Annotated in this window: 51 protein-coding genes; 24 read left to right on the top strand and 27 right to left on the bottom strand. The window is 72.2% G+C overall.

The features are described from left to right. The coding region (locus FHL79_RS13010; RefSeq protein ID WP_246080727.1) for a mannitol dehydrogenase family protein at positions 1-1,516 on the top strand (1,516 nt) is incomplete at its 5' end. A gap of 16 nt (positions 1,517-1,532) precedes the next feature. Here the strand turns inward: FHL79_RS13010 and FHL79_RS13005 are convergent. Then, positions 1,533-2,504, bottom strand: a complete 972-nt coding sequence (locus tag FHL79_RS13005; RefSeq protein WP_138759012.1) for a quinone oxidoreductase family protein — start codon at positions 2,502-2,504, stop codon at positions 1,533-1,535. Positions 2,505-2,856: 352 nt separating this feature from the next. On the opposite strand from FHL79_RS13005, the gene FHL79_RS13000 reads away from it, so the two are divergent. The 3 genes from FHL79_RS13000 (at position 2,857) to FHL79_RS12990 (ending at position 5,476) form a co-directional block, all read left to right on the top strand. Continuing rightward, the gene (locus FHL79_RS13000; protein ID WP_246080726.1) at positions 2,857-3,420 is read left to right on the top strand and encodes an alpha/beta hydrolase; all 564 of its coding nucleotides are present in this window, start codon (positions 2,857-2,859) and stop codon (positions 3,418-3,420) included. A gap of 197 nt (positions 3,421-3,617) precedes the next feature. After that, entirely contained in the window at positions 3,618-4,337 is a 720-nt protein-coding gene (locus FHL79_RS12995; protein WP_138759011.1) for a hypothetical protein, read from the top strand. Continuing rightward, complete coding sequence (locus tag FHL79_RS12990) at positions 4,334-5,476, top strand: helix-turn-helix domain-containing protein (RefSeq protein ID WP_138759010.1); 1,143 nt, start codon at positions 4,334-4,336, stop codon at positions 5,474-5,476. Before FHL79_RS12995 ends, FHL79_RS12990 begins: the two co-directional genes overlap by 4 nt. Before the next feature lie 46 nt (positions 5,477-5,522). On the opposite strand, the gene FHL79_RS12985 is transcribed toward FHL79_RS12990, so the two are convergent. Next, positions 5,523-5,672: a Zn-dependent oxidoreductase gene (locus FHL79_RS12985; RefSeq protein WP_138759009.1), complete on the bottom strand. Its 150-nt coding sequence runs from the start codon at positions 5,670-5,672 to the stop codon at positions 5,523-5,525. Positions 5,673-5,758: 86 nt separating this feature from the next. Between FHL79_RS12985 and FHL79_RS12980 the strand changes: the two genes are divergently transcribed. Together FHL79_RS12980 and FHL79_RS12975 are read left to right on the top strand one after the other, a co-directional pair. Next, entirely contained in the window at positions 5,759-6,997 is a 1,239-nt protein-coding gene (locus FHL79_RS12980; protein WP_138759008.1) for an FAD-dependent monooxygenase, read from the top strand. Between the two features lie 213 nt (positions 6,998-7,210). Next, the gene (locus FHL79_RS12975) at positions 7,211-8,530 is read left to right on the top strand and encodes an amidohydrolase family protein (protein ID WP_138759007.1); all 1,320 of its coding nucleotides are present in this window, start codon (positions 7,211-7,213) and stop codon (positions 8,528-8,530) included. 95 nt (positions 8,531-8,625) lie between these two features. Here FHL79_RS12975 and FHL79_RS12970 read toward each other — a convergent pair whose 3' ends face one another. Further along, entirely contained in the window at positions 8,626-8,775 is a 150-nt protein-coding gene (locus FHL79_RS12970; protein ID WP_138759006.1) for a Zn-dependent oxidoreductase, read from the bottom strand. A gap of 195 nt (positions 8,776-8,970) precedes the next feature. Here FHL79_RS12970 and FHL79_RS12965 point away from each other — a divergent pair, with 195 nt between their 5' ends. The 5 genes from FHL79_RS12965 (at position 8,971) to FHL79_RS12945 (ending at position 14,261) form a co-directional block, all read left to right on the top strand. Further along, positions 8,971-9,354, top strand: coding sequence for an ArsR/SmtB family transcription factor (locus tag FHL79_RS12965; protein WP_138732618.1), 384 nt, complete (start codon positions 8,971-8,973; stop codon positions 9,352-9,354). Beyond that, positions 9,351-10,124, top strand: coding sequence for a cation diffusion facilitator family transporter (locus FHL79_RS12960; protein ID WP_138759005.1), 774 nt, complete (start codon positions 9,351-9,353; stop codon positions 10,122-10,124). Before FHL79_RS12965 ends, FHL79_RS12960 begins: the two co-directional genes overlap by 4 nt. Before the next feature lie 217 nt (positions 10,125-10,341). After that, positions 10,342-10,956, top strand: a complete 615-nt coding sequence (locus FHL79_RS12955) for a TetR/AcrR family transcriptional regulator (RefSeq protein WP_138759004.1) — start codon at positions 10,342-10,344, stop codon at positions 10,954-10,956. 396 nt (positions 10,957-11,352) lie between these two features. Continuing rightward, the gene (locus tag FHL79_RS12950) at positions 11,353-12,921 is read left to right on the top strand and encodes a DHA2 family efflux MFS transporter permease subunit (protein ID WP_171058150.1); all 1,569 of its coding nucleotides are present in this window, start codon (positions 11,353-11,355) and stop codon (positions 12,919-12,921) included. Beyond that, positions 12,918-14,261: an NtaA/DmoA family FMN-dependent monooxygenase gene (locus tag FHL79_RS12945; protein WP_218938452.1), complete on the top strand. Its 1,344-nt coding sequence runs from the start codon at positions 12,918-12,920 to the stop codon at positions 14,259-14,261. The genes FHL79_RS12950 and FHL79_RS12945 overlap by 4 nt, the downstream gene beginning before the upstream one ends. A 235-nt stretch (positions 14,262-14,496) precedes the next feature. Here the strand turns inward: FHL79_RS12945 and FHL79_RS12940 are convergent, their stop codons facing one another. The 7 genes from FHL79_RS12940 to FHL79_RS12905 form a co-directional block, all read right to left on the bottom strand. Beyond that, positions 14,497-14,652, bottom strand: coding sequence for a Zn-dependent oxidoreductase (locus FHL79_RS12940; RefSeq protein WP_138759002.1), 156 nt, complete (start codon positions 14,650-14,652; stop codon positions 14,497-14,499). Between the two features lie 70 nt (positions 14,653-14,722). Beyond that, positions 14,723-14,962, bottom strand: a complete 240-nt coding sequence (locus FHL79_RS25535; protein WP_218938451.1) for a helix-turn-helix domain-containing protein — start codon at positions 14,960-14,962, stop codon at positions 14,723-14,725. Between the two features lie 805 nt (positions 14,963-15,767). Then, complete coding sequence (locus FHL79_RS12925) at positions 15,768-17,405, bottom strand: methyl-accepting chemotaxis protein (RefSeq protein ID WP_138759000.1); 1,638 nt, start codon at positions 17,403-17,405, stop codon at positions 15,768-15,770. A 293-nt stretch (positions 17,406-17,698) separates the two neighbouring features. Beyond that, positions 17,699-18,931 (bottom strand): multidrug effflux MFS transporter, encoded by a 1,233-nt coding sequence (locus FHL79_RS12920; protein WP_138758999.1) that lies wholly within the window; start codon positions 18,929-18,931, stop codon positions 17,699-17,701. Beyond that, on the bottom strand, positions 18,921-19,409 hold the full coding sequence (locus FHL79_RS12915; RefSeq protein WP_171058149.1) for a hypothetical protein: 489 nt from the start codon (positions 19,407-19,409) through the stop codon (positions 18,921-18,923). Before FHL79_RS12915 ends, FHL79_RS12920 begins: the two co-directional genes overlap by 11 nt. A 50-nt stretch (positions 19,410-19,459) precedes the next feature. Further along, entirely contained in the window at positions 19,460-21,691 is a 2,232-nt protein-coding gene (locus FHL79_RS12910; protein WP_171058148.1) for a diguanylate cyclase domain-containing protein, read from the bottom strand. Between the two features lie 221 nt (positions 21,692-21,912). Next, the gene (locus tag FHL79_RS12905) at positions 21,913-22,068 is read right to left on the bottom strand and encodes a Zn-dependent oxidoreductase (protein WP_138758996.1); all 156 of its coding nucleotides are present in this window, start codon (positions 22,066-22,068) and stop codon (positions 21,913-21,915) included. A 689-nt stretch (positions 22,069-22,757) separates the two neighbouring features. Between FHL79_RS12905 and FHL79_RS12900 the strand changes: the two genes are divergently transcribed. Next, a complete protein-coding gene (locus FHL79_RS12900; RefSeq protein ID WP_138758995.1) occupies positions 22,758-24,257 on the top strand; it encodes a gluconokinase in 1,500 nt (499 codons plus the stop codon). Between the two features lie 64 nt (positions 24,258-24,321). Here FHL79_RS12900 and FHL79_RS12895 read toward each other — a convergent pair whose 3' ends face one another. Both FHL79_RS12895 and FHL79_RS12890 read right to left on the bottom strand, forming a co-directional pair. Next, the gene (locus FHL79_RS12895) at positions 24,322-25,329 is read right to left on the bottom strand and encodes a mechanosensitive ion channel family protein (RefSeq protein ID WP_138758994.1); all 1,008 of its coding nucleotides are present in this window, start codon (positions 25,327-25,329) and stop codon (positions 24,322-24,324) included. A 398-nt stretch (positions 25,330-25,727) separates the two neighbouring features. Then, complete coding sequence (locus FHL79_RS12890; protein WP_246080724.1) at positions 25,728-25,952, bottom strand: hypothetical protein; 225 nt, start codon at positions 25,950-25,952, stop codon at positions 25,728-25,730. A gap of 604 nt (positions 25,953-26,556) precedes the next feature. Between FHL79_RS12890 and FHL79_RS26600 the strand changes: the two genes are divergently transcribed. Both FHL79_RS26600 and FHL79_RS12880 read left to right on the top strand, forming a co-directional pair. Then, positions 26,557-27,027 (top strand): alpha/beta hydrolase, encoded by a 471-nt coding sequence (locus FHL79_RS26600; RefSeq protein ID WP_439331130.1) that lies wholly within the window; start codon positions 26,557-26,559, stop codon positions 27,025-27,027. A gap of 161 nt (positions 27,028-27,188) precedes the next feature. Next, positions 27,189-27,929: an alpha/beta fold hydrolase gene (locus tag FHL79_RS12880; RefSeq protein ID WP_138758993.1), complete on the top strand. Its 741-nt coding sequence runs from the start codon at positions 27,189-27,191 to the stop codon at positions 27,927-27,929. A 127-nt stretch (positions 27,930-28,056) separates the two neighbouring features. Here the strand turns inward: FHL79_RS12880 and FHL79_RS12875 are convergent, their stop codons facing one another. Beyond that, positions 28,057-28,212 carry a Zn-dependent oxidoreductase gene (locus FHL79_RS12875; RefSeq protein WP_138758992.1) on the bottom strand — a complete coding sequence of 52 codons (156 nt, stop codon included), beginning with the start codon at positions 28,210-28,212 and terminating at the stop codon, positions 28,057-28,059. 431 nt (positions 28,213-28,643) lie between these two features. Between FHL79_RS12875 and FHL79_RS12870 the strand changes: the two genes are divergently transcribed. The 3 genes from FHL79_RS12870 (at position 28,644) to FHL79_RS12860 (ending at position 32,762) form a co-directional block, all read left to right on the top strand. Beyond that, on the top strand, positions 28,644-29,471 hold the full coding sequence (locus FHL79_RS12870; protein WP_138758991.1) for a PaaX family transcriptional regulator: 828 nt from the start codon (positions 28,644-28,646) through the stop codon (positions 29,469-29,471). Between the two features lie 107 nt (positions 29,472-29,578). Further along, positions 29,579-30,976 carry a hypothetical protein gene (locus tag FHL79_RS12865; protein ID WP_218938450.1) on the top strand — a complete coding sequence of 466 codons (1,398 nt, stop codon included), beginning with the start codon at positions 29,579-29,581 and terminating at the stop codon, positions 30,974-30,976. Positions 30,977-31,088: 112 nt separating this feature from the next. Continuing rightward, a complete protein-coding gene (locus tag FHL79_RS12860) occupies positions 31,089-32,762 on the top strand; it encodes a CocE/NonD family hydrolase (RefSeq protein ID WP_138758990.1) in 1,674 nt (557 codons plus the stop codon). Between the two features lie 93 nt (positions 32,763-32,855). On the opposite strand, the gene FHL79_RS25800 is transcribed toward FHL79_RS12860, so the two are convergent. Further along, positions 32,856-33,095 carry a hypothetical protein gene (locus FHL79_RS25800; protein WP_246080722.1) on the bottom strand — a complete coding sequence of 80 codons (240 nt, stop codon included), beginning with the start codon at positions 33,093-33,095 and terminating at the stop codon, positions 32,856-32,858. A 401-nt stretch (positions 33,096-33,496) separates the two neighbouring features. Then, on the bottom strand, positions 33,497-34,465 hold the full coding sequence (locus FHL79_RS12850) for a helix-turn-helix transcriptional regulator (RefSeq protein WP_138758989.1): 969 nt from the start codon (positions 34,463-34,465) through the stop codon (positions 33,497-33,499). A 61-nt stretch (positions 34,466-34,526) separates the two neighbouring features. Between FHL79_RS12850 and FHL79_RS12845 the strand changes: the two genes are divergently transcribed. Beyond that, the gene (locus FHL79_RS12845; RefSeq protein WP_171058147.1) at positions 34,527-35,696 is read left to right on the top strand and encodes an epoxide hydrolase family protein; all 1,170 of its coding nucleotides are present in this window, start codon (positions 34,527-34,529) and stop codon (positions 35,694-35,696) included. A 244-nt stretch (positions 35,697-35,940) separates the two neighbouring features. Here the strand turns inward: FHL79_RS12845 and FHL79_RS12840 are convergent, their stop codons facing one another. Together FHL79_RS12840 and FHL79_RS25115 are read right to left on the bottom strand one after the other, a co-directional pair. Continuing rightward, positions 35,941-37,002, bottom strand: a complete 1,062-nt coding sequence (locus FHL79_RS12840; protein WP_218938449.1) for an AI-2E family transporter — start codon at positions 37,000-37,002, stop codon at positions 35,941-35,943. 342 nt (positions 37,003-37,344) lie between these two features. After that, the gene (locus tag FHL79_RS25115; RefSeq protein ID WP_171058146.1) at positions 37,345-37,620 is read right to left on the bottom strand and encodes a hypothetical protein; all 276 of its coding nucleotides are present in this window, start codon (positions 37,618-37,620) and stop codon (positions 37,345-37,347) included. On the opposite strand from FHL79_RS25115, the gene FHL79_RS12835 reads away from it, so the two are divergent. Continuing rightward, the gene (locus tag FHL79_RS12835; protein WP_171058145.1) at positions 37,598-38,467 is read left to right on the top strand and encodes a S1C family serine protease; all 870 of its coding nucleotides are present in this window, start codon (positions 37,598-37,600) and stop codon (positions 38,465-38,467) included. The two genes, FHL79_RS25115 and FHL79_RS12835, sit on opposite strands and share 23 nt — an antisense overlap. Before the next feature lie 26 nt (positions 38,468-38,493). Here the strand turns inward: FHL79_RS12835 and FHL79_RS12830 are convergent, their stop codons facing one another. Together FHL79_RS12830 and FHL79_RS12825 are read right to left on the bottom strand one after the other, a co-directional pair. Continuing rightward, complete coding sequence (locus FHL79_RS12830) at positions 38,494-39,363, bottom strand: phosphatase PAP2 family protein (RefSeq protein ID WP_138758986.1); 870 nt, start codon at positions 39,361-39,363, stop codon at positions 38,494-38,496. Positions 39,364-39,405: 42 nt separating this feature from the next. Next, the gene (locus FHL79_RS12825; protein WP_138758985.1) at positions 39,406-41,205 is read right to left on the bottom strand and encodes a lipase family protein; all 1,800 of its coding nucleotides are present in this window, start codon (positions 41,203-41,205) and stop codon (positions 39,406-39,408) included. A 98-nt stretch (positions 41,206-41,303) separates the two neighbouring features. Here FHL79_RS12825 and FHL79_RS12820 point away from each other — a divergent pair, with 98 nt between their 5' ends. Beyond that, complete coding sequence (locus FHL79_RS12820) at positions 41,304-42,344, top strand: YdcF family protein (protein WP_138758984.1); 1,041 nt, start codon at positions 41,304-41,306, stop codon at positions 42,342-42,344. A 139-nt stretch (positions 42,345-42,483) separates the two neighbouring features. On the opposite strand, the gene FHL79_RS12815 is transcribed toward FHL79_RS12820, so the two are convergent. The 3 genes from FHL79_RS12815 to FHL79_RS12805 form a co-directional block, all read right to left on the bottom strand. Beyond that, positions 42,484-42,639, bottom strand: coding sequence for a Zn-dependent oxidoreductase (locus FHL79_RS12815; RefSeq protein ID WP_138758983.1), 156 nt, complete (start codon positions 42,637-42,639; stop codon positions 42,484-42,486). Between the two features lie 83 nt (positions 42,640-42,722). Next, entirely contained in the window at positions 42,723-43,700 is a 978-nt protein-coding gene (locus FHL79_RS12810; RefSeq protein WP_138758982.1) for a helix-turn-helix domain-containing protein, read from the bottom strand. Positions 43,701-43,740: 40 nt separating this feature from the next. Beyond that, a complete protein-coding gene (locus FHL79_RS12805) occupies positions 43,741-44,745 on the bottom strand; it encodes an alpha/beta hydrolase (RefSeq protein ID WP_246080720.1) in 1,005 nt (334 codons plus the stop codon). Positions 44,746-45,693: 948 nt separating this feature from the next. Between FHL79_RS12805 and FHL79_RS12800 the strand changes: the two genes are divergently transcribed. Further along, positions 45,694-46,116, top strand: coding sequence for a DUF2178 domain-containing protein (locus FHL79_RS12800; protein ID WP_138758980.1), 423 nt, complete (start codon positions 45,694-45,696; stop codon positions 46,114-46,116). Beyond that, positions 46,113-46,355, top strand: coding sequence for a helix-turn-helix transcriptional regulator (locus FHL79_RS12795; RefSeq protein ID WP_138758979.1), 243 nt, complete (start codon positions 46,113-46,115; stop codon positions 46,353-46,355). Before FHL79_RS12800 ends, FHL79_RS12795 begins: the two co-directional genes overlap by 4 nt. 181 nt (positions 46,356-46,536) lie before the next feature. Here FHL79_RS12795 and FHL79_RS12790 read toward each other — a convergent pair whose 3' ends face one another. Further along, complete coding sequence (locus tag FHL79_RS12790) at positions 46,537-46,683, bottom strand: Zn-dependent oxidoreductase (RefSeq protein ID WP_246080718.1); 147 nt, start codon at positions 46,681-46,683, stop codon at positions 46,537-46,539. A gap of 301 nt (positions 46,684-46,984) precedes the next feature. Then, on the bottom strand, positions 46,985-47,374 hold the full coding sequence (locus tag FHL79_RS12785) for an ATP-binding protein (RefSeq protein WP_138758978.1): 390 nt from the start codon (positions 47,372-47,374) through the stop codon (positions 46,985-46,987). 195 nt (positions 47,375-47,569) lie between these two features. Here FHL79_RS12785 and FHL79_RS12780 point away from each other — a divergent pair, with 195 nt between their 5' ends. Continuing rightward, on the top strand, positions 47,570-47,953 hold the full coding sequence (locus FHL79_RS12780; RefSeq protein WP_138758977.1) for a hypothetical protein: 384 nt from the start codon (positions 47,570-47,572) through the stop codon (positions 47,951-47,953). Positions 47,954-48,708: 755 nt separating this feature from the next. Here the strand turns inward: FHL79_RS12780 and FHL79_RS12775 are convergent. Continuing rightward, the gene (locus FHL79_RS12775) at positions 48,709-49,272 is read right to left on the bottom strand and encodes a dihydrofolate reductase family protein (RefSeq protein ID WP_138758976.1); all 564 of its coding nucleotides are present in this window, start codon (positions 49,270-49,272) and stop codon (positions 48,709-48,711) included. A 428-nt stretch (positions 49,273-49,700) separates the two neighbouring features. On the opposite strand from FHL79_RS12775, the gene FHL79_RS12770 reads away from it, so the two are divergent. Continuing rightward, positions 49,701-52,106 (top strand): ATP-binding SpoIIE family protein phosphatase, encoded by a 2,406-nt coding sequence (locus tag FHL79_RS12770; RefSeq protein WP_138758975.1) that lies wholly within the window; start codon positions 49,701-49,703, stop codon positions 52,104-52,106. 273 nt (positions 52,107-52,379) lie between these two features. Here the strand turns inward: FHL79_RS12770 and FHL79_RS12765 are convergent, their stop codons facing one another. Next, positions 52,380-53,297: a hypothetical protein gene (locus FHL79_RS12765; RefSeq protein WP_138758974.1), complete on the bottom strand. Its 918-nt coding sequence runs from the start codon at positions 53,295-53,297 to the stop codon at positions 52,380-52,382. Positions 53,298-53,491: 194 nt separating this feature from the next. Then, positions 53,492-54,007: a peptide-methionine (S)-S-oxide reductase MsrA gene (msrA, locus tag FHL79_RS12760; protein ID WP_138758973.1), complete on the bottom strand. Its 516-nt coding sequence runs from the start codon at positions 54,005-54,007 to the stop codon at positions 53,492-53,494. Positions 54,008-54,116 lie beyond the last annotated feature (109 nt).

Raw genomic sequence — 54,116 nt, 5'->3', positions numbered from 1 at the left:
CCCACCACCCGCCCCGCCCACCGGAGGAACCCTCGTCGTGACCATCGCGCTGAGCCAGTCGACCCTGACGACCCTGCCCGAGGCGGTGCCTCGTCCGACCTACGACCGCGGCGCGGTCCGCACCGGCGTCGTGCACCTCGGCGTCGGTGGCTTCCACCGGTCCCACCAGGCCGTGTACCTGGACCGGGTGCTCGCCCGCGGGCACACCGACTGGGGGATCTCCGGTGTCGGGGTGCTGCCGATCGACCGGGCGCTCAGTGACGCGCTGCGGGCCCAGGACGGCCTCTACACGCTCGTCGTCAAGCACCCGACCGGGAGGACGGAGCGGTCGGTCGTCGGCTCGCTGCTGGAGCACCGGCTCCTGGCCGGCGACCTGCAGGCGGTGCTGGCGACCATGGCCGCGCCGACGACGCGCATCGTCACCCTGACCATCACCGAGGGCGGGTACAGCACCGACAAGGGCACCGGCCGCTTCGAGCTGGACGACGCGCTGCGCGCCGACCTGGACTCCCCGGAGGTGGGCACCGCGTTCGGGCTGCTCACCGCCGCGCTGCGCCGCCGCCGCGCCGCCGGCACACCCCCGTTCACGGTGGTCTCCTGCGACAACGTCGAGGGCAACGGCCACCTGGCGCGGCAGACACTGGTGGCCTTCGCCCGCCTCCAGGACGAGCACACCGGTGACGACCTGGGCGACTGGGTCGCCGAGCACGTCGCCTTCCCCAACTCGATGGTCGACCGGATCACCCCGGCCACGACGGACGACGACCGGGCCCAGCTGACCGCCGGGACCGGCATCGTCGACCGGTGGCCGGTGGTGGCGGAGCCGTACCTGCAGTGGGTGCTCGAGGACTCGTTCTGCAACGGCCGGCCGCCGCTGGAGGAGGTGGGGGTCCAGCTCGTCGCCGACGTGCGGCCGTACGAGCTGATGAAACTGAGGCTGCTCAACGCCAGCCACCAGGTGATGTCCTACCTCGGGTACCTGGCCGGCCACCGGCGGGTGGACGAGGTGATGGCCGACCCGCTGTTCATCGAGCTGGTCGAGCGCTACATGCGCGACGAGGCCACGCCCACGCTCCCGCCGGTGCCGGACACCGACCTGGACGCGTACCGGCGCACGCTGCTCGAGCGCTTCGCCAACCCGGCGGTGAGCGACACGCTGGCCCGCAACTGCGCCCAGGGGTCCGAGCGGATCGCGACGTTCGTGCTGCCGGTCGTCCGTGACCAGCTCCGGGACGGCGGCCCGTTCGACCTCGCGGTGCTCGCCGTGGCGGCCTGGGCGCGGTACGCGACCGGGGTCGACGAGGACGGCGAGCCCATCGCCGTGGTGGACGCCCGCCTGGACCGGCTCACCCCGCTGCTCGACCGGCCCGAGGACGTGTCGGCGATCCTGGACGCGAGCGAGGTGTTCGGCGACCTGGCAGCCGACGAGCGCTTCCGCGCGTCCTACGTGGAGGCGGCGGAACTGCTCCGTCGGCTCGGCGCCCGCGGAGCGGTGGCCCACCTCCTCGGCCGGTGACCGCCGGCCGGCGGGGTCAGCGAGTGGGGTCCAGGGTGAGCTTGCCGCTGGTGCGGCGGGCGCGGAGGTCCTGGTGCGCCTCGCGGACGGCGGTCAGCGGGTAGCGGCCACCGGACACCGGCTGCAGGGCGCCGTCGGCGACCAGCGGCAGCAACTCACCCATCGCCTGGTCGAGCATCTCCGGGCGGCTGAAGCAGTGCGCCAGCCAGAACCCGATGACGGCGCGGCTGGTGCCCATCAGCGAGGGGACGTTGACCGGCCGCGGGGCCTCGCGACCGGCCATGCCGTAGGCGACGAGCCGGCCGAAGGGCGCCAGCGCGGACAGCGACCCGTCGAGCACGTGCCCGCCGGTCATCTCCAGGACGACGTCGACCCGCTTGCCGCCGTTGGCCTCGCGCAGGGCGGCGGTGAACGTCTTCGGGTCGTCGTCGGCGAGGGCGGGGTCGACGGTGGCGTCGGCGCCCAGGGACTCGGCGAGCTCGCGCTTCTCGGGGCTGGAGGCGGTCGCGATGACCCGGCCGGCGCCCCAGCGCTTGGCGAGCTGGACGGCGAGCGAGCCGACCCCGCCTGCGCCGGCGATGACCACCACGGACTCGCCCTCGGCCAGGTGGGCGGAGGTGCGCAGCAGGTGCCAGGCGGTGGCGCCCTGCAGGACGACGGCGAGCGCCTGCTCGTCGGTGACCGCGTCGGGCACCGGCCAGGTCAGCCGCGGGTTCGTGGCCACCTGCTGCGCGTAGCCGCCACCGGCGAGCAGCCCGACCACCCGCGGGCCGCCCCCGCTAGGTGTGCCGACGAACTCCGCGCCCGGGATCAGCGGGAGCTGCTGCGGGGCGAGGTAGCTGTCCTCGGTCTGGTGGGTGTCGGCGAAGTTGACGCCGGAGGAGGAGACGTCGAACAGCTGCTCGCCGTCCGCGGGGACCGGGTCGGGCAGGTCGACGACGTCCATGACCTCGGGGCCGCCGAAGCGGGTGATCTGCACAGCTCGCATGCCCGTCAGGCTAGGGCGCGGCCCTTGAGAGCCGGACGCGGGAGGCGGACACCGTCGCGGTCCCTCGACGAACCTTCGAGGGCATTCGCAGAAGGACTTCGTCAGGTCGGGGTAGGAGAGGCTTGTGCTGACGCGCCGACAGTTCCTCTTGGTGACTGGCGAGATCGCGGGCGCCGGCCTGCTCGCTGCTTGCGGCATCCGGCTGTCGGACGGACTCCGTGGTGGGGCCGGGCAGGCAGATGGCGCAATTCTGACGGCGCGCCCGGGAGCAGCGCCGACCGGGTCCTCGGATGGTCCACCGAGCACTCCGGGCACCCATCCGCTGGGTCTCGAGGCCGACCGGGACCCGCTCTTGTACGTCCCGCCGACCGTCGCTCCGGATACGGCGGCGCCGCTCGTCCTGACCCTGCACGGAGCGGGGGGCGACGCAGCCGCCGGACTGGCCCTGCTGCAGCCTCTGGCGGATGAACGTGGCCTGCTGCTGCTGGCGCCGGCGTCCCGCGAGACGACGTGGGACGCCATCCGCGGTGCCTACGGGCGGGACGCCGCAGTCATCGACCGGGCGCTGACGCGGGTGTTCTCCGGGTTCGCGGTCGATGCGGGTCGAGTGGCGGTGGCCGGGTTCTCCGACGGTGCCTCCTACGCACTCGGCCTGGGCATGGCCAACGGCGACCTGTTCCGGAGAATCGTCGCGTTCTCCCCGGGCTTCGTGCCGCCGGGGGCGGAGCGCCAGGGCACCCCGCTGGTGTTCGTCTCCCACGGCGACGCCGACGAAGTCCTGCCGATCGACCGGACCAGCAGGAGGATCGTGCCCGGACTGCGCGACGACGGGTACGACGTGACGTACCGCGAGTTCTCCGGGCCGCACACCGTGCCGCCTGACATCGCCCGCGAAGCCGCGGACTGGCTGCGTTGACTCTGGCAGGCCCGTGATCTCCGGCGGTCCGTGGGCTGACAGGGCACCGCTTTGACGTGCTGAGTCGGACCTCCGATGTACCTCGCGCGCCATAGCCGCTACCGGTCGATTCTGCGACCCGAATGCGCGCTCGCGGCTGCTCATCTCTACCGCATTCCGCGGATTCTGCTTAATCTTTCATCGTGCCCGATTGGGACGTGACCGCGCTGGCAGCTCTGCACGAGTGCAAGCAGGCCCTGGAAGAACGCGAAGTCCTGGCGTGGCTGCGCCAGGCGACGCGGATGATGTGGCGGCCCAACGCCGAGCGCTACGAGCCGTCCCACCTGTTCGACACGCCACGGGGGGTCGCAGGTCTGGCGTGGGAGAACCTGCGCGAGCGCATGTTGGCCGACTACCGCTCGCCTCGGGCCCCGTGGCGGGCGCGAGGCGTACGCCTGACCGTGCCGCACGGTTCGCTGCTGATCCACGTCGATGACCTGGCGGTGCATGTGATCAAGGCCCCGGGCCTGCGGCTCCGCGAACCGGAGTGGGCCCGCTTCGTCTGGGACACCAGCACCACGCGTCACGCCGCCGCCCGGAACGCTGGCGACGGCGTGCTCCCGCCCCCGCCGATGGAGGGGCAACTGGCGTTCGACTTCGACATCCCCTGGTCGGGGCGGTGCCCTGTGTGGCGGGACGTGTTCTTCGTCTGGGCCGGGGACACCACGGGACTCACCGCGGGCTGGCTGGGCCTGCCGCACCTGGGCCCACCACGATGGCTCGCCGTCACCCCGCTGTGGCGCGATGACATGACCGCCGCCGCCGAGGCCACGACGGACGACGTCCCACGGGGCCCGGCGGCGTCGGCGTTCTCCGAGCGCGACGTCCCCGAGGCACCCGTGTCCTTGAAGCGGAGGCCGGAGCAGGCCACGCGATGACCGAGCAACCTCCGCGGGTCGCCGCCGCGCGGCGGCGCCGCAGTTCGGGGTCCGTGGCGGATTTCGACGGCCGCCGCCTGGCGGTCGGCCGTCGCCTGGCCTGCATGACGCGGGCGGAGCTGGCTCGGCGCATCGAGGTCACCCCGGCCGCGGTGACCCAGTTCGAGCGCGGAGCGGCCCGCCCGACCACGACGGTGCTCACCCGTCTCGGCCTCACGCTCGGTATGCCGGAGGAGTTCTTCTCCCGCGGCCTCGACATCCCCGAGGTGCCTCCCTCGACCGCGCACTTCCGTTCCCTCCGGAGCACCCCGGCCAGACGGCGCGAGCAAGCCCTTGCCTTCGGGGAACTGGCGCTGGCGGTGCTGGATCTGGTCGAGCGGTACGTCGACCTGCCTCCGATGCGTCTCCGGCCGATCGGCCTGCCTCCGCAGCCGTCCGGAGCGGAGATCGCCGATGCCGCGCGCAGAGCGAGGCGGGAGCTGTCGGTCGGCACCGGACCCGTTCCGCACGTGGTCCGCCTGCTGGAAGCCCACGGCGTGCTCGTCGTCCGACTGCCGGCCGAGGGCTTCGATCCTCGGGTCGACGCCTTCTCCGCTTCCGAGACGGCGTCAGGCCGCCCTCTCGTGCTCATGTCCCCGCTCAAGGACGACAAGGCGCGCAGCCGCTTCGACGCCGCTCATGAACTCGGGCACCTGCTGATGCACGGAGGAAGTGAGGCCGGGTCCACGGTCGTCGAGTCCCAGGCCATGTCGTTCGCCGCCGAGTTCCTCATGCCGCAGGCCGAGATCGAGGACTGTCTGCCGACGCGTGTGGACTGGGAGACGTTCCATGCCCTGAAGCGCCACTGGGGTGTCAGTTTGAAGGCGCTGGTCTACCGGGCGCACGAGCTCGGGCGTCTGCCGGATCTGTCTTATCGCCGCGCCAACCGGCAACTCAAGACGTGGGGGCACCCCGAACCGGGACCGCTCGGACCACCGGAGAGCCCCAGCGTCCTGGGGGCCGCTGCCGAACTCCTGGAGCAGAGCGGGACCCGACTCAGCGCCTTGGCGGAGGCCGCCCGTATCCCGCTGGAGTCCCTGCACGCGGTCGTCGCGGCGGGGCGAAGTGACAGACCCAGGCTCACCATCGGGCCCCGGTGAGTCCCGCGGCGGTCGTCCCTCTGCCGGTGGGGCGTGGACCTGCCTCTCACGACAGGAGGTGGTGGGTGTCAGCGAAGTCGACGCCGCTGGAGCTGATGTCGAAGAGCTGCTCGCCGTCCCCGGGGACAGGGTCGGGCAGGTCGACGACGTCCATAACCTCGGGGCCGCCGAAGCGGGTGATCTGCACAGCACGCATGCTGGTGAGGCCATGACCTGCTGCGACAGGGCAGCGCACGGTGGCGGTCCCGGGTCGCCGACGACGACTGGTCGGGAGAGGCAGCGATGAGCGAACGGCGCACCGCGACCATCGTCGGTGGTGGCCTGGCGGGGCTGTCCGCAGCCAGCTCACTGGCCCAGGCCGGTTGGCGGGTCCTCGTGCTGGAGCGCGCGGCTGAGTTCGGGGAGGTCGGCGCAGGCCTGGCGATCACCGGCAACGGGATGGCGGCGCTGGACGCTCTCGGGGTCGCCGCACACGTCCGGTCAGCCGGGTACGAGACGTTCGCGGCTGGCACCCGGGACCGGCGGGGCCGCTGGCTGCTCCGGATCCCGCCGGTGGGAACGGACGGGGCGGCTGCGGTGAACCGCGTGTGCGGCGTTCACCGGCAGCGGCTGCACGCGGTGCTCCTGGCCGCCGCCGGCGAGTGTGACCTGCTCACCGGCGCACGCGTGATCGACGTGCAGGCGGGCGTCCCGTCGGGGATGCCGGCCTCCGTCACCTGGTCGGACGGCGCAGGACTGCACACCCGGACCTCGGACCTCCTGGTGGCAGCCGACGGTGCCCGCAGCACCGCGCGCGGGTTGCTCTTCCCACGAGCGGGTGTGGCCCTGCAGTACAGCGGGTGGACGAGCTGGCGGGCGGTGGTGGACGACGACCGCATCACCTCTGCGGGCTTCGCCGTCTGGTGGGGGCCGTCTGCGGAGTTCGGCGCCGTGCGGATCAGCGACAGCCAGGTGTACTGGTACGGCTACTTCCGCCATCCCGCCGGGCAGGCCTTCGCAGACGAGCTCGCCGCGGCGACCGAGCAGTTCGCCGGCTGGGCGCCGGAGGTCAGCGCGACGGTGGCCGCGACCAGTGCCACGAAGCTCCTCCGGCACGACGTCCACCACCTTCCTGGCGGACTCCCGACCTTCGTGTGCGGCCGCACCGTCCTCATCGGCGACGCAGCCCACGCCATGCTGCCCACGATGGGGCAGGGCGCCAACACCTCGCTCGAGGACGGCGTGTGTGTGGGGCGACTGATCGCGCAGCCGGTCGACGCCGGGATGCCGCTGCCTGACGCGCTGGCCGCGTTCGACAGCGCCCGACGTCCGCGGTGCCGGCAGATCGCCCGCCGCTCGCTCCTGACGGCTCGGTTCGGCGCGCACGTCCCGGGAGGCCTGCCACAGGTCCTGCGAAACGCGGCGATCAGGGCGATCCCGGCGGGTCCGGCCGTGGCTGCGGGTGCGGCCGTGCTGCGCTGGACCGCGCCCGCTCGGGGTCCGGACACTGACCGGCCGAGCTCGGGACGTCTGGTTCCGTAGGTGTCCGCGGCTGCGTACGGACCCGCCGAGGATCCGGATGGCCCGCCGAGGACCGACGCCCGGCGCGGCTCTGCCTCTTCCAGGTCTCTGGACGAGGCTCAGGGGCGGGGTGCTCCCACCGTCGACGCTCTGGCAGGAGCCGGATGGTCCTTCCGGCAGCTCCAGTCCCTCCGGTAGCGTCCCGCGCAACCTCCGACGGCGAGGAGTTCTCCCGTGCCGGAACCGTTCGCCTTGGCCGACGTCTCCATAGTCACCGGCGACGCCGACGGGACCGTCTTGGCTGCTCAGAGCGTCGTCGTAGGAGCAAGCGGCGCGATCGAGCGAGTCGGGCCGACTGCGGACACGCCCGCCCCACCCGGGTACCGGCTCATGGACATGCCCGGGCACCACCTCGTGCCCGGCTTGATCAACGCCCACGCCCACTTGTTCTCCAACGGCTTGCCGCTTCCGCCGTTCCTCGTCAAGGAGTCCACGGCGGCGCTCGTCACGAAGCTGGGCCGCAGCCCGATCGGGCGGCGTCTGTTCAAGAGGCGCGCAAAGACCAATGCCCTGATCCAGTTGCACTCGGGAGTGACGACAATCCGCACGGTTGGCGACACCGGCTATGAGGTTGTCCACGTTGCGGGCGAGATCGATCGGGGTGACTACCTCGGGCCGCGCGTGCTGGCCTCTGGGCCGCTGCTCGCGATCACCGGAGGACATGGAGCACCTCAGATCGCTCTCACCAGCGATTCACCGTGGGACGCGCGCCGCAACACCCGCAGGAACGTCCAACGTGGTGTCAAGGCGATCAAGATCTCTGCCACCGCGGGCGTCACGGACGCGCGCGCGGTCGGTTACGCCGGGCGGCCGGAGATGACCCAGGAGGAGATGACGGCGATCTGCGAAGAGGCTCACAACGCCGGCATCCGCGTCGCCGCGCACGCACAGAGCGCGGACGGCATCTACGCGGCCCTCCGCGCCGGGGTCGACACGATCGAGCACGGTGCGCGGATGACGTCGGAGATCATCGATCTCTTCCTCGACAACCCGCGGTCGCTCAACGGCTCTTCGGCGCTCGTCCCGACGTTGCTGGTGTGTCTTCCGCTGGTGGAGTTCGCCCAGGAGATCACGGGTGCCAGTGACATCGTCAGGGCCAACGCGACCATGGTCCTCGACGAGATGGTGCAAGGCATCCATGCCGCCCGTGAGAACGGGATTGCGATCGGCATGGGAACGGATTCGGCGCTGACCTACGTCACGCACTACGACGCATGGCGCGAGATGGACGTCCTCGTCCGTTACGGTGGCCTCACCGCGGCCCAGGCGCTGAACTCCGCGACTCAAACGAATGCAAGGATCCTCGGCCTCGACGATGTCACTGGATCGATCGAGCCCGGTAAGGCCGCTGACCTGGTCCTGCTCGACGGCAACCCACTCGACGGGTTCCGTGCCTTCGTGAACCCGCGGATGGTCGTCGCTCGAGGTGCCGTGATCGACAGCCCGTCGGTCACTCGATACCCGGACCTGGACACTCAGCTCGACTCCTTCTGAGCGGCTGACCGAGGTCGCTCCCCAAGCCGCCTCCGACCAACGGATGACCGCGAGGCTGCCGAACACAGCCCGCTGGCCGGACGCTGATCTACCTCTCACGACTCCCGGTGGTGGGTGTCGGCGAAGTTGACGCCGGAGGAGGAGATGTCGAACAGCTGCTCGCCGTCCCCGGGGACCGGGTCGGGCAGGTCGACGACGTCCATGACCTCGGGGCCGCCGAACTCGGTGATCTGGACAGCACGCATGGGCGTGAGGCTATGACTTGCTGCGGACGTGAGTGGTCCCACCCTGACGAGCCCGTCACCACTCACGGTCTACGGCCTCTCGGAGGGGCCGGAGCAGCTGGCGAGCGCCAAGCGGCGATGGTCGTGAAGGACGTCGAAGGCGTACGGGACGTCGACACCAGTGCTGGCCGTCACCGCTATCATCGACGGGTGACGATGATTCCGCCATCGCTCGTCGCCGCACTCCCGAAGCCGCCGGTCGGGGAGGTCCGCGCCTCGTCTGCGACGGCCTGCCTGTTCCGCAGCCTCGGCGACCCGAGCAGGCTGGCGATCGTGCACCACCTGGCGGTCGGCGGTGAGCACCGCGTGGTGGACCTGACGGTCCACCTCGGTCTGGCCCAGTCGACCGTGTCGGCTCACCTGGCGTGCCTGCGGGACTGCGGCCTGGCGACCTCGCGACCGCAGGGCCGGTCGTCGCTGTGGTCGTTGACCACCGCACCGGAGCTGCTCGAGGTCCTGGGCGCGGCCGAGCGGCTGCTGGCCGTCACCGGCGATGCGGTCGCGGCGTGCGCCACCTACGGCGAGGCGGCCAACTGGTGAGCCGCACGCACGCGCACGCCGCCCCGGAGCTCAGCACGGCGGACCGCGCCCGGCTCGGCCGCCGCGCGCAGTTGCTCGCCGGCGCGAGCGTCACCTACAACGTCGTCGAGGCGGTCGTCGCCGTCGCCGCAGGGGTGGCCGCCGGCTCGGTCGCCCTCGTGGGCTTCGGGTTGGACTCCGTCGTCGAGGTGTCCAGCGGTCTGATCGTCCTGTGGCAGTTTCGGCACCGGCTGCCGGAGTCCCGCGAGCAGCAGGCGCTGCGTCTCATGGCCTTGTCCTTCTTCGCCTTAGCTGCCTACGTGGGTGTTGAGTCCGCGCGTGCCCTGTTCTCCCAGGGCGATCCGGACAGCTCGCCGGTCGGGATCGGGTTGGCGGTCGCGTCGTTGGTGGTGATGCCACTTCTCTCCTGGGCGCAGCGGCGCACGGGTCGGGCGCTCGGGTCGAACGCGGTCGTGGCCGACTCCACGCAGACGCTGCTGTGCACCTGTCTGTCGGCGGTCCTCCTGGTCGGTCTGCTGCTGAACGCGACTCTGGGCTGGAGCTGGGCCGATCCGGTCGCCGGCCTGGTCATCGCGGTCGTCGCCGTCCGCGAGGGTGTGCAGGCCTGGCGGGGCGAGGGGTGTTGCGCGCCGGCCAGCCCCGGTGGGCACTCTCCTGCCGGCAGCGACGCCGACGGACGCGGACCTCGGTGCGGCTACGGATGCACCAGTGGGTGCTGCGCCCCGGTTGCACCGCAGACCCTGCAGCTGACGGTCCGCCCGCCGGACTGATCGCCGCCACCGCGGCGCAACTGGCGTCGAGACAACCGGCACCCATCGAACGGGACTGCCCATACGTCGGGTGAGCCCCTCCGCTGGGTCATCGGCCTGTCCTCCAGCGGAGGACCTCTCGGGGAGTCGAGTGGCGTCCCTGCCCGAGTCGGACGCAGCGTCCGCCGTCCTCCAGAGACGTGGACGTATCCTCCGGTTCTGACGTCGAGGAGGTCGGATGGTGGTCCAGGCGGACCCGAGCACGCGGAAGTCGCGTTCTGACGCGGAGCGCAACCGGCTGCACATCCTCGAGGTCGCGGAGGACTTCTTCGCCGAGCACGGTGTGAGCGGACCCATGCAGGACATCGCCAAGCGGGCCGGTCTCGGACCGGGCACGCTCTACCGGCACTTCCCCACCCGGGAGTCCCTCCTCGCGGCGCTCATCAAGGCGCGGTGGGAGGGGTTGGACGCCCGTCGGTCCGAGATCGAGGCCGAGCACGGCGACCCCCTCGCAGCCCTGGAACTGTGGTTGACCGCGTTGGGCGACTACGTGACCGTCTTCGACGGCCTGCCCGGCCCTCTCCGGGAGGCCCTGAGCGACACCACCTCGCCGCTGGCCATGACGTGCGAGTTGCTGGTCGAGGCGACCGGGCAGTTCCTCAGGGCGGCGCAGGCCGCCGGGAGCGCCCGCCCGTGGGTGCGCGACCGGGACCTCGTCCTCACGGTTCTGGCGACGGCGTGGGTGAGCGGTGCGCTGCTGGCCGACGAACGGTCGGGGGACGCCCTGCGCGCCATCGTGCGAGAGGGATGGCAGACCCCCTCCCCAGCCTGGGAGTCCTCGCCGCAGTCGTGATCTGACGCCCGCGAGCGCTCGGTGGCAGCGGGACCGTAGCCGCGTAGCGCAGGTCCGCGGCCGCCCCGCCGAGGCTCCGCACCCAGCGGCGGAGCAGCGCTGTCCGTGAGCCGCTTGGGGACGTCCTCGTCTCCTCCGTCACGTCGGTCGGACCCTCGTTGACAAGCCGGAGACAGTCTCCGTATCTTCGAGTTGCAAACGGAGACTGCCTCCGTTCCGGACCGGTCATCGAGACACCGAGTGCTCCTGCCGCATCGCCACCGGCCACCGTCGGTCGGGGGATCGCGCATGCCCGGTGCCGACCCGTCCGGTTCGGACCTGTCTCCCGTGCGCCGACGAGTCGCGCACGTCGCACCGACTGACTTCTCCAGACCTCACGAGACAGCGAGCACGCACATGACCGCCACATCGGCGTCCGACGCCGCAGCTCCGGCACCGGCGACCCACTCCGGAGACCGGCTCCCTCCGGGCGTCGCCCTGGTCATCGGCGTTCTGATCATCTCCACCTTCATCGTCTTCCTCAACGAGATGCTGCTGGGCGTCGCCCTGCCCACGCTGATCGCGGACTTCGGGGTCAGCCCGAGCACCGGGCAGTGGGTCACGACCGGCTTCCTGCTGACCATGGCCGTGCTGATCCCGGCCAGCAGCTTCGTGATGCGGCGCTTCCACCTGCGGACGATCTTCCTGGTCGCGCTGTCGCTGTTCATCGTCGGGACGACGCTCGCGGCGATCGCGCCGACGTTCGGCGTCCTGGTGGCCGGCCGGGTCGTCCAGGCATCCGGAACCGCCGTCTTCCTGCCCCTGCTGATGACCACGACGATGCGCCTGGTCCCGGCCGGTCGCCGCGGCCAGATGATGGCGATCACGACGGCCGTCCCGTCCGTGGCGCCGGCTCTCGGCCCGGCGTTGTCCGGTCTCGTGCTGTCGGCACTGAGCTGGCGCTGGCTGTTCATCCTGATGCTGCCGATCGCCCTCGTCGCCCTGGCGCTGGGGGCGTGGAAGCTGCGCAACGTCACCACCCCGGAGCCGGTGACCCTGGACCTGGCGTCGCTGCTGCTGTCCGCGGTCGGGTTCGGCGGCCTGGTCTACGGGCTCTCCCTGCCCGGCGAGGCGTCCTCCGGGCACGCCCCGATCTCGCCGTACCTGCCGATCGCAGTGGGCCTGGTCGGCCTGGTGGCCTTCGTCCTCCGGCAGATCCCGCTGCAGCGTCGCGGCAGCGCGTTCCTGGACATGCGGATCTTCGCCCGGCGGGGCTACGCCCTGCCGATCCTGGTGATGGTCTTCGTCGCCGGCAACGGCATCGGCCTGCTGGTCGTGGTCCCGCTGGTGCTGACCCTCGTCACCGGCCTGAGCACCCTCCAGCTCGGTCTCTTCCTGATCCCGGGCGGCGCGGCGATCTCGATCATGGCGACGCTCAGCGGCCGGGTGTACGACCGCGTCGGACCGCGCCCGCTGGTGATCCCGGCCTCCCTCGTCTGGCTGGCCGTCCTGTGGTTCCTCAGCCGGGTCGACGAGAGCACGAGCGTCGTGTCGCTGCTCATCGCCTGGGTGGTGTTCACCAGCGCGATGGCCACGATGTGGGCGCCGCTGACGACGGCTGCGATGGGCGGCCTGCGGGCCGACCTCTTCCCGCACGGCTCCGCGGCGTTCGCCACCGTCCAGCAGCTGGCCGGTGCCGCCTTCGGTGCGGTGTTCATCTCCGCGTACACCATCGGTTCCGGCGCCCGGGACGCCGGCGTGCTCACCACCGACCAGGCCACGTCCGCCGCGCACGCCGCCTTCCTGACCGCCTTCGTCATCGGCCTGGTCGTCCTGGTGGGCGTCCTCTTCGTCGGTCGGACCGCGAGTCCGGCCGACGGCGGGGCGGTCGTCGACGCGCCGGTCGCGGTCGCGCCGGTCACCGTCGAGACGGTGGCCGACGCGGCCGCCACCGACGGAGCGGTCGCGGCGAAGGTGGCCCCGTGACCACGAGGGACGAGAAGCTCGTCCTCGGGATGGGGATGATCGACGGATACGGTGGCCTGCACGGTGCCTGGCGTGCCCCGCACGTGGACCCCGGGACCTATGCCGACGTCGACGCCACGGTGCGTCATGCCAGGGCGGCCGAGCGCGGCAAGTTCACCTTCCTCTTCACCCCCGACTTCCCCGCGGTGCGCGGGGACGTCGAGCACTCGACGATCAGCAACCTCATGGACCCGCTGATCCAGCTGGCCGCCGTCGCCCGCGAGACGACGAACATCGGCTTCGTCGCGACCGGTTCGACGACCTTCCAGGAGCCGTTCAACACGGCGCGCCAGTTCAAGGCCCTCGACGTCCTGAGCCACGGCCGGGCGGGCTGGAACGCCGTCACGACGAGCGCCCCCGCCGTCGCCGCCAACTACGGACGGCCGGTTGCTGCTCGCGAGGAGCGGTACCAGCGCGCGCACGAGGCGATCCAGATCGTCCAGGCGCTCTGGGGCAGCTGGCAGGAGGACGCGTGGGTCAAGGACCAGGCGGCGGACCGCTTCATCGACCCGTCGAAGCTGCAGCCGGTCAACCTGCAGGGCCAGTACGTCGCCTCGCGCGGCCCCCTGGCGATCCCCCCGTCGGAGCAGGGCCAGCCCGTAGTCTTCACCTCCGGCGGCCCCAGCCCGCACCTGCTGTCGATCGCGGGCCGCTACGCCAGCGGCTTCATCGCCGAGGTGTGGACCATCGAGGAGGCACGCGCCCAGCGCGAACTGGTGCGCGACGCGGCACGTGAGGCCGGCCGCGACCCCGACGAGGTCAAGTACATCCCCGGGATCATGACCACCGTCGCACCGACCGTGCGCGAGGGCCTCGACCGTCGCCTGCGGTACGCGGGCGAGGTCATCGAGGCCCGGCTGCCCGCCCTCGGCGCGATGCTGGGGATCCAGATCCACCCGGATCGGTTCGACGAACCTCTCACGCCCGAGCAACTGGCCTCCGCGCATGCCTCACCACGGGACCCGCGCTCGTCGATCGCGCTCGCGGTGGCCCGCGAAGGATGGTCACCCCGCGACATCCTCGCCCACGGCGTGATCGACTTCCACCCCACGGTCGTGGGCCCGGGGGAGCTCCACGCCGACCACCTGCAGGAGTGGTTCGAGGCGGGAGCCGCCGACGGCTTCTGGGTGACGCCGGACATCTACGAGGACGGCATCGACGCGTTCGTCGACGAGGTCGTGCCGATCCTGCAGGCACGCGGCATCTACCCCACCGAATACCCGGGCACGACCCTGCGCGAGAACCTCGGCGTCCCGCGCCAGTACGGACTCGACCCACGCATCGCCGGCGCCGAGCAGTGACCAGACCCGGATCGGACACGAGTACGACGGCGCCGGACCCGGCTGCCACGTCCGACCGGAAGGAGTTGTGGGGAGCTGTCGTCTCCCTGGGCGTCGGCGGGTTTGCCTGATCGCTCGTCACCGCGGCACGACCGCCGCTCGGCGCCCGCACGAGACGGGTGGACGATGCTCGACTCCAGGACGAGCCGTGGCTCCGTGTTCGGGGGACTGTCAAGCAGGGTCCGAACCCGTCACCTCAGTTGGACGACGGGACGTGGTGGGTGTCGGCGAAGTTGACTCCTGAGGAGCTGACCTCGTAGAGCACTTCACCGTCGCCGGGGACCGGGTCGGGCAGGTCGACGACGTCCATGACCTCGGGGCCGCCGAAGCGGGTGATCTGCACAGCACGCATGTGCAGCAGGCTAGCGAGGCATCCGTGCCGGCTGGGACGGTCGAGCGGGTCAGTCGGAGGCCCTTGGAACTCAGCGCTGAGGGTGGGCTGCACGCCGCGGCACCAGGGCCAGTTGCAGGCGCAGTCGACCGGCTGGGTCACGGACACCGCAGCCCAGCGCGGTCTCGGCGTGCAGCAGCCGGTCCTGGAGGGTGGAGTGGTGGACGTGCAGCGCTCGGGCGGCGTCGCGCAGGCTCGTCGCGGTGGCGATGGCGTCCAGCGTGGCCAGGGCCCACGGCCCGTTGGTCGCGGCATGTTCGAGCGCGGACAAGGGAGGCCGGGCACTGACCTGGCTCGCCGAGGGCCCCCCGGCACCACCTGGACGTCGGGTGAGTACTACGAGAAGAAGATCGCGAAGACGAACGACCTGGCCCACGACACAGCGCGGGCGACCGAGCTCTGGGACACCAGCGCTCGGCTCGTCACGTCCTGATCTGCCAGCGGGGGACGGGGCGCCGGGAGCTCGGTCGGAGAACGACCGACCGCTGGGTCCAGAGCAGCGCAGACGGTCCGCCCAGCTTGGTGCGGGCCTGCGATGTGAGCAGAACGATGCCCAGTTCAACCTGGCTGCGACCAGGATCATGAAGGGTGGGCCTTCACCTCCATCGGAGGGATCGCGCGCGTGACAAGAGTCGAGATCGACGGTTCAGGTCGAGCGGGCCGTACTCGTCCTGTGGGCGGAGCTCCACCCATTCGCCGTGTTCTGGTCGAGTTCACAAGTACAGCGCGTGGGCCATGACGACCTCGTGAATCCGGACCCGGCCTTCTGGTCAGCGCTTGATGCGCTGCCGAGCGGGCGCGGGCGGGCCGCGCGCGGCGGTACGCCCGGGAGTGACGCAGCCCGCCGTCCAGGGTGCGCTGACGAAGTTGCGCCGTCACTCCGGCGGTCTACGTACCACCTGTGCTGATGGGCGATGGGGTGCGGTTCTCGACCTCCGGCCTGGGAAGGACGGATCTGGACCCGGTCGGGGTCGCGCAGTCCGGACCGGTCGCGATGCTCCGCTTCCAGGTGCGAGACGGAGACCGCCTGCAACGGGTTGCCCCTGCCGCTGACATGGGCGAGGACGGCGCCCGCCTCAGACGATGAACTGCCGGACGGCGGCCTGGAGCTCGTCGCTCATCCGGGCCAGCTCGGCCGCCGAGCGCTGTGCCTCGGCGACGCCCTCGTTCGTCTGCTGCGTGCCCGCGGCCAGGCCGGAGATCGCGGTGGCGATGCTGCGCGAGCTGCCCGCGGCCTCGGCGACGTTGCGGTTCATCTCGTTGGTCGTGGCGGTCTGCTCCTCCACGGCCGCGGCGATGGTCGCCTGGTAGTCGTTGATCTGACCGATCACGGTGCTGATCTCACCGATCGCCTCGACCGCACCGGCGGTGTCGGCCTGGATCGCCTCGACCCGCCGGGAGATGTCCTCGGTCGCCCGCGCCGTCTCCTGGGCCAGCTCCTTCACCTCGCTGGCGACGACGGCGAAGCCCTTGCCGGCCTCCCCGGCGCGCGCCGCCTCGATCGTGGCGTTGAGCGCCAGCAGGTTCGTCTGCTCGGCGATGCCGTTGATCAGCTTCACGACGGTGGCGATCTCCTGCGAGGAGTCACCGAGCTTGCCGACGGTGCGGGTCGTGTTCTCCGCGACGTTGACGGCCTGCCCGGCCACCCGGGAGGCGTCGCTGGCGTTCTGCGAGATCTCCCGGATCGCGGCCTCCATCTGCTGGGAGCCGGTGGCGACGGTGTCCACGCTGGAGGCGACGTCGCTGGCGGAGGCGACGACGACGTCGGCCTGGCCGGCGGCGGTGCGCGCGCTGGCGGCCATCGTTGCGGCCCCGGCGTTCAGAGCCTGTGAGGCACCGGCGAGCCGGCCGGCTGAGTCGCCGACCAACCGCAGCACGGCACTGAGCGAATCCAGGGTGGAGTCCAGGGAGTGCGCGACCTCGCCCAGCTCCGCGCCGCCGGTCTCGCCGGCCCGCACGCTGAGGTCACCGCCGGCGACCTGGTCGAGCACGTCGCGGATCCGCTGAACCGGCCGCATGATCGACCGGACGATCAGCATCGCCAGGACGACGGAGATCGCCAGGCCGACCACGATGATCGCGATGGTGATCGTGCGGGCCGAGGTGTAGGCGCTCTCCGCCCGGGCCGCTGCCTGCTCGGCCGACTGTCGGGCCGCCTCCACACCCGCTGCCAGAGCCTCGTCCATGGTGGCCTGATCCGCGTCGAGCTGCTTGACCGAGGTACCTGCCGCGGCCAGGTCGCCGGTCTGCTGCGCCCGCTGCAGCTGCTGCAGCTGCGTCAGGTAGTCGCTGGACGCGGCGACGATCTGCTCGTACGCCGCTCGGGCATCCGGCGACAGGGGCATGGTGCTCACCGCGGCCAGTTGGTCGTTGAACTGCGGGACCAGCGCGGCAGTGGCCTGCGCCGCCATGGCGATCGTCTCCGGGGGGAGGGTGGTGAGCTGCTGCCGGGCCTGCCAGGTGTTGAACTGCCACCACAGGGACTCGACGCCGCGCAGCCCGTCCACCGGGACCTCGCCCTCGGCGTACACCCGCTGGGCCTCTTCCCTGATGCTCGCCATCCGCGAGATGCCGACTGCGCCGACGGCCAGGGTCGTGAGGGCCACGAGCAGGACGGCGGCCACCAGGCGGCCCCGCAGTCCCAGCCGACCGGCGATGGTGGTGAGTGAGCGGTTGCCCGACTCGAGGGCGTTCTCAGCGACCGCGGTGTCCATGTCTGCCTCTCCGGATGCTGGCCTCCTGCGCAGACCACTGTCCGATGACATCGGCAGTGTCCAAACCCGGATCGACCCCAACTGCCCAGGACCTGTATGACCGTGGGCTCGGGGGCGGTGCGCCGGATACCGCTCTGCCGCGGTGGACGGTCCGGGGCGGGGACCGCAGCCTGCAGCTCGTCACTCGGGACCAGCGCACGCCCTGGTGACGTCGCGAGCTCTCGTGCCGGCGAGGCGTCCGTCTCCTCGGAGCAGGTGAGTCCGGTGACCTGCTCCACCGACGGGACGCGACCTCACGCCGAAGCGGGCGACCGCCCTGCAGGTGCGGCAGCTGCGGCGGCGGTGCCGAGGGCAGCGAAGGCGGACACGACCACCGCCACCGGCAGCAGTGTGCCGGCGGTGCCCAGACCGATGAGCGGGGCACCGATGCCGGCCACGGTGAACTGGGTGACCCCGAGCAGGGCGGCGGCGCTGCCGGCCATCCGGTCGGAGTCGGCCATGGCCAGCGCTGTCGCGTTGGGCAGGACCAGTCCGTTGGCCGACACGAGCACGAAGAGAGCGGTCAGCACGACGGCGACACCTGCGCCGGTCACCGCGGCGGCGAGCAGCGACGCGCCGGCCACCACCTGCAGCGTCAGACCGGCGAGCAGCAACCGACGAGGGCCGGCCCGCTGCACCAGGAGGCGGGACGCCTGGGCGGCCACCACCATCCCGGCCCCGTTGACGGCGAAGAGCAGACTGAACTGCTGGGCCGACAGCCCGTACCCGGTCTGCAGCGCGAACGGCGATCCGGAGATGTAGGTGAACAGGGCCCCGTAGCCGCAGGCCTGAGCCAGCACGGCGGCGACGAACGCGCGTCGGCGGATCAGCGTCCGGCCGTTGACCAGGGTCGTCCGCAACCCGCCGGTGACCCGGCGCTCGGGGGGCAGCGTCTCCGGAAGCGTCCGGTAGGTGACGAGCAGCAGGACCAGCCCGGTGCCGGCCAGGAAGACGAACAGTCCCCGCCAGTCCGTCACCCGCAGCAACTGCCCGCCGATGACAGGCGCCAGGACAGGTGCCCCACCGAGGATCGAGGCGAGCACCGCGAAGACGCGGGCCGCCTCCATGCCTCCGGTGCGGTCGCGGACGATGGCCCTGGCGAGCACGATGCCCGCCGATCCACCCATGCCCTGCACCAGCCGGATGGCGATCAGCGTCCAGATGGTGGGGGAGAGGGCACACAGCAGGGAGGCCAGCGCCCAGGTGCCGATGCCGACCAGCAACGGCCCACGACGGCCGAACCGGTCCGACAGCGGGCCGGCGATCAGCTGCCCGACCGCGAGACCCAGCGCGACCGCCGACAGGGTCAGCTGGACGGGCGACTGACCAGTGGCCAGTCCGGTCTGTATCCGGGGCAGTGCCGGTAGGTAGAGGTCCATCGACAGCGGCCCGAAGGCTGACAGGAAGCCCAGCAGGGCGACCAGGCCGGTCTGCCGTTCAGGTCGAGCAGTGACCGCGTGTCCCGTGGCGCCGCGGTCACGCCCCATGCGCGTGCGCCGGACGTCCAGCCCGACCGGCCAGCCGGTTCCGCAGTCCGGCGAGGAGCTCCGCCGCATAAGCAGCCGACGAAGCGGTTCCGTAGACGTAGTGGTCCGGCCGGGCGACGACGATGCGCTGTCCCGTCGCCCGCAACCACGAGCTCAGCACGCCCTCGTCCTCGACCGCGTCCACGGCGCCTCCTTCCGGCCCGGCAGGACCACCGATCACCACCAGCACCCCACCGAGGGGTGCCAACGCATCGAGGAGCAGCGCTCGGTCACCAGGGGTCAGCGGTTCGACGGCGATGGCCCGGACGACACCGCCGGTCAGGTCGTCGAGGCGTCCCGCGAAACCATCCGCTCGCACGAACGGCTGCGGCAGGATCGAGCCCGCCCCCGGGCTGCCCACCTCGATCAACCCGCTGGTCAATCCCGGGATCAGGTCCTGCCCCCACCGTCGACGATGCGGACAGGTGTCTCCGCGCATGTCCATGCGGTCGACCGGGGCGGCGCCTTGCAGCCGACGCAGTGTGGTGCTCAGCCGCCGGTCTTGTGGCGATACATGGCGGCGTCGGCGTGTGCGATCAACTCGGCGACGTCGGCGGCGTCGCGGGGGAACAAGGCGGCTCCGGAACTCGCGCTGAGACGGACGGTGGTGTCGGCGAGAGCGAGGGGGCCGTCGAGGGCAGCGTGCAGATGCTCCTGCACCCGGCGGAGTGTGTCGTCGACCGACGTCCCCCGTCCCGGGTCGTCCGGCGATCCTCCCGTCGGCGGGAGTCCGGCGAGCACCAGGAGGAACTCGTCCCCGCCGAGACGTCCGAGCAGGTCACCAGCGCGGACCGCCGAACGCAGGCGGTGGGCAGCCCAGCTCAGGGCTCGGTCGCCGGCAGCATGGCCGAACCGGTCGTTGATCCCCTTGAACTCGTCCAGGTCCAGCATGAGGACCGCCACGCTCCCGCCGCTCCTGCGCGCGCGTCGCAGCTCCAGCCGGAGATGGTCGAGGATGTGCGCCCGGTTCGGGAGCGCGGTGAGCTCGTCGTGATGAGCCAGGTAGGTCGTCCTCTGCTCGCGTTCCACGCGGCTCGTGACGTCGAGCTGGTTGCCGATGTAGTGCGTGATGTTCCCGCCGGCGTCGGTGACCGGGCTTATGTGCACCTCGTTCCAGAAGGCCGACCCGTCGCGCCGGTAGTTGAGCAGGACGGTGTGGACGTCACGCCCGGCGAGGAGCCGGCGGCTGATGGGCTGCACCTGCGTCGGGTCGGTGCCCGAGCCCTGCAGGAAGCGGCAGTTGCGGCCGAGCACCTCGTCGGCGGAGTACCCAGTCAAACGCAGGAACGCCGTGTTGACGTAGACCAGTGGGAGGCCGGGCAGCGAGGCGTCCGCGATGACGATGCCGTTGCTGGCCGTCGCGATGGCCCGCAGCAGGAGGTCCGGGAGGACGTCCTGGGGGACCGCCTCGGCGCGATGGGTCGGCACGCTGCTCGCGGCGGGCGACGGTCGAGGAACAGCCCGGGGCATCGCGCGCACCTTCTCCAGGAGCATTCCCGCGACGTCGAGGACGCGTTGCCGGTCGTAGGTCAGGACGTAGTCCAGCCGGCGCTCGGGACGGGTTCCTGGACCGAGTGGCCGGCCGAGGGCGTCGCCGTCCCCCGCCGCCGCGTCACGTGCGACCAGCGCGGCGGCGAAGTGCGGGCCGACCACTGTGGCCACCCACTGCTCGGTGAGGGGGTCGTCGGAGTCGAGGGCCGTGCCGTGCACGCCGGGGGCGGGCTCGTCGGGCATGCCGGCCCCGGTGACGGCGGTCAATGCGGACAGGCTGGCCAGTGACTCGTACCGTCGGCGGGTCGCCGGGGTCATCGCCTCCGCGTTCTGGAAGTTCGCCAGGACCACCGTCTGGTCGTCGAGCAGCAGCGCCTGCCGCTCCAGTTGCCTGGTCATCGATGCGACCAGCGGCACAGTGGCACGTTGTGCGGGCGTGGAGGCGGTGAGGAGGTCGTACGGCGTACGGGGGCCCGTGCCGGGATGGTCACCACGGGCAGGTGAGGGCGGTCGGACCGGCAGGGCGGACAGGCCGGCAGTCGCCAGTGGGCCGGGCCGACCGAACATCCAGCCCTGACCCAGTCGGGCGCCCATCGCCAGTGCGCGTTCCAGATGCGCCTCGCTCTCGATGCCCTCGGCCAGGAGGATCGCGCCGGAGCGCTCGGCCTCGGCGCGCACGGCGTTGACCACCGCGGCGGTCTGCAGGGTCGTGTGCCCACTGACCAGGGCGAGGGCGAGTTTGATGACGTCAGGCCGGAGGAACGGCATGAGCGCCAGGCCCTTGGGTTCGGCGCCGGCATCGTCCAGGGCCACGCTCCACCCCAGGTCCCGCAGGGCATGGACGCCGCGGACGAGCTCGGCAGCTCTGTCCAGGAGGTCGCGTTCGGTGACCTCGACGACAACACGCACGTGCTCGGCGGCCAGATCCGCCAACTCCGCCAGTCGCTGCCGGTCGAGAGCGGACACCGTGACCGCTTCCATGTTGACGAAGAGGGTGACGGCCCCCGTGCTCTCCCCGGCGCCCACCAGCGCGGCGCGCAGGCACGCCTCGTCGAGCTCGACCAGCGCCCCGGTCGCCCGGGCGGAGGCGAAGAGCGACTGCGCCGACTCCCGTGGCCCCGGCTCCCCCCGCGACAGCGCCTCCACGGCGACGAGCGTGCCGTCCCGGAGGTCGACGATCGGCTGGTACAGCGTCCGGATCGTCCACCGGTGAGAGTCGGACGACGCCACGATCAGCACCCTTGCACGGAGTCAGCGGTCCCGCGTCTTCCCGACCCGACGCGGATGTGGCGACGGACCGGGCGCCGCATGCGTGCACCACTCGGGGAGCGGCGGACGATCCGAGGAGGAGCGATGTGGGGCGATGCTCGGCGCCGCCCGTCCTGACGGGACGGCGCAGGACAGAGCGCCGCCGGGCCGCGTGTGCGAGCGGCTGGTCCGGCCGGCTCAGGTCAGTGGGACGACAGCCAGTGGTGGGTGTCGGCGAAGTTGACGCCGGAGGAGGAGACGTCGAAGAGCTGCTCGCCGTCGCCGGGGACCGGGTCGGGCAGGTCGACGACGTCCATGACCTCGGGGCCGCCAAAGCGGGTGATCTGCACAGCACGCATGCCCCGGACGCCAGGGCGTCGTCCGGCACGCGGCGAAGGGAGGTGAGCCCGAGCCCGAGGTGCCATCGGCGGTTCAGCAGCGAATCCCCGTCCGTGCGGTTCCAACTCGCCCCACGAGGTCGCTGGCTGGGCGGTGCTCTCGCAGCGGGTGCGGATCGTGCAGGCCGCGCCTGCCTGCGTGCCGACCTCGTCGACCGGTAGGGCGAGAACAGCACGCTCGCCGCGCCGGCGGTGCTCCAGCAGTCGACCTCGATCTGCCGGCCGGACGGCGTGCTGGACGGTGGGCGACCATGCGCGCTCGATCCGCCGACGCCGTCGCTGCCGTGCAGCAGGTCTGAGCATCGGGTCTTCCACCGCCGAACTGGTCGGGCCGCGCGGCGCGAACGCGCCCGACGGACTGTCCAGCCACGACGGAGGCTCGACGCCACGATCGACGATCGCTACAGCTCCGCCACCTCTGCCGAGGTCGCCGAGCAGTGCCCGCCCCCCTGCACCCGCGCGGTGGTGCACCTGCGTGCGCGTCGGGGGAGCGCACGAGGGAGGTCGGTGGCGTGTCACCAGGGTCGTGAGGTCGTCGCCACGCCCATCGCGGGCGTGCGCATCGGCCCCATGCGGCCGACGTACCTCTCGCGACGCCCGGTGCGCGGTAGCGTCGGCTCTCCTGGCAGGCTCGGCGGAGCGGGGAGCGGATGACCGGGAAGGGCCGCGTCGCGCTGGAGGATGCGCTGGAACCCCTCGTCGTAGCGCTCGACGTCGGCTCGACCGCGAGCCGGGGTGACGTGTACGACGCCGCTGGCCGGCCGGTGGAGGGAGGTCGCCGGAAGGTCGCCCACCAGTTCCGGTCCGGTGCTGACGGCACCAGCGAGATCGACCCGGACCAGGTGGCCGACGAGATCGGGACGCTCCTCACGGACCTCGTCGATCGGCCGTTGGGTGGTCGGGTGGCCGGCGTGGCGATGGACACGTTCGCGTCCTCCCTGGTGGGGGTCGGCGCCGACGGCCGGGCCGTCAGCCCCTGCTACACCTACGCTGACTCCCGGTGCGGCCGGCAGGTCACGGCCCTGCGGAGCGAGCTCGACGAGGCCCAGGTGCAGCAGCGCACCGGCTGCCGCCTGCACAGCAGCTACCTCCCGGCCCGGCTGCGGTGGCTGCGCGAGACCGACCAGGACCGGTTCGCCGCGGCGGAGCGGTGGATGTCCCTGGGGGAGTACGTCCACCTCCGGCTGCTGGGGACGACGGCAGCGGGCACGTCCACCGCCGCGTGGACCGGCCTCCTCGACCGGCGGACCGGGCGCTGGGACCCCGAGCTGCTCCACGCCGCTGGAGTCGGTGCCCACCAGTTGTCGGAGGTGCGCGACCCGGACCACCCGCTGTCCGATGTCGATCCGCAGGTCGGAACGCGCTGGCCGGAGCTCGCCGGCGCCCGCTGGTTCGCACCGATCGCCGACGGCTTCGCGAGCAACCTGGGCGCAGGTGCCGACGACGGGAGGACAGCCGCGCTGTCCGCGGCCACCAGCGGGGCCATCCGGGTGCTGGTGCACGACATCCCCGAGCGCATCCCGCCGGGCCTGTGGTGTTACCGCGTCGACTCCCACCGCTCCCTGCTCGGCGGTGCGCTCAACGACGTCGGCCGGGTCGTCAGCTGGCTGGAGAACACGGTGCAGCTGGACGGGGCGGACCCCGACCGGCTGCTGGGTGCGGCTCCCGGATCGGGGACCCCGCTCGTCCTGCCCTACCTGTCCGGTGAGCGCTCCACGGGATGGGCGGCGTCCGCCCGGGCGGTGATCTCCGGCGTGTCCACCGCCACCGACGGCCCTGCGCTCCTGCGAGGAGCGATGGAGGGCGTCGCCCTGTCCTATGCGCGCATCGCCGACCAACTGCGGACGGTCGTCGGCGATCCGGAGCGGATCGTGGCCAGCGGCCGGGTCACGCAGGACTTGCCCGGCTGGTTGCAGATGCTGGCCGACGCGCTGGGAGCCCCGGTGGAACCGGTCACGATCAAGCGGGCGACCCTGCACGGCACCGCCCTGCACGCGCTGGAGGTGCTGGCGCCGGACACCGCGCGGGCGCCGGTCGAGACCGCGCCGACGCTGCACCCGGTGCCCGGCCACCGGGACCACTACCGGGGCCGGGCCGAGCAGTACGACCAGCTCTACCGGGCCGTGGCGGTGCAGGACCCCCCGAGCTGACGGCTCCCGGGGCAGCGGCCACCGTCCCGGGACGAGCACCTGGTCGTGCGGCTGCCCCGTCGGGTCACGACCCGCTCCGGTCGGCCCCGCCGCCGTCGTGATCGGCGTCGGCCGTCTCCCCGGTGTCGAGGTGGACGACCGCTGCGCCGATGATCTCGTAGGTGGCGGAGGCGATGCCGATGCCGGCGGCGTCCAGGGCGGTGAGGAGGTCGCGGCTGATGGCGTCCTTGATCTCGCGGACCCCGCGGTGGGGGACGAGGAAGCGCAACGTCAGCTCGAGCCAGTTGCCGGTGATCCGCCAGTAGACGGCCGGGTCCAGGGAGGCGTCGGCCATGGCATAGCGGGACTGCATGTGCGCCAGCGCGTCCCGGGCGGCGGCGTCGTCGGTGACGGCGTGAGTCCTGGCGGCGGTGAGCAGGATGGTCTCGGCGGTGGTCCGGTCGGCGTCGTAGCTGATCGGGAGCGCGATCTCCTCCCACAGATAGGGGAAGTCGCGGGTGTAGTTGTAGACCGGCTCGGTGAAGATCGCGCCGTTGGTGACGGTGACGAGTCGGCCGGTGTACTGGCGGGAGTGCACCCACACCGCAGGGTCGGTGGACGCCACCGACGGGGGCTGGCCCATCTCCATGATCGTGGTCTTGAGGAAGCCCAGGCGGACGACGTCGCCGCGGACCCCGCCCAGGGTGATGCGGTCCCCGACGCCGAAGGTGTCCCCGCGGAGGATGACGAAGTAGGCGGCCAGGGACAGGATCACCTGCTGCAGGGCGAAGGCCAGACCCGCGGAGATCAGGCCGACGCCGGTGGTGATGTCGGTGTCGGGGGTGACCCAGATGGAGATCAGGCCCAGGACGAGGATGACGGCGACGATGACCTGGATGCCTTGACGGACCCAGAACCGGCGCGGGTCGCCGACGCCGCCGCCCAGGCTGCGGCGGGCGAGTCGGAGCACCAGCGCCCGGACGGCCAGGACGAGCGCGATCAGGGTCAGGCTGAACAGCAGCTTGACGCCGGTGGTGGTGCTGACCCCGACGAGGGTCACGCCGAACACCTGGACGGCGTCGGCGGTCACCACGTGTGCAGGGGGCTGGCGACGAACTGGCCGACGTGCACGAGGGTGTTGCCTGCCGAGATCACGGGGTCCTCCTCTGAGCGGCGGAACGGGAGTGTTGCCGGCGTGCTTGCCGGGACGTCAGCCGGCCGGGCTCGTGTCGTTCGAGGGACAGTCAGTGCTGGCTGTTCGCGAACGCCACGTGGTGGCCGTCGAGTCCTGCCTCATCTACTTCGGCACGAAGATGGTCCTCGGCACTGGTCTGTCCACCGCCGTGGCTGCCACTACCTTCGCCCTTTGGCCGGACACCTCGCCAGCACGGCGATCAGCCGCCACCCCGGCTGGATGACCGATGATGGCGCTCGGCGGATCTGCACCTCGCTCCTTGCCGCGCGGCCAGGAGTCCTGGGGTTGCCGCTCGATCAGGAGCCCCCCGGGTCCTGCCGTGTCGCCGAGTGTGCGTGCCGGGTGCGCCAGCTCGAGAGTTCAGGTAGCTCTGACGACAGCCGGTGGTGGGTGTCAGCAGGATCGACGCCGGACGAGCTGATGTGGAACAACTGCTCGCCGTCCCCCGGGGTGGGGTCGGGCAGGTCGACGACGTCCATGACCTCGGGGCCGCCGAAGCGGGTGATCTGCACAGCACGCATGCGGGTCAGGTCAGGGCGCGGTCCTGGAGAGGGAACGCCGGAACGGTCACCGTCCTCGGTCGTCGTTCCGGGGCTGGCGACCGATCAGCGGCCACTGTCACTCGCAGGCCTGGCTGATCACCGCCCTTCGGAGTTCTCGACTTCGGCGTCCCATCGCACGTGCCGGGGAACGGTCCCCCGTACCCGTTGCTCCACCGCGCTCTTGAGTGTCGGGGTCGCTCGATGCACGGATGAGCGCGTCGGCAACGGGAGTCCGTCGGGTCGGCCCGGGTAACAGGACGCCGTGCACACGCGCCGACGGTTCCTGGTGGCGGCTGGACAGATGGCGGGCGTCGGCCTGCTGGCCGCGTGCGGTCTCCGGCTTCCGGACGGAGTCCCCGGCGGGCGAGGGCATTCAGCTGGTGCACTCCTGACTGCGCGTCCGGGAGCAGCGCCGACCAAGTCCTCGGAGGCACCACCGCGCACCTCCGGCACGCATCCGCTGGGTCTGCAGGCCGACCGGGATCCGCTCCTGTACGTCCCGCCGACAGTCGTCCCTGATACGGCGGCGCCGCTCGTCCTGACCCTGCACGGGGCGGGGGGCGACGCAGCCGCCGGACTGGCGTTGCTGCAGCCTCTGGCGGATGAACGCGGCCTGCTTCTGCTGGCGCCGGCGTCTCGGGAGACGACGTGGGACGCCATCCTCGGTGCCTACGGGGCTGATGCCGCAGTGATCGACCGCGCGCTGAGGCAGGTGTTCTCCGGTTTGGCGGTGGATGCGGGTCGGGTGGTGATCGCCGGGTTCTCCGACGGTGCCTCGTACGCGCTCGGCCTGGGCCTGGCCAATGGCGACCTGTTCCGGAGGATCGTCGCGTTCTCCCCGGGTTTCGTGCCGCCGGGAACGCCGCGCCGGGGAAGTCCGCCGGTGTTCGTCTCCCACGGTGACGCCGACGACGTCCTGCCGATCGACCGGACCAGCAGGGCGATCGTGCCCGAACTGCGCGACGACGGGTATGACGTGACGTACCGCGAGTTCGCCGGGCCACACGCCGTGCCGCCCGACATCGCCCGGGAAGCCGTGGACTGGCTGCGTTGACCCTGTGGCACTGCCTGCGCCCGGCCGGGGTGGACGTCTCGACCTCATCGACGGACCACACATCGGCCACGGTGCGGCGATCGGGGCTCGCAGACGATCAACCTGGGCCCGGGCGCGTGGGGCGTGCTTCGCCAGTTCCGAACAGGGCACGGACCACGGGCATGGAGCTGCCCGTCGGAAGTGCCCAGCTGGTGGACGTCGGTGGCCGCCGGCTCAACGTCTGGTCGGCGGGTGACAGCGGTCCGCCGGTGCTCCTGGTGCACGGGATCCCCACCAACCACCGGCTCTGGGCGGACGTGGTCCCCAGGCTCTGGGCCCACGCGCGGGTGATCGCGGTGGACATGCTCGGCTACGGGGACTCGATGGACGCGCACGGCCATCGCGTCGACCTCGCTGCCCAGGCGGCCCTGCTGGTCGACCTGCTGGACGTGCTCGGACTGGAGCGGGCGATCGTCGTGGGTCATGACCTCGGTGGAGGAGTGGCCCAGCTCATCGCCACGACCTCCAGCGCACGGGTCGCGGGCCTGGGGGTCGTGGACGGCGTCTGCTACGACGGGTGGCCGGTGCCCCTCGTTCGGACGATGAAGGCGGTGTGGCCGCTGGTCGACCGGCTGCCACCGTCCGCGCTGGGGGCCGCTCTGCGGCCGGCGCTGCGCACGCTCTTCGCGCACCACGAGCGGGCCGGCGCGTTCATCGACCACTTCGTGTACCCGTGGACGCGACCCGGAGCACCCCGGCAGCTGGCCGCGCACCTGCGCTCGCTGGACTCCGTCTACACCCAGACCGTCGCACCGTTCCTGTCGCGGCTCGACGTTCCGGCCGAGGTGGTGTGGGGGCGTCTGGACCACCAGATGAAGCCGGCATACGGGCAGCGACTGGCCGAGGACATCCCAGGCGGGTGACCCTGGTGGACGGCGCGAGCCACTTCGTCCCCGCCGATCGACCCGACGTCGTCTCCGACGCAGTGCTCCGCCTGGTGTGGGCGATCTGACCGATCTGGCCGGGCCGCTCGGCAGCCACCCGCTGAGGTCAGTTGGCCGACAGCCGCTGGTGGGTGTCCGCGAAGTCGACGCCGGACGAGGAGACGTCGAACAGCTGCTCGCCGTCCCCGGGGGTGGGATCGGACAGGTCGACGACGTCCATGACCTCGGGGCCGCCGAAGCGGGTGATCTGCACTGCACGCATGAAGATCAGGCCAGGAGCTTCACCAAACGGGCATCTGGAGCTGGGTCAGGCTCGCTTCTCCTCGATGTCGCTCACGTGCTGACGAGCTCACAGGCCCGGTCCGACTGAGCGATGCGACGTCCCCACGGCATCGGGCTCCCGGGCGGGCGGCCTGGGCCTGGGGCGGGACTCGGACGACCTGCCGCTGCGCTCGACGGTCCAGGGCCCCATGAACGGACAGGGTCGGACTGCCGTAGGGGTTGCTCGACGGACCTGGCAGTGTGAGGGCCCCACCAGCCGCTGGCTGGTGCCAGCGGCGCTGAGCGACCGAGCAGACGCGCGGTGGCGCCGGTGAGGTGATCGAGGTGGTGGGTGCCGGCGTAGACCTCCACCGGAGAGGACAGTCCCGGCGGCTGGCGGCATGGGTGCGCCGGGCCGGCTCAGGAGGGCAGATGACAGACCGCGCCGCCGCGGTGGGCTTCAAGCCGCAGGAATTCCTGTTGGCGCTGGGAGGCGCACTCATCCTCGACAGGTACGAGGATCCCCTCCCCACGAGGGTCTTCCTCGACGTGCTCAGGTCTCTCGGAGTCAGCGACGACGCCACCAGGTCGGTGTTGACCCGGCTGACTGAGCGCGGTCTGCTGACCCGCCACCAGGGCGGGAGAGTAGCCAGCTACGGCCTGACCCAGCGGTCGCGGAGGCTCTTGCAGGAGGGGCGGGAGCGGGTACGGGCGCCGGAACCGTTCCACCAGCTGAGTGATGACTGGACGCTGCTGAGCTTCTCCCTGCCGGAGACGCGGCGGGACATCCGGAACCGGCTGCGGTCCCGGCTGACCTGGGCCCGCTTCGGCTGCCTGCGCGACGGGTTGTGGGTTGCGCCGGGCCGCGTCGATCTCGACTCGATCATCAGCGTGGGCGCCGAGGTCGAGGGCCTGCAGATCGACGGTTTCGTCGCCTCTCCTGCACCGGGCACGGACGTCGCCCGGTTCGTCCGGCGGGCCTGGGATCTGGACGCCCTGCGCTGGGAACACGAGGAGTTCCTCCGCCGCTGGGAGCGGTCCCTTCCCCGGGACAGGGACCCGCTGGCCCTGTTCACCCTCCTCGGTGCCCACTGGATCCGCCTGCTCCGACTCGACCCGGTGCTACCGGAGCGTCACCTGGGTGAGGACTGGCCCGGCCGCCGGTCGGCGGTCGTCTACCGCACTGCCTTCGCGGCCCTGGAAGCGCCGGCGCTGGACGCCTTCGCGGACTTGGTGAGGGACGCACGAGCCAAGCGTTGACATGACGTCAGTGTCGTGGCTCACAAAAACGCTCGGCATTTCGTTGACGCTCGTCTGGCATCGGCCTAGCGTCACCGACGTCCCGAGTCCCGTCCGTGAGGATGCTGATGTCCCCCCGATCCCTCGCTTCCGGCCTGGCGTGCGCCCTGGCCTTCTCGATCGTCGCCGCCTCACCCGCCGCCGCCGAAGGGCCCTCGGGCCCGCGGCACGTCGAGGGAACGGTCGACGAGGGGGCCACCGCGTGGGTTGCCGATGTCCCCGCCGACTGGGACGGCACCGTGCTCCTGTACAGCCACGGCTACCGGCCGAGCTTCCTCCCCATCCCGCACAGCGCCGCGAACGCTCCGGACGACGAGACCCGACAGGCCTTGCTGGACCGTGGGTACGCCCTGGTCGGCTCCTCCTTCGAGCGCAGCGGCTGGACGCTGGACACCGCCGCTGAGGACCAGCTGCAGACCTTGGACGCGTTCGGCGCGGAAGTCGGACAGCCGTCTCGGGTGCTCGCCGTCGGGACCTCCATGGGTGGCTTGGTGACCGGGCAGCTGGCCGAGCTCCCGGGCGCGCCGATCGACGGGGCGCTGCCCACCTGTGGGCTGATGCACGGCGGCGTCGACCTGCTCAACTACCAGCTCGACGGTGCCCACGCGATCGCCCAGCTGCTCGTGCCCGAGGGCACGGACGTCCGGCTGGCCGACTACGGGGGTGACTTCGCCGCCGTCAACGCCACGGCGAGCACGCTCACCGACGCCGTCGTGGCCGCGCAGGACGATCCCGAGGGCCGGGCACGGATCGCGCTCGCCGCCGCGCTGTACCACCTGCCCCGCTGGGCCGAGGGTCAGGCCCAACCGGATCCGGAGGACTACCAGGCTCAGGTCGATGCACAGGTCGCCCAGTTCACCGTCGGGCTCGGCTTCACCTACCCGGCCCGGGTCGACATCGAGAACACGGTCGGTGGCAATCCTTCCTGGAACGCCGGCGTCGACTACCGGGCGCTGCTGCGGCACGCCGACGAGCGCGCGCAGGTCGAGGCGCTGTACCGCGCAGCCGGGCTCGACCTCGACGCCGATCTCGACCGCCTCACCGGGACCGCGTCGGTGACCGCCGACGAGGCCGCGCTGCAGACCGCCTACGCCACGTCCGAGCTCACCGGCGACCTGCAGGTGCCGGTCCTCAGCCTGCACACCACGCACGATGTCCTGGCGCCGGTGCAGGTCGAGGAGGAGTACGCGGAGACCGTGCGGCAGGCGGGCGCGAAGAGGCTGCTGCGCCAGGCCTTCGTGAACCGGCTGGGCCACTGCCGGTTCACCGCAGCGGAGCTGGTCGCCTCCGTCGAGGCCCTCGACGAGCGGGTCGCCACCGGTCACTGGGCATCCGTGGCCAACCCCCGAGAGCTGGACGCCGCAGCCGAGGAACTCGGCCTGGGCGAGTCGGAGATCCTGCCGGACTACCGACCGGCCGAGTGGCTCGGCGACCGCGGCGGCCTGCTCGGCGGACCGCGCTTCTGATCTCGACCGCAGTCCGGCCCGGGCCGGGCACCAGCCGTGCCCGGCCCGGGCCGGCTCAGCCGGCGTCGCTCGACGTCGTCCCATTTCCCGTCCCGTTCCCCGTGGAGGAAGCGTGCTCGGCAGACAGATCCGCCGTCTCGGCGTGATCGGCACCATCACCGGCGCGGTCGCGGTGGGGGTGCTGGCTCCACCAGCAGCCGCCCACCCCGCGCACCCACCGCTGGCGGGCCAGCCCGACTGGTTCGACTACGACCGGTCGGCCGCCTACGGCACGTACGTGGAACGGCTCCACGTGCCCATGCGCGACGGTTTCGAACTCGGGTGCACCATCGCCCGCCCCGCGGTGGACGGCGAGCCGGCCGCCGGTGAGTTCCCCGGGATCTTCCGGAGCTACACGCCGTACGGCATGGCCGTGGAGGAGGCGGAGGGTGCGTTCGCCACGTACTTCAGTCAGCGTGGCTACAACGTGATGTCCTGTGACGTCCGCGGCACCGGAATCTCTCCGGCGCCGGGCTTCGAGGCCCGGTGGCCGATCCAGGGGAGGGACGGCCACGATGCGGTGGAGTGGCTGGCCGACCAGCCGTACTCCACGGAGAAGGTGGGCGCGTCCGGCACGAGTTACGGCGGGCAGACGACTCTCGAGATCGCGGCAGAACAACCGCCGCACCTGGCGGCGATCGCGCCCAACGTCTCGCCCATGGAGAACTACGCCGAGATCTTCTACCCGGGCGGAGCGCGTGCCGACGCGGACTGGCTCTGGGTGGGCAGCCCCGCGGTGGCGGACCCGACCTTCGACCAGCGGCAACTCGACGCCTTCGCGGCTCACCCGACCTACGACGAGTACTGGGACGTCCAGAACGTAGCCAACAAGCACGGAGACATCGAGGTGCCGGTCCTGCTCACCGGCGGGTGGTCCGACGTCTTCCGCGCCGGCGCCATCGGGAACTACGAGGGCCTGCGTGATGCCGGGAACGACGACGTCCGCCTGGTCATGGGGCCCTGGACCCACGCGGACCCTTGGGAGCAGGTGACCGAGCCCATGCCCATCGGCGCCACTCTCGCCTGGTTCGACCACTGGCTGGGCGGAGACCCCGATGCACCTTTGCCGTCTGCGGCCGTGACCAGTTACGAGGTCGAGGGCGCCGGGGGCCGCTGGGTCGAACTGGACGACTGGCCGGCGGACGGGGAGGGCACGATGCTGGCTCTCGAAACCGATCGGGAGCTGGACCGGCGGCCCGGCAAGCCGGGCACCCTGGACCTCAGGATCGACCCGGACGACGGTCCGGCCACCACCTGCCTGGTCGGTTGCCCGCGGCCGACGGACCCGTCGGCCGACAACGCCGCGGCGGACGAGGGCCGGCTGACGTTCACGTCCGGCCCGTTGCTGCACGACGCCGTGCTGGCAGGCCAGGCCGAGGTCACCCTGAAGGCGACGTTGCCCAACAGCGACGGCAACCTGGTCGCCAAGGTGATGGACGTGGGCCCGGACGGCCAGGTCACCGAGGTCGCCGCCGGCTGGCTCCGCGCCAGTCATCGGTTCGGGCACGAGCAGAGCGTCCCGGTGGCCCCGGGCGAGGAGACGACGTTCGTCATCGAGACCCAGCCGGCGCACTGGCGCTTCGCCGAGGGGCACCGAGTTCGGATCAGCCTCATGACCGGCGACGTCCCGCGGCTCGCCCCGGACGGGTCCACCGGGGTCATCGGCGTCGCCACCGGCGCCCAGGGTTCCGTGGCAGAGATCGAGTTCACCGACCGGGTGCGGTTCGCGAGGACGCCTGCGGCATAGGCGGGACGGGGTCGATCTGTGCGGCCTGCACCCCCGTGGGTGCGGGCCGCACTGCGTCGTCACGCACCTGGGCAGCATCGACCGCGCGGCGCCTCAGCGATGTCCGGCACGTCTCACGAGGAGATCCCCCATCCAGGTTCGCCGACGCCGGGTGCGTGGCCAACTGCCTGGTCGATGTACCTCTCGGAACAGGAAGTGGTGGGTGTCGGCGAAGTTGACGCCGCTGGAGGAGATGTCGAACAGCTGCTCACCCTCCCCGGGGACGGGGTCGGCCAGGTCGACGACGTCCGTGACCTCGGGGCCGCCGAAGCGGCTGATCTGCACAGCGCGCATGCCGGTGAGGCTGAGCCCGCGGCCCGGGACCTCCTACCCGGCCTGACGACGCGAGCTCCCGCTCCATGTCCCGAGCGGGGCCGCCGGCAAGCGTGCTCGCGACGCGACACCGGTGGCCAGCCGGGCTGGCCGGGCTCGCGTCGCTCCAGGCACCGGTCGGCCGAGGCGCTGGCCTCCTGTGCGTCCTCGGCACCCAGTCGCTCGATCGCTGAGCTGCTGTGGCGCCGCCTGTTCCTGTCCCACGTCGAGGCCACGGGCCCGCCGGAGCGGGTGATCTGCACAGCGCGCAGGGGTGGGGCCGGGCAGCGCCGGCCTCGAACCTCGCGCAACGTGAGTGGGGTCCGCGCCAGCCCTTCGCCGCTGGAGACGGACGGGCACTCGTCGGACCAGCGGCAGTCCCCTCATCCCGCGTCGTTGCCGGGCGGGGCAGTGCCGGCGCCCTTCCGGTAACGGGAGGCCAGCCGGTCGCATGCCTGCGCCACCTCTGGGGCGTCCACGATCTCGAAGTCCGCGTCCAGGGCGCCGAGCCACCAGGCCAGCTCGGCAGGCGAGTCCGAGCCGACGTGCGCCAAGCACCCTTGTGGTAGCGGCTCCACCGTCACGACGGTGGGGACTCGTCGACGGACGTGCTCCGCGGACGCCGCCACGCGCACTGTCGCCCGAACCCGCCAGGGCGCGACGGCGACGCCGCGTCGGACGTGAGCCGCGGCGCCGCCCGCCGGATCCTCCCGCGCTGTGAATCGCCGACCGAGCGGTAGGCGAGGCACGACCCGGTCGACCCTGAGCGTTCGCCAGTCGCTGCGGTCGACGTCCCAGGCGAGCAGGTACCAGCGGGACCCCCAGTGGACGAGTCGCTGCGGTTCCACCGTCCGCTCAGCCCGGTTCCCGTCGTGGGAGGTGTAGTCCACGTGGAGCTGTCGTTGGTCGTTCACGGCGTCGGCCAGGATCAGCAGGTGATCGACTGCCACGGGGGAGCTGCTCGTTCCGGAGACCACGGCCGTGCCCACGGCGCGCACGCTGGGCCGAAGTCGGGAGGGCAGCAACCGCTCCAGCTTGACCAGCGCGGCGAGCGCGGATTCAGCGATGGGCCCGTTGCCGTCTCCTGCCGCCAGCCGTAGTCCCAGGGCAACCGCTACGGCCTCGTCGTCGTCGAGCAGGAGAGGGGGGACCACAGATCCGGGAGCCACGCGGTAGCCACCGGCGACACCGGGGCGGCTGGTGACCGGATACCCCAGTTCTCGCAACCGACTGATGTCCTGCCGCACGGTCCGGGGAGTCACCTCCAGCCGCTCGGCGAGGTCCGCACCGGTCCAGTCACGACGAGCCTGCAGCAACGCCAGCATCCGGAGCAGGCGCGCGGACGTCGACATGGGCGAACATCATGCCGAATTGAGGAGCGATCCCTTCCGCAATGCCTCCTACGTTTCGGTCATGTTCACCATCCACACCATCGACCCCTACGTGATCGAGGTCCACGAGGCCGAGCTGCTCGACCTCCGGCGTCGTCTACGGGCGGCCCGTTGGCCCGAGCCGTCACCGGACGGATGGGAGCGCGGCGTGCCGCTGAGCTCCCTCCAGGAGATGGCCACCTACTGGGCTGACGGCTTCGACTGGCGCGCGCAGGAGGCGGCGCTGAACCGCTTCGCGCAGTTCCGCACGAACCTCGACGGGCAGCCGCTGCACTTCCTGCACCTCCGCAGCGGACGCCCCGGGGCGCTGCCGCTGCTCATGGTCCACGGCTGGCCCAGCTCTCCGGTGGAGTTCACCCGTGTCCTCACGGCGCTGACGGCTGGTCCAGACGGCGCAGCGTTCGACGTGGTCGTCCCCTCGCTGCCCGGCTATGGGGCGTCGACCCCCCTCGAGCCCGGCTGGGGCAACCTGTTCCTCGTCGCCCAGGCGCTGGCGGCGTTGATGACCGCCCTCGGCTACGACCGGTACGGCGTTCACGGGACCGACGTCGGTGCCGGCGTCGCGGAGGTCATCGCCGCCGTAGCGCGCGACCACGTCATCGGCACCCATGCGACCGGCACCGTGGCCGCCATGCCGTTCGGCCCGCGACTGGACACCGCCGAGTTGTCGGTGCCCGATCAGGCCCGGGCCATCCGGTTCAACGAGTGGCAGGAGTCGGGTCTGGGCTACCTGCACATGCAGACGACCCGCCCGCAGACGCTGGCGTACGCACTGACCGACTCCCCTGTCGGCCACCTCGCCTGGATCGTGGAGAAGTTCCATGAGTGGACCGACCCAGCGGCCGCCGAGCCCGGCGCGGCGGTCGACCTCGATCAGCTCCTGACCAACGTCTCGCTCTCCTGGTTCACACGCGCGGCTGCGGCGTCGGCTCATGCGACCTACGAGGGCATGCAGGCATACCGGGCGATGGCGTCCGCCCCGTCCCCGGCAACCAACCCTGTCCGGCAGTCGCCCGCCGGAGTCGCCGTCTTCGCCGCCGACACGACGGTGCGTCGCATCTTCGACCCCACGGACCGCATCTCGCACTGGTCGGAGTTCGACCGCGGAGGCCACTTCCCGGCCATGGAGACGCCCGAACTCCTGATCTCCGATCTTCGCGCCTTCTTCGGCCCGCTCCGAACCCAAGTCTGACTCCTGCGACTCCATGGCCGCCGGTCGCTCGCCCTCTCGGCGAGGCCGACGGGCAGTCGTCGCCGTAGATCACGCGAGACGCCGGCCCCGTGGGGGAGCGTCGGATGCACGACACCTGGTGGTGGGTGTCGGCGACGTTCACATCGAAGCGATGAGCTCTGTCCTGCCAGGTGGCGCGCCGGTTCTTCGCGGTCGTGCCCGGATCGTGGTGTCCCTCCTCGTGGCGCGACCACGCGCTCGCAGGTCACCGGCCAGGACGATCGCCGTCGTCCGCGGCTGGCCGGGCCGGCCATGCCCGGATGCCCCGGTCCGACCGGAGCAGCGCATCGACCCATCGGGCGCGCGGATCGGCATCGACCAGCAGCGCCTTCACCAGCAGGGTGAGTGGCACGGCCAGCACTGCACCGAGCGAGCCGAGCACCCAGGCCCAGAACACGAGGGTCACCAGCGTGACCGTCACCGACAGGTTGACCACGTCGCCTATGTACTTGGGTTCGATCAGCAGGGTCAACACGAAGTTGACCACCGTGTAGAGCAGCGCGACCACCAGCGCGAGCCCCCAGCCGCCATCGAGGAGCGCCAGCACCGTCGGCGGCAGGAGACCGATCCAGAAGCCCACGTAGGGCAGGTAGTTGGTGATGAAGACGAGGAGGCCCCACAGCAGCGCGAGCGGCACCCCGAGCAGGGCCAGCGCGATCGCATCGACCACCCCGGTGAGCAGGCCGAAGGCGGTGCTGACCGCCACATAGCGCCGGGTCGAGTGGGCGAAGCCCCGGAGAGCGACGACCAGTTCGGGCCGGTCCTCGGCGACCAGGGCAAGTCGCCGACCCGCGCCGGAGGCCTCCATGGCCAGGAAGAAGAGCAGGGTCAGCAGCAGGGCCAGGCTGCTCAGCACCCCGGTCACGCTGCGCAGCAGGTCCCCAGCCCAGGTCACCGCCTGGCCGTAGTCAGCGTCCGCGGCCATCTCCCGGAGCTGATCGGCGTCGACACCCAGGCTCGAGAGCACCCGGGACGCCGAGTCGGCCAGCGCCGTCGCCTCGTCCTGGTACCGGGGCAGCGTGGCCGCCAGCTGCGCGAGGGACACGACGAGGACGGCTGCCAGCGCGAGCAGGGCTCCGTAGACCACGACGACGAGCGCGGCAGTCGCAACCCAGGACGGCACGCCCCGTGCGCGCAGCCAGCGCTGCACCGGCAGCACTGTGATCACGATGACCGCCGCGACGAAGGCCGGTCCGACCAGCCAAGCCAGCTCCCGCAGCCCGGCGACGACGGCGACAGCCGCGGCTCCGCCCAGCAGGACGGTCACCCCGCGCGGCCACGAAGACCGGTCCGAGTGTCCTGGTTGGCCCTCGCCGCCCGGGCGGTCGGGCGGTTGATCCTCGACTCGCCCGGTCATCACGCTCGTTCTAGCACCGACCGCCGTGCCCGGCCACACCGCGCACAGCAGGCGGTGGTCGCGGACGGTCAGCGCGCCGGGACGGGTGTCCCGGGAGCTGCGCCACGAGAGGCACCTGGCCGGACGGGTGGGTACGGTCCTGGTGACCGTCGACGACCGGGCAGCGCACACCCCTGAGGAGGAGCATGTCGACCTCGACCGGGCGGCGGTTCGAGCGGGACGCCGGCGTGGGGGATGCTGGCCGCGGAGCAGTCAGCACGGTGGACGTGGCTCGTCCTGCTGTGCGGTCGCAGGCACCCGGGCGGGTTCGCGGGTGAGCGGCAGACATGCCGGGGCACGTGGCAGCGGTCGGTCGCGCTGGCTGCCGGTGGCGTGCGCGCTGGTGGTTGCCGCCGTCGCACTGAGCGGCTGCACTGACACCGATGGTGCGCCGACGACCTCGACCGGCGCCGCGGCAGCGGGCGTCGGGTCAACCGAGCAGACGGTCAGCGACACGATGCCGAGCGTGGTCGAGATCAGGTCGAGCACCGCGACCGGCTCTGGGGTGGTGTACGACCGGGCCGGGCACATCGTCACCAACGCGCACGTGGTCGGCCCGGACCGCTCGGTGCAGGTGCTCGCCGCCCAGACGGTCGGCCCGCTCACCGGCACGGTCGTCGGCACCTTCACACCGAACGACCTCGCGGTGGTCAAGATCGACCCGCCTCGCGGCCTGCGCCCGGCCAGCTGGGCCAACTCCGCTGAGCTCGCCGTCGGCACCCCGGTGCTGGCGATGGGCAACCCGCTGGGCGTCAGCGGCACGGTCACCGACGGCATCGTCAGTGCGACCGGCCGCACCGTCACCGTCCCGGCGAACGGCACCTCCCCGGAGCTGACCTTGCCCGACATGATCCAGACCTCGGCGGCCGTCTCCCCGGGCAACAGTGGCGGGGCCCTCGTCGCGCTCGACGGGAGCGTCGTCGGCGTCCCCACCGCCACGGTCGCCACGGAGGGCGGCCCTGCCGCCGGGGTGACTGGGTTCGCCATCCCGGCGGACGACGTCCTGGCCCTGGCCGACCAGATCATCGAGACCGGCACCGTCACCCGGCCCGGGCGGGCCAGCATCGGTGCAGAGGTGACGACGGTGCTCGACCCGACCACGGGACGCCCTCGTGGACTGGGCGTCGTCGCCGTCGACCCCGGCGGGCCGGCCGATCAGTCGGGGCTCCGCCCTGGGGACATCGTCGTCTCGGTGGACGGCACGGGGACGCTGACGACCGGGGAGTTCGGGGACGTGCTGGCCACCCTGCCGGTCGGCGAACCCGTCACGGTCACGATCCGCCGCGGAGCCGAGCGTCAGGACCTCACCCTCCGCCCGGTCGAGCTGCCCGGCTGAGGTCGGGCCTCCCGCTCCCGGAGGGCTCACCGACGCCGCGATCCGACCTCCACCTGGCGCAGGGTGGGCCACAGCACCAGGGTGGCCAGGCCGGAACAACCGAGCGCGAGGCTGTGTGCGGCGAGGTAGGGGTTGTAGTCCAGCACCGGGTCGGGAGTCGCCGGGACCTCGCCCAGCACCAGGACGATGCCCCCCACGACCAGGGCCAGCCCGCTCACGAGGGCCAGTGCCACACCGACCGTCCACACCCGGAGCGGCCGGCGCTCGGACACCGGCCGCAGCTGGCCGCTGCGCGCCAGGCAGGCCAGGACGAGACAGGCGGCGGCCAGCGCGACGAGGTCGGCGCCGACGGTGTCGCTGAGCCGGTGCCACTTCGCGGTGACCGTCTGGGCACCGATCGCCACCGCGTAGGCCGCCCCGACGGCCACGCCGACGCCTCGCCAGCGGTGGGGCAGCACGATGAGCACCGCGAAGAGCGCGGACATCGCGATCGTGGTGTGCCCGCTCGGGAAGCTGTTGTGCGTGTAGTCCCCGGTCACCGGGATGAGCTGCGGCCGGGGGAGGACCCGCTTGAGCGTCTCGGTGATCACCGTCGACCCGGCCAGGACGGTCCCCGCGCCGACGGCCAGGCGGAGCCCACCCCGCCACCAGGCGGCCAGCACCACGACGACGGAGACCAGTGCGAACGAGGACAGCGTGATCCAGGACAGCTGGTCCGAGGCAGCGAGGCGCGCCGCTCCGGTGGCCTGGTCGGCGCCGCGCAGTGCGGCGTTCTCGATGCGCTGGCCGGTGACGGTCCGCACGGCGGCCCAGTAGGTGACCGCGACGAGGACGGCGGCGACGGCGGCGACCAGCAGCCAGCGGCGCGGGTGGGGGGTCGTGCGCTCGGAGTCCATGCGACCCTCTCGTCGGTCGTCGTCGGCCTGCCCGAACCGGGATCAGGGACAGGTGGTCTGCTGCGGGAGTCCCGCGAGCCGGTCCTGTGTCCACTGCTCGAGGTCGGCGTTCAGTGCCGAGTCGGGCTCGAGGACGCCCATGTGCGTCTTTCCCTCGTACCGCTCGTAGGACAGCGGGCGCCCGGCGGCGCAGAGTCGTGCCGCGTAGTCGTCCTGCAGGCGCGGGCTGATGACCTCGTCCGCCATGCCCTGGGCGAGGAACAACGGGGCGGCCCACGGCCCCAGCGGCACGTTCTGCCGCAGCCGCCGACCCACGGCACCGGCCGCCGGGTCGTGCACGAGCATGGGGGTGTCCCGGGAGACGGCGACGCCGGTGAGGACGGTGACGAGGGTCCCCGGTTCGCTGGTGCACCGGGCGGCCGCCTCCTCCACCAGCGTCCGCGCCGCCGGGGTGACGTCGGCGAGGGAGATGTCGGGATAGGTCCGGCTGTAGGCGGCCAGCACGAACGAGATCCCCAGGCTGGCCCCGAGGGCGCCGGGGTGGGAGGTGACGAGTTCGGCCATGCCCAGCGGGTCGCTCGCCGCCGACAGGGCGGCGGTCCCGACGACGTCGACGTCCGGCGCGTACGTCGGCGCCAGCTGCCCGGCCCACAGCGCGGCGTGCCCGCCCTGGGAGTGTCCCCAGATGACCGTCTCGGGCGCCAGGTCGAGGCCGTCGACCTGGTGCGCGGCCCGGACGGCGTCCAGGACCGAGCGTCCCTCGCCCTGCCCGATCAGATAGGGGAAGGCGCCCTCGGTGCCCTGACCGATGTAGTCGGTCGCGACCATGCCCCAGCCGTTGCGGGCCAGGGCGTCCATCGACGGCATGCCCTCGGTGGAGATGGCGTTCCGCCCCAGGCTGGGGGCGCAGGCCCGCGCGACCCCGACCGTGCCGTGAGCCCACGCGATCAGCGGTGTCGGCCGGCCGGCGGGCTCGGTGGGCACCGCGACCACCCCGCTCGCCAGGCCGGGGACGCCCTCGTCCGCGGTCGTCGTGTAGAGGATGCGGTAGGCCGTCAGGCCCTGCGGCAGGTCCCCGTCGTAGGGCTCGGCGCGCAGCAGCTGGCCGGGCTCGTCGGGGACGACGTCCGGCGCGTCGTAGAAGTCGTCGAGCACCGGGATGCCGCCGCGGAACTGTCCGCTGACCACCAGCGTCGCGCCCGCCATCAGCAGGACGACAGCGGCCGTCCAGCGCAGGGCAGGGGGACGCGTGCGCCGGGGCGCCGCGCCTGCGGTGGCCGACGATGCTCGCCTCACCGCGATCGCCCTCCCGAGGAGGGTCAGACCGAAGCCGGCGGTGCGCACCCCGAAGAGGAGGGCGACGATCAGCAGGGTGGCGTCCGGCCACGCCCATGCGACGAGGCCGAAGGCGACCTCCGACAGGCCGAAGGCGCCGGTGAGCAGTCGGTCGGTGGTCAGGCCGCGACGCAGGTCGAGCAGCTTGACGACCCCGGTGACGAACAGGAGGCCTGCCACGAACGGCCCGAGCAACTGCAGGCTCCGGCCGAGCCAGGCCAGCACGGCCGATCCCGCGAGCACCCAGCCGATCCCGATGGCCAGCGACAGTCTCCCGGCCTGGTCGCGACGCGTGACCAGGTCACCCACGCCGGAGACCACGCAGCTGGCGCCGGTGTAGATGCCCAGGGCCGTGAGCGAGCTGAGCGGTCGCAGGGCGAGCAGGAGGCCCAGCGCCGTGGTCGCCGCGCCGATGACCACCAGCACCCACTCCGGCGCTCGGGCCAGCAGGCAGGGCAGCGCGCGGACCCGCCGACTCACGCGGCGGTACGGCGTCTCGGACTGCACGACGGGAAGGTAGCGACACCGTCATCCGTCCCCACCGGCCGATCAGCCGTCGCCCGCCGACCTCGGGAACGCCGGTCCCAGGTGATTGGGTTCTGCAGATGGGCCCCGCGACCGACTTCCCGGTGCACGTCCTCAGCCCCCTCATCGGTGCTCTCGCCGTGACCGGAGCGCTGGTGTGGTCGCTGAGGCGGGATCCACGCTCGCTACGCAACGGCGTCCTCGCGGTCCTCGCCGTGCACTACCTGCTGGGGCTCGTCGTGTTGGTTGCCTCGCGGTCTCCCCTCCTGGAGGGCCTGACGGACGCCGTCACCCTCGTGGTCGGAGGAGTGGTCGCTCTCGGTCTCCTGCTCCTGCCGTTGCTGCTCGTCGTGGACGGCGTCCTCATGCTCCGACGGGAGAGCCGGTCGCTGGGCAACGCGCTGTCACTGCTGGCAGGGCTGTCGCTGCTGGGCCTGCCCGTCATCCTCGTCCTGTTGCTCCGCCACGAGAACCCGGTGACCGGCACGCTGGCCGTGGGCCTCCTCGCTGCCCAGGCCTGCGCAGGCCTGCTGTTCCTGGTGTTCGCAGTGCACACCGCGCTGTACTCCTGGACGGCCCGGCGCGCGTCGGGCTCGGCAGTGATCGTGCTCGGAGCCGGCCTGGTCAGAGGTCAGGTGCCGCCGTTGCTCGCCGCGCGACTGCGCCGGGCCGTCACCGCCGTCGAGGAGCGGGCCGAGCCGATCCCGATAGTCGTCAGTGGCGGGCAAGGCCCGGATGAGCCCTACCCCGAAGGCCGGGTCATGGGGGAGTGGCTCCGCCAGCACGGGGTGGCCGCCGACGGCATCCTGGTCGAAGACCGGTCACGCACCACGCGGGAGAACCTCCTCTACAGCGCGCACCTGCTGGAGCAGCATGGCGTGCCCGCGCCCTACCTGGTGGTCACGAACGACTACCACGCTCCTCGGGCGGCCATGCTCGCGCGCGTGCTCGGCATCGACGCCCAGGCGATCGGTGCTCCGACTGCTCGGTACTACTGGCCCAGCGCCTACCTCCGGGAGTTCGTGGCGGTGCTCGTCGACCATCGCTCCCTGGTGCTCCTCCCCGGCCTGGCGATCGGGAGCATGATGCTCGCCACCTGGCTGTCCCTGACCGCCGTCTGACGGGAGCGCGCTCGCCCGGCGACGCCGGTGCCGGTGGCTGTCTCTCCTGCGCATCTGGGTCTCATCGCCGCCGCTGACCGTGAGCAGGGGTGATCGGTGCGGCCTCCCGTACGCGGCGGGAGCCCGGCCTCGGCTCATGTCAGTCGGCCGACAGCCGGTGGTGGGTGTCGGCGAAGTCGACGCCGGACGAGGAGACCTCGAACAACGTCTCGCCCTCCCCGGGGGTGGGGTCGGGCAGGTCGACGACGTCCATGACCTCGGGGCCGCCGAAGCGGGTGATCTGCACAGCACGCATGTGCAGCAGGCTGGGGCGTGGCGAGCCCGGCATCAGTGCCGGCCAGGACGGTCGCGTGGATCGGTCGGAGGCCCATGCAGAACTCAGCGCCGATGGTGGGCTGCCCGCCGTAGCACCAGGGCCAGTTGCAGGCGCAGTCGACCGGCTGGTTCACGGACACCCCAGCCGAGCGCGGTCTCGGCGTGCAGCAGCCGGTCCTGGAGCGTGGAGTGGTGGACGTGCAGCGCCCGGGCGGCGTCGCGCAGGCTCGTCGCGGTGGCGACGGCGTCCAGCGTGGCCAGCGCCCACGGCCCGACGGTTGCGGCGTGCTCGAGCGCCCGGACGTCGGGCACGTCCGAGCCGTCGGCGGCCCGCACGAGCAGCGGCAGCGCGCCCAGTCCGTCGGCGTGCACCACCCGCGGGCCCGGATCATCCTCGGTGCCCTCGGCGGTGAGCCGGAGCGCCAGCCGGGCCTGCTCGCCCGAGGCCGGCAGGTCGACCACCGCGGCGGCCGGTCCGACCCCTAGCCGCACGCCCTCGGGAAGGACGCCGTCCAGACCCAGCACGAGGGAGCGGCCGCCGGCGAGGGCGACCGCCCGTGCCGTGGTCGTCACCCCGAGCCGACGGGCGGCGGCCAGCCGGTCGGCCTCGGGGGCCGCAGCGTCGAGCACGAGCTCCACCGAGGCCGGGTCGTCGACCACCCGACGTGACCGGGTCCGTTGGAGCACGGTCCGGATGGCGGCCGCCGCCCGCTCCAGGACGACGGCCTGCACGGTCCCTGGCGGGTTGGTCCCCTCGAGCCAGAGCACGGCGTCGGTGCCGGCCACCTGGGTCGACGGCCACCCCGGGTCGACGACCGGGTCCGCTGCGGTGCTGACCGTGCCGTCGGCCTGGACGCGCACGACCAGACCGCGGGGCCGGTCGACCAGCAGCATGGGGCAGTCGGCCAGCTCGGCTGCGCTGCGGACGATGGACTGCAGGTCCGCCCGCGCCTCGGTCAGCGCGTCGAAGTGCCCGATCACCCGGACCGCCGCGCCCGCCTCGGGGTCCAGGGCCGCGAGGCGGAGCGCGAGGTCGTTCACCGGCCCACTGTGGACCTCCGAACGTCTGGTGACCAGGGCGTCACGGCGCGAGCAGCTGGCGCAGCCACCGCAGCCGAGCGGCCCGGGCCTCGCGGGAGATCCGGGCATCCGGCACGAACTGGTCGAACCCGTGGCAGCCGCCGGGCCACACGTGCAGCTCGGCGACGCCGCCGGCCTGCCAGATGCGGGTGGCGTAGGCGACGTCCTCGTCCCGGAAGGTCTCCGTCGACGCCACGTCGATGAAGGCCGGCGGCAGGCCCGACAGGTCGGTGGCCCGGGCCGGGGCGGCGTAGGGCGAGACGTGGGGGCCGCCGCGGTCGTCCCCGAGCAGCGCCGTCCAGCCGGTGTCGTTGGAGACCTGGTCCCATACGCCGACACCGCGCATCTGGTGCGCGGAGAAGGTGTCGTTGCGGTCGTCGAGCATCGGGTAGATCAGGAGCTGCCCGGCCAGGGCGACGTCCCCGCGGTCGCGGGCCATCAGCGCCAGGGCCGCCGCCAGCCCGCCACCGGCGCTGGCCCCGGCCACCACGATGCGATCGGGGTCGATGCCCAGGTCGGCGGCGTTGCGGGTGGTCCACAGGAGCGCGGCGTAGCAGTCCTCGACCGGACCGGGATGAGGCGTCTCCGGGGCCAGCCGGTACTCCACCGACACCACGGCGAGTTGCAGCTCGGCGGCCCAGTCCATGACCTCGAGCAGGCCGGTGCGGGCGTCGCCGATGATCATGCCGCCGCCGTGGGTGTGCAGGACGGCTGCGGTCGGTGCGGCCGCGCCCGTCGGGAGGCAGACGATGACCTCGACGTCCGGCGCGCCTTCCGGGCCGGGGACCGACCGGGTGGTGACGGTGAAGGCACCATCCCGGTTGAGCTCCTGGTCGGTGGCCGGTGGCATCGCAGGGTTGGGCTGGCGCAGCAGCGGGATCATGTCGGCGGTGAGGGCGGATGGGATGAGCCCGGCCAGCGCATCGAGTGCCGCCGCGACATGGGGGTCGAAGGGCGGCTGGGGCGCGTCCGCGCCGTTGGCTGCCGAAGGTGACGTCAGTGTCAAGGATCCTCCTGGGGCGAGACGGCCGATCGTGACCGCCGTCACCATCGTCTCTTCGCCCCCCGGCGGAGACCCAGCGCCAGGTGGCGGGCGTCTTCCGCCACGTGGCGGTGGCGAGCTCGGAGGCGGGACGGCGAGGTGTGTCCGTTGGCCGACAGCGGTGATGCACGTCAGCGAAGAGCTGACTCTGCGTGGCGCCGCGACCTCCTGCGACGAGCGCTGCAGGGGACTGCAGCTGTGCCGTCCGGGCGTGTTGGTGTTGCCTGCGTCGACCGGCAGGGTGACGCCGGTGATGCACCGCGCCCCGTCGGAGGCCAGGAACAGCACCGCCTGGGAGATCTCGCGTTCGGCGAGGCCCGGGCTGGGGCTGGAGGGAGTTCCAGGGCGGCGTCGAGGTCCGGCAGGATGTTCATGCCCGCGAGCGGGTGCACGACCATCGTCGGAGTCGCGATCGCCGCCGCCTGGCTCACGCGGTCGAAGTCCAGGAACTGCCCCGAGCCCAGGTCCTGGTCAGGTCCCCCGGCTGGCGAAGACAGCGAGGGCGGCCAGCCGCGCGGACTGTGGTGCCCCCCGGTGACACGCAGTCCTGCACCCTTCCGAAGGGGCCACCGGGGGGTGCCATCGACACCATGCGGTCGTGGTGACCGGGATCGCCGGCGCCTGGGGCAGCGTCGGGCCGAGTTCCTGCAGCCGATCGCGCACGCGCATGGCCCCACCCCGACCGGCTGCGAGCCGAGGAGGGCGGTCATCGTCGCGCGCGCTGGGCCGGCGTTCGTCGCCGTTCATCACCGGGCCCCGGATCCCGGGCGCGTCGACCAGCTGACATGCGTCTCAGGACACCGGGATCGGCATCCTCCCGCATGTGACGGCCAGGACCCTCGCGAAATGACTGTTAAGTAGACTTAACATCATGTACGGTTTGGCTGACGTCCCGACACGCTGGAGGTTGTGATGCCCTATCGGGAGAAGATCGCCTGGCTCTCGCTGATCGCCATTGCCCTCACCCTCGGTCCCTACTTCGTCCGCGCCGCCGTGTCCCCACCGAGCAGCGACCTACCGGGCCTGGACTACTTGGTCCTGTTCGCAATCGCGGCCCTCGCCCAAGCGCTGCTGATCGGGTCGGGGCGGTGGTACCTGCGGCACCGGTCACCCTTGGATGCGCGCACGCCACCCGACGAACGTGATCGTGCGATCGACCGCCACTCGGTCGCCGCGGCGTACTACGTCCTGGTCGTCGGCGTGATCTTGGTCGGTGTCGTGATGCCGTTCAACAACAGTGGTTGGGACATCATCAATGCGGCTCTGTTCGCCGTGACCCTCGCAGAGGTGGTCCACTACGCGTGCGTGGTGACGAGCTACCGCCGGCAGTCGTGATCGAGGGGTCGCTGGCCAACCGGATACGCACGTTGCGGTTCCTCCACGGCGAGATGTCGCAGACCGAGCTGGGCCAGCGCATCGGCGTCACCCGGCAGACGATCGCCGCAATCGAGTCCGGCAGGTACTCCCCCTCCCTCGAAGCGGCGTTCCGCATCGCACATGTCTTCGGGGAGGACCTGGGAGACGTCTTCCAATGGACCCCCGTCCGACCGACTGAGGGGCGTGCCGGCGGCTGACGTCCCGCTGGGTGGGGGGATGCCGGACTGACACCACCCGGCGGGACGTCACCGAGGTGGGCCGCCCGAGTCGATGCCGGCCGTGGAGCGTGGTGTGGCGGTCGGCGAGCAATGGACCACGTGGTGGGCGAGCGTCACACGCGGGTGCGGGCTCGGGCGACCCCCGTGCCGCCGGGTCAGGTCAGTCGCGCGACACCTGATGGTGAGTGTCGGCGGAGTTCACGCCGCTGGATGAGATGTAGAAGAGCTGCTCGCCGTCCCCGGGGACCGTGTCGGGCAGGTCGACGACGTCCATGACCTCGGGGCCGGCCAGGCGGGTGATCTGCACAGCACGCGTGAGGGTGGGGCCAGGTGGGAGGACTCGGCGGGTGGTTCCTACCCGGTGGTCACTCCGGTGGGCGGGCGTTGCGAAGTTCGTCGACTCGTTCGTGGGCCGTCATGTCCCGGAAGTCGTCAGGCCTTGCAGGCAGAGCGCGCTGTGCGCTGCGAGGTGTTCGCCATGGCTGCTCGTCAGCACCGAGCGAGATCACGAACACCGAGCCGCCTACCACGGCACGACCAGGCCCAGCCGGGTCGCCACTGCGTCGGGGAGCACCGCTGGCTCCGGGTCGGGCGTGGCGGGACCCACGTCAGATGTGTGGCGCGTGCAGCTCGAGCCAGACGCGCTTGCCGCCGTGGTGGTCCTCTGCTCCCCAGCGGTCAGCTATGGCCTCGACGATCTGCATGCCGCGGCCACGGGGGGCCGTGTGATCGAGTTCCTGGACGACGGGCCGGATCGCTGAGCCGTCGGTGACGGAGATGCGCAGCCAGGTCTCGGACAGGCTGACCTCCAAGGTGAGCACCGACTCGGCACCCGCGTGGTCGACCACGTTGGCCACGAGCTCGGTGACCAGCAGCTCGACGTCCTGCCGGTCGTGGGGCGAGACCCAGGCGGTGAGGAGCTCACCGACCATGCGCCGGGCGGACACGACACTTCGCGCCGTTGGTCTCAGGTCCGCGGTCGCGGTCAGGGTGGACATGCGGGGCCTCGTTCCGGCCGGGACGGCTCAAGAGGATGTCCCCGACACACGATCCGGTGGGGGGCAACACGGTTCGGCACCAGTGTGCGCACACCCGATCACGCTGCGCAACCCCCGTTGCATGCAACGGCTGTGACGACTGGCGTAGTCTGGTGCGGACGCTGCCGCTGAGGCGGTCGCAGAGCGGAGGGTCACGTGCAGCCGGAACCGCTGGAGGGCGGGGCAGACGCCGCCCTCACACTGCTGATCGAGGCGCTCGGCAGTGTGGTGGACGAGCTCACGCTGGCTCGCGAACGCGCACGCACCCTGTGCGAGCAGCGCGCCGAGGGGCGGGACTGGTACGACATCGTCTCGTCTGAGGACCGTCCGCTGATCGTCGAGCAGATGAGCAGCGCGATGGCCTCGCTGTCCACCGTGGGAAGTCAATGGCGCCGCGAGCAGGCTGCTGCGCTGTCTGCGGAGAACGTGAGCATCAACAAGATCGCGGCGCTGTACGGCGTCACCCGCCAGCGGGTGTCCGCGCTCCTCCGCGAGCGGGGCATCGATCCCGACCGGGTGAGCGCCGACTCGGCGGAGTAGCGACTCCAGCGCGGGGTCGAGCACCTCGTCGACCAGCAAGTCGATCCACCTGCGGTCGCCCTGCTCACTGCCGGGTGGGAGCTCGACCGGGATGCCATCGGGGGTGCGGGCCCGTGTGGGCGTGGAACTCGAGCATCGTCATGCTGGAGGCGCACAGAGCTGCTCCACGAATGCGGCGCCGGGAGATCCTGTGGTCCCCGTCGCGCGATCGAAGGAGGCCGAGCGCTGTCCGTGGGGGATCGGTGTTGCTTGGCTCGCGCACTGCGCAGCAGTCCGGCCGAGGTGCTCACCGCCGATCGTGCCTGGGCATCCCTCGATCTCCCCGTTCGTGTCCAACTGATCCGGTAGCCCGCTCAGGCCGGCTGCAACACCCGCCGCCGGCCCTCCACCTGCATCCGGCCAGCCCGCCGGCCGGCCGTCACCAGGGACGGGGTCGGGCAGGTCGACGACGTCGATGACCTCGGGGCCGCGAAACGGGTGATCTGCACAGCACGCATGCCGGGCAGCCCAGGGACAGCGGGCCCCGGGGCGCCATCCCGTGACGGGCACCGGCGGCCGTCGGGCATCGTCCTGGCCGACCCCGCGGAGGGCTCGCGCCGAGGTGCGGGGAGTGGGGACGGTGACCAGCTGTCGGCTCCGGGCTGAGACGTACGGGCCCTCCCGCTCGACGAGGACCCCCACACTTCCGGTCACTGCGGGGTCAGCCCGTGCAGGTCGGCCCGGTAGCCACCCGGTCCAGCCGTCCGTCGGGGGACTCAGCGCCTGGTCTCGTACCTGGTCAGGAGCACGCCGTCGGGAAACGTCCGGGTCTCCACCAGGGTCAGGTCCACCCAGTTGTCCAGGGCCGTGAAGAACGGCGTGCCGCCGCCCACCAGGACCGGGTGGGTGACGATCGCGTACTCGTCGATCAGCCCGGCCCGCATCGCCGCCGCGGCGAGGGTGGCCCCGGCGATGTCCATGGGGCCGCCGTCCTCGGCCTTGAGCCGGGTGATCTCGGGAACCGCGTCGCCGGTGACCAGGCGGGTGTTCCACTCGACCGCGCTCGGCGTGGAGGAGAACACCACCTTCGGCATGTCCCGCCAGCGGCGGGCGTACTCGATCTGCGCCGGGGTGGCGCCGGGCTCCCGGTCGGCGGCCGGCCAGTGGGAGCTCATCCCCTCCCACAGTCTGCGCCCGTACAGCGCCAGGCCGGTCGCCCCCACCCGGTCGGACCACCACTGGAACAGCTCGTCGTTCGGCCTGCTCCAGCCGAGGTCGTCGCCGGGCGCGGCGATGTAGCCGTCCAGGCTCAGGTTCATGCCGTAGGTCAGTCTTCGCAACGGTGTCAGCCTCCGGTGAGTCGGTGCTCGCCGTACAGACCGGCACGGCACGGAGAAGTCATCGGTCAGCCCACACCGAGGACCGGTTCACCTGCACACTGACGCTCGGCAGGTCAGCCGGCGCCTCCTGCCCGCTGCTCCGGGAACCTCGCTCTCTGCCGCCTTTCGCGCCATGACGCCAGTTGGCCGATTCCCGGTGGTGAGCATCCGCCGGGCTCACGCCGCTGGCGGAGATGTGGAACAGCTGCTCGCCGTGGCTGGGACCGGGTCGGGCAGGTCGACGACGTCGCGGCTGCGTTCCCCGCGGGGCGGGCCGCCCCCTGGCGGGGCTGGTGCTCGGCCGACCGGTGGATGACGCATGATGGCATCGTCCAGATCGCGGGCGACATGTCGCGCGCACGCCAGACGCAGTGCTCGGGGGAGATCAGGTGGGCGTGGACGTGGGCGACGTCGGCCGCGTCGACGCCGGGGACCTCGCCCTGGTCTTCGGGGCGCTGCCCACGGCCTACCTGGTGATGTCCCCGGACCTGACGATCGTGGACGCGAACCCGGCGTACCTGCAGCTCCTCGGCCGCACACGCGCGGAGCTGATCGGCCGCTACGTCTTCGACGCCTTTCCGCCCTCCGCCGAGGCGCTGGACGCCAGCGGCGCCAACCCGCTGCAGACCTCGTTCGAGCGGGCCCGCGACACCGGGGCGCCGGACCACATGCCGCTGTTCCGGTACGAGGTGCTCGACCAGGAGACGGGCCGCCCGGTCCTGCGCGCCTGGTCGCTGATCAGCGCGCCCGTCCTCGACGAGACCGGCCGGGTGCGGTTGTTGCTGCAACGGGTGGAGGACGTGTCGGAGTACCTGGCCGAGCGGGAACGGCTCGCCGAGAGCAGTGCGGCGGGCAGCTGGGCCCGCCTCGACGGGCTCGAAGCCGACCTGTTCGCCCGCACTCAGGAGCTGCAGGCGGTGCTCGCGTCCCGGGAGGCGGCGACCAGCCGGCTGGCGGCCATGGCGCAGGTGGTGCTCCAGCTGACCGAGGCCGACACCGTCGCGGACGTCACCAGCATCCTCACCGGCGCCGGTCTGGCGGCGATCGGCGCGGACGGCGGCGCCATCGCACTTCGCGACGACGACCACGGCGTCGTCCACGTGACCATGACCCCGTCCCTGGGGTCAGGGGCGCAACGGCGGTTCGGCATGATCGACCTGGACAGCCGGCTGCCCGCCGCGTGGACGGCACGCACGGGGGAGCTCCTGGTCTACGAGAGCCAGGCCGAGGCCGAGGCCTGGTCGCCGGAGATGCGGGAGGCGTTCGAGCAGTCCGGGCAACGGTCCTGGATCGCCGTCCCGCTGTCCGCGAGGGGCCGACTGCTGGGGTCGTTGCTGGCCGGCTGGACGGCGGAGCGTTCCTTCACCTCCGACGAGGTCGACCTGGTGCAGGCCTTCGCCGCCCAGTCCGCGCAGGCTCTGGACCGGTTGCAGACCCTGACACAGGAGCGCCGTTCCGCTGCGCGCAGCCGGCAGCTGGCGGAAGAACTGCAGCGGAGCATGCTGACCGAGCCCTTCCAGCCCGACACCTGCCAGATCGCCGTCCGGTACCTGCCGGCCACGGGCACCGCCCAGGTCGGCGGAGACTGGTACGACGCGTTCCTGCACGTCGATGGGGCCGTGAACCTGGTCATCGGCGACGTCGTCGGCCACGACACCGGTGCCGCAGCGACCATGGGGCAGCTGCGCAGCCTGCTGCGCGGCATAGCCGTGGCCGGCGGACCGAGCCCGGCGCAGGTGCTCGACACCCTCGACAGGGCGATCGTCCAGCTCGGCCTGGACACCTACGCCACCGTCGGCATGGGTCTTCTGGAGCAGACGGCCGAGGAAGCGAGCCGGGGTGTCGCCCGGCTGTGCTGGGCCAGTGCCGGGCACCTGCCGCCGGTGGTCCTCGACGCGGACGGCGGGCTCGTCGGCGTCCCCGAGGTCTCGGGCCGGCTGATGCTGGGCGTGGACGCCGCCAGCACCCGTGGGCAGATCGCCATGGAGTTGCCTCCCGGCGCGACGGTGCTGCTCTACACCGACGGGCTGGTCGAGAGGTCCGGCAGCGACCTGGACGCCGGCGTGGGAAGGTTGCGCCGGCTGGCCACCGAACTGGCGCACCTGCCGCTCGAGGAGCTCTGCGACCAGGTCCTGGAACGGCTGGTCGACGCACACCCCACCGACGACGTCGCGCTCGTCGCCGTGCGGCTGCACCCCCCACGGCCCGCCGAGGCCGGCCCCCTCCCCGGGGACGTCGCCGGCTCCGGACGGGAGCACCCACCCGCGGACGACCATGACCGCCCGTCAGCAGCCGACGCGACCGTGCGCGGATCCCGCCTGACGCCGGCGGAGTACGCCGAGGCCCACGCCTCCTGGCGCGGCGACAGCCCGGTCCCCGCCGCGGCCGAGATCCCGCTGTCGCTGCAGCTGGAGTCGCTGCGCGGCCTGAGCCTCGTGCGCCGGCGGGTGCAGCACTTCCTGCTGTCCTCGCTGGGCGCGACGCGGGACCAGGACGTGCCGCCGGCCGTCGAGGACGCCGTCGAGCGGGCGGTCCTGGTGATCGACGAGCTCACCTCCAACGCGCTGCGCCACGGATCGGCGCCGGCCAGTCTGCACATCGGTGACGACGACGGACGGTGGATCGTCATCGTCACCGACGCCGCCCCCGGGCAGGTGCCCACGCCGGCCAGGGAACGCCCCGCCGGGCAGGGCGGCTACGGCCTGTACGTGATCGCCGACCTCACTGCCGAGCACGGTGTGCACTACGAGCCCGACCGGAAGCTCGTCTGGGCCTCCCTCGTCAAGCCGACCTGACCCCACGCCGCCGATGTCTCGGGCGGGGGAGCTGAATGCACGTCAGCGGGCCCCGAACGCGTCGCTGGTGGCCCGCCGGATGACCTCGTAGCAGGAACAGGCACTGCTCTGCAGCCGCACGCGGTCCTGCACGGTGATGAGACCGCGGGTGGCTGATGCTCCCGTCCTCGGCAAAGGGACTGGGCGACCTCGCTGACCGACGCACGGCGGACGGCGGACGGCGGACGATGCCCGGGACCCCCCTCGTCCGGCACGACCTGGCCGTGGGCCAGCTCAGCTGACCGGCAACGCTGCCAGCCGGGCGGCGAGCTCTGCGTTGCGCCGCAGGAAGGGCACCCATCCGTCGGGCGCTTCGGTGCCGGGCACCGACCGGGTGCAGGTCTCCTGCTCCCAGACACGCAGGCGGCCGTCCCGGATCCGCAGCCTGACGAGGACGTCGTCTCCCCACGCGGTGACGTCCTCATGCCCTCCCTCGCCGTGCGCGGTGACCCGCTGCGGCGCGACCACCCACTCGACCGCCTCGATCTCCTGCTGGAGCCGGGCGGCGGCCTCGTAGGCCTGCGCCCCGGCCGCGGCGTCGCGCCGGGCGGTCAGCCCCGCCAGCGCGGCGGCGACCGCCGTCGGCTCGCGGTCCAACACCGACGCCACGGCGCTCGCCAGCTGCGCGACGGGGGTGTCCTGCCCACCGCGCAGCCGCGCCAGCTCTCGCTCGCCGGCGGTGCGGGTCGGGCCGGCGTGGCCGAGCGGGTACAGCCGTTCGAGTCCGGACACGGCCAGTCGCACCTTGCCGGCCCCGAGGTAGGGGCCGAAGCGGCGGACACCCGGTGCCGGCCGGTGCGCTGAGGCGAGCCCGAGGCGTGGCGCCTGCGGCGAGGCGTCCAGGCCGATGCTGACGGGCAGCTCCAGGCCGCCGACGATCCGGTTCCACGGGGGCAGCGACCGCTCGAGCAGGTTGCGTTCGGCCCAGGCCGCCTCGTGCGCGGAGTCGCAGACCAGCGCCTCGATCCGGGCGACCCGGGGCATCATCCGCCGCAGGTGGCGGCGGTCCCGCAGATCGCCCCAGTAGGAGCTGACCCGGCGGCGCAGCTCTCCAGCGCGCCCGACGTACAGCACGCGGCCGCTGTCGTCGAGGAAGCGGTACACGCCCGGAGCGGCCGGCAGCGCGGCGACGGCGTGCGGTCGGGCGGGCATGCCCCCATCCTGCGCACGGCATGAGCGCCGGTGGCGGCGCCGCGCCCCACTGCTCCCAGCTGTCCCACCGGTCACGTCCGGTCCGGCGAGGAGGACGCCCCTGCGCAGGGACGTCCCCCTCGACGCCGTCACCCCGATGGCCTCGATGCGCGCCCCAGCTGGTCCGTCCGGGACGCGCCGGTCGAGGCCTCAGGTCATCGGCTGGTCTGCGCCTCGCGACGCGGGAGCACCCAGTCGGGCCGCACGTAGTGGCAGGTGTAGCCGAAGGGGATCTTCTGCAGGTAGTCCTGGTGCTCCGGCTCGGCCTCCCAGAACGAGCCGGCCGGCGCGACCTCGGTGACGACCGGGCCGGGCCACAGGCCTGAGGCGTCGACGTCGGCGATGGTGTCGAGCGCGACGCGCTGCTGCTCCTCGCTCGTGTAGAAGATCGCCGAGCGGTAGGCCCGGCCCACGTCGTTGCCCTGCCGGTCCTTCGTCGACGGGTCGTGGATCTGGAAGAAGAACTCCAGCACCTCCCGGAACGAGATCACCTCGGGGTCGAAGACGATCTCGACCGCCTCGGCGTGGTCCCCGTGGTCCCGGTACGTGGCATCCGGGGTGTCGCCCCCGGAGTAGCCGACGCGGGTGGAGAGCACCCCCGGGCGCTTGCGCAACAGCTCCTGGGCGCCCCAGAAGCAGCCGCCGGCGAGGATCGCGGTCTCAGTGGTCACGTGTGCCTCCTTCTGTGTTCAGCACGAGGGGTGAACACCGCGACCCCGGCCGGTGTTTCCTCCTCGGGGCACAGCGCGATGACCGTCCCCGGGTGACCAGGTGCCGAGG

The organism is Modestobacter altitudinis (assembly GCF_005930475.1).
GTDB classification, from domain to species: domain Bacteria; phylum Actinomycetota; class Actinomycetes; order Mycobacteriales; family Geodermatophilaceae; genus Modestobacter; species Modestobacter altitudinis.
This window is presented reverse-complemented; position numbering and strand designations above follow the sequence as displayed.

Bases quoted from the DNA above. Each gene is read 5' to 3' on its own strand.
- FHL79_RS13005 (WP_138759012.1), bottom strand. From the start codon at position 2,504: ATGCGAGCTGTGCAGATCACCCGCTTCGGCGGCCCCGAGGTCATGGAC.
- FHL79_RS12990 (WP_138759010.1), top strand. From the start codon at position 4,334: ATGACCGAGCAACCTCCGCGGGTCGCCGCCGCGCGGCGGCGCCGCAGT.
- FHL79_RS12985 (WP_138759009.1), bottom strand. From the start codon at position 5,672: ATGCGTGCTGTGCAGATCACCCGCTTCGGCGGCCCCGAGGTTATGGAC.
- FHL79_RS12980 (WP_138759008.1), top strand. From the start codon at position 5,759: ATGAGCGAACGGCGCACCGCGACCATCGTCGGTGGTGGCCTGGCGGGG.
- FHL79_RS12970 (WP_138759006.1), bottom strand. From the start codon at position 8,775: ATGCGTGCTGTCCAGATCACCGAGTTCGGCGGCCCCGAGGTCATGGAC.
- FHL79_RS12965 (WP_138732618.1), top strand. From the start codon at position 8,971: ATGATTCCGCCATCGCTCGTCGCCGCACTCCCGAAGCCGCCGGTCGGG.
- FHL79_RS12955 (WP_138759004.1), top strand. From the start codon at position 10,342: ATGGTGGTCCAGGCGGACCCGAGCACGCGGAAGTCGCGTTCTGACGCG.
- FHL79_RS12950 (WP_171058150.1), top strand. From the start codon at position 11,353: ATGACCGCCACATCGGCGTCCGACGCCGCAGCTCCGGCACCGGCGACC.
- FHL79_RS12940 (WP_138759002.1), bottom strand. From the start codon at position 14,652: ATGCGTGCTGTGCAGATCACCCGCTTCGGCGGCCCCGAGGTCATGGAC.
- FHL79_RS12925 (WP_138759000.1), bottom strand. From the start codon at position 17,405: ATGGACACCGCGGTCGCTGAGAACGCCCTCGAGTCGGGCAACCGCTCA.
- FHL79_RS12920 (WP_138758999.1), bottom strand. From the start codon at position 18,931: ATGGGGCGTGACCGCGGCGCCACGGGACACGCGGTCACTGCTCGACCT.
- FHL79_RS12915 (WP_171058149.1), bottom strand. From the start codon at position 19,409: ATGCGCGGAGACACCTGTCCGCATCGTCGACGGTGGGGGCAGGACCTG.
- FHL79_RS12905 (WP_138758996.1), bottom strand. From the start codon at position 22,068: ATGCGTGCTGTGCAGATCACCCGCTTTGGCGGCCCCGAGGTCATGGAC.
- FHL79_RS12900 (WP_138758995.1), top strand. From the start codon at position 22,758: ATGACCGGGAAGGGCCGCGTCGCGCTGGAGGATGCGCTGGAACCCCTC.
- FHL79_RS12890 (WP_246080724.1), bottom strand. From the start codon at position 25,952: ATGCGTGCTGTGCAGATCACCCGCTTCGGCGGCCCCGAGGTCATGGAC.
- FHL79_RS12880 (WP_138758993.1), top strand. From the start codon at position 27,189: ATGGAGCTGCCCGTCGGAAGTGCCCAGCTGGTGGACGTCGGTGGCCGC.
- FHL79_RS12875 (WP_138758992.1), bottom strand. From the start codon at position 28,212: ATGCGTGCAGTGCAGATCACCCGCTTCGGCGGCCCCGAGGTCATGGAC.
- FHL79_RS12870 (WP_138758991.1), top strand. From the start codon at position 28,644: ATGACAGACCGCGCCGCCGCGGTGGGCTTCAAGCCGCAGGAATTCCTG.
- FHL79_RS12865 (WP_218938450.1), top strand. From the start codon at position 29,579: ATGTCCCCCCGATCCCTCGCTTCCGGCCTGGCGTGCGCCCTGGCCTTC.
- FHL79_RS25800 (WP_246080722.1), bottom strand. From the start codon at position 33,095: ATGCGCGCTGTGCAGATCAGCCGCTTCGGCGGCCCCGAGGTCACGGAC.
- FHL79_RS12850 (WP_138758989.1), bottom strand. From the start codon at position 34,465: ATGTCGACGTCCGCGCGCCTGCTCCGGATGCTGGCGTTGCTGCAGGCT.
- FHL79_RS12845 (WP_171058147.1), top strand. From the start codon at position 34,527: ATGTTCACCATCCACACCATCGACCCCTACGTGATCGAGGTCCACGAG.
- FHL79_RS12830 (WP_138758986.1), bottom strand. From the start codon at position 39,363: ATGGACTCCGAGCGCACGACCCCCCACCCGCGCCGCTGGCTGCTGGTC.
- FHL79_RS12820 (WP_138758984.1), top strand. From the start codon at position 41,304: ATGGGCCCCGCGACCGACTTCCCGGTGCACGTCCTCAGCCCCCTCATC.
- FHL79_RS12815 (WP_138758983.1), bottom strand. From the start codon at position 42,639: ATGCGTGCTGTGCAGATCACCCGCTTCGGCGGCCCCGAGGTCATGGAC.
- FHL79_RS12800 (WP_138758980.1), top strand. From the start codon at position 45,694: ATGCCCTATCGGGAGAAGATCGCCTGGCTCTCGCTGATCGCCATTGCC.
- FHL79_RS12785 (WP_138758978.1), bottom strand. From the start codon at position 47,374: ATGTCCACCCTGACCGCGACCGCGGACCTGAGACCAACGGCGCGAAGT.
- FHL79_RS12765 (WP_138758974.1), bottom strand. From the start codon at position 53,297: ATGCCCGCCCGACCGCACGCCGTCGCCGCGCTGCCGGCCGCTCCGGGC.